The following is a 57,671-nucleotide window of genomic DNA, read 5'->3' as shown; positions in this document are numbered from 1 at the left end:
TGCATTTGGGGAGAGTGGTAATTTGTACAACCTCTGGTTTGTAGCAGGATTTAAGCGGAAAAAGGTCGAATGGTAACGTATACGAGTAAAGAACGAATGAGGTGATGACTGTGCGCAAATCATGCAGATGCGGACATGTGATGGAATTGGAATTAAGAACGGTGGTTTATGCCAAGAAAGTGGAAATTCGGAATGTGCCTGTTTTCGCATGTACGGATTGTGTTTCCTACGAAGTACTTCAGCCGGTCAAGCCGGATTTGAAAGCATGCATTAGTAAGCTGGGTGAACAACCCGTGAAACAGGATGTATCTTTTGGCAAGCAGAATGAACTTGCAGATCTCCTTCATGAACAATTGCTGGCCTGGCCAGATGCAACAGATCGAGAGATGGAACATCATATGCAGCAAGCTGTGAGCGAACGCATTAATTTGCTGCTTGATATTATGGGATACGCTCAGAAGTCAGGCGACGAAGAGTGGATGGAAACAACGGAACGCAGACTGAGCCAATTATCCGGTTTTGTCTGGCAGGCACATTTTTCGAATGCTGTCTAATTTTGACGTGTAAAATGCTTGTTTTCATGAAAATTGGCTTTTTCGTGCGCTTTTTGTTAAGATATCGTAGAGTGAAAACGCTCAACATAGCGGTATTCCTGATAAAGGGGGATGTATATCAAATGGCTGACATGACTAAAATGACAAGTATTGAACAGCTAAACTCCGCAGTGGAGGCTACCGAAGACCAACCCTTGCTTCTGTTTAAGCATAGTACACGCTGCCCGATCAGCTCTAATGCTTATCAGGAGATGAATGATTATTTGCAAAATAATCCTAATGAAAATGTAAAGTATGGCATCATTTATGTTGTGGAAGATCGTCCTGTGTCCAATGAAGCAGCGGACAAGCTGGGAGTTAAGCACGAATCTCCGCAAGCGATTCTAGTCAAAAAAGGAATTCCTGTATGGCATACTTCCCATTCGGATATTACTTCGTCTACACTCACGAATGTTTTAAGTGAGTCCTAAAGCCTATTTTAATTGATTAATGCAAAAATTTGTCGTAATATAAATCTTAATGAAAATGGTATGAAAATTTACTGGTAATGGAGAGAAGTACTGTGACGGTAACCATTTATGATGTGGCACGTGAAGCTGGTGTGTCCATGGCCACGGTATCACGGGTTGTTAATAATAACCCCAATGTCAAGCCACAAACGCGCAAAAAAGTATATGAAGCCATCGAGCGGTTGGGATATCGTCCGAATGCGGTAGCCAGAGGTTTGGCGAGCAAGAAGACGACAACGGTTGGGGTTGTTATTCCGGATATTTCAAACTCGACTTTTGCAGAGATTGCCCGCGGGATCGAGGATATTGCGAATATGTATCACTACAACATTATTTTGTGTAACGCGGACAAGAAAAAGGAAAAAGAGATTCGTGTCATTAATACCCTGTTGGAAAAACAGGTAGATGGCCTGCTTTTCATGGGTGGAACGGTGACGGATGAACATATCCAGGCGTTCCAGTCAGCAGCGGTACCGATCGTACTCTGCGCAACAAGTGATGAGAAGGGAACTTATCCTTCCGTTGACATCGATCATGAAGCAGCGGCATTCGATGCGGTGAATACCCTGATTCGTCATGGTCACAAGGAAATTGCTATGATCAGTGGTACACTGCAGGATCCTGCGAACGGTTATGCACGTTTCCAAGGTTACAAAAAAGCGCTTGAAGCCGCAGGAATGGAATACCAGGAGGATCTGGTACGGATCGGTAACTATCGCTACGAGTCCGGTGTGGAAGCGATGAAATATTTCCTCGGACTGAAGAAAAGACCATCTGCGATCTTCGCGGCAACGGACGAAATGGCCATTGGTGCCATTCACTCCATTCAGGATGAAGGCTTGAAGGTTCCTGACGATTTCTCCATCATTAGTGTGGATAACATTCGTATGGCTTCCATGGTCCGTCCGCAGCTGACAACGGTGGCACAGCCGATGTATGACCTTGGCGCAGTAGCCATGCGTTTGCTCACCAAGTTGATGAAGAAGGAAAATGTGGAGAACCCACGGGTTATTTTGCCGCATGAAACCATTCTTCGTCTGTCTGTAAGCCATGCAGGCTAATTAAAAGCAATAAGGAAAGGGAGAAGAGATTCTCTCTACATAGTGGATATACGGAAGCTCCGGAGACGGAGCTTTTGTGCTTCATGAATGGATAAACCGGGTGAGATGCATGGGTCCGGCAGTAAACTGGAGGTATCGAAGATGAGCGAAACGATTGGTATTATTGGAGCAATGGATGAAGAAGTGGAACTTTTGCTGGCCGGCATGAAGCAATTGGAGACGGTGAAGCAAACCGGCATCACTTATGTGGCAGGCGAATGGCTGGGTAAGCAAATTGTGGTCTGCAAATCGGGAGTCGGCAAAGTGAATGCAGCGGTAACAACGCAAATTTTGATCGATCGTTTTCAGGTTGATCGGATTATTTTCACTGGTGTCGCAGGTGCGGTGAATCCGGAACTGAATATCGGAGATATCGTGATCTCTTCCGTGTGTGTTCAGCATGACATGGACGTGACCCCGCTTGGATTCGAACGAGGAGTAATCCCGTATCAGGAAACCTCTGCATTCCCGGCAGAACCTGCACTGATTGCTCTGGCGGAAGAAGCATGTAAAGCGCAGGGAGCTAACTACCTGATTGGCAAGGTATTGTCCGGGGATCAGTTTATTGCAAATAAAGAGACCGTAGACATGCTGTATACCGAAATGGATGGGGCATGTGCCGAGATGGAAGGAGCAGCTGTGGCGCAGGTAAGTTTCATGAACCGTGTTCCTTTTGTTGTGCTGCGTGGCATGTCAGATAAAGCGGATGGTTCGGCTGATGTGAATTTTGCTGAATTCACCGTACAGTCTTCACAGCGTTCCCACCGAATTGTGGAACACATGCTTGAGAACATGTAATCTGTATCCCATTTCACTAGACTCAAGAACGAGAACGATACAAGCCAAATAAACAAACCGCCTATCGTGGGCAGATTCCAACTTGCAACATGGAACTGCCGTAGAGAAGCGGTTTTTTCAATGTATTTCAGCATTTTACATCATTCGAATTCATCGTTCCCGAATGATGCTCATGTATTAATACATAAAGCGATGACGAAACCGTACACGGTCGAATTGTTCTTCCGACGATAGAGGTACTTTACTTCCGATGCGCACCATTAGACAGTTTGCCGGATGGGAGCAGATTTCGGGATCATCCGTAGCGTACCAGGTCATGTCCACGGTCTGCATCAAGCGTTCCATCATTTTGCGGTAATCCCATACCGAGAGACCGCTGCCTTTCAAATCCCAATGCCAATAATATTCTGTGGTGAAAACGATATATTTCTCCATTTGACCATTCTCAAATGCAGTGAGCAGCATCTCGCGTCCGATACCAAGTGAACGGTATTCGTCCGCCACTTCAATAGCGCCGAGCTCAATGAGATCCATCATGTTACCTTCGGACCAACGCTCACATTCATCAGCGTAGTGGAAGGTGACATATCCAATTATAGTCTCATTTTCGCGCGCGATGATGATTCTTCCTTCAGGTAATGCTGCGATCTCTACCAGTGCCTCCTGCTGCTCAGAAGGGCGACGAAAGGCATCCAGATCGGGATGAATAGCAAGCTCGGTAAGTGCCTCGGGAGGCACGGGTCCCTCTACAGTAATTCGGTGGCCGGACTTGAAGATGGAACGCATATGATACTCCTTGATATGCTCCATGGTTCATGCTCCTCTCTCCCCCTACTTATAGCAAAAAACCAAAAAATTGAAAAGCCATAGACGATGATTGTGAAGATTTGCTATAATTGCTTAGACAAAAAACGTTCACAATTCAAGCAGGTTTAAGTTCATCGGTTTGGCCAGGCAGGTACATGGTGAGAATTTCTCTCTATTAATGTAAGCGCTAACTGGAAGTTCAGTCAACACCAAGGCAATGAGAAGCAACCCATAACGGGAATCGAAATGTCGAGTTGAAGGAGGCTGGCAAGCATGAGTCAAGCACATGGTGAGATGCTGCAAACGGTTGTGTCTGAATCTAACCTGGGCGATTACACAGAGGCCCGAAGCCGGTTTGATTGGGAATCGGTGGAGAGGCACTTTACGTGGCACGCCAGCGGAAAAGTCAACATGGCGCATGAAGCGATTGATCGTCATGTACTGGAGGGAAGAGGCGGAAGGACGGCACTGTTATACAGTGATGCTTCGCGCGAAGAAGCGTATACCTTCGCTGATCTGAGTGAGCAATCGAGCCGTTTCGGGAATGTCCTCCGCAAATATGGCATTGCCAAGGGAGACCGCGTATTTATTTTTATGCCAAGAAGTCCTGAGCTGTATTTTAGTCTGCTGGGCGTATTGAAAGCAGGGGCTATTGTAGGCCCCCTGTTTGAAGCTTTTATGGAGACGGCAGTGAAGGATCGACTGGAAGACAGCGGGGCTGTAGCACTCGTCACAACGCCGGAACTCCTCGGACGTATTAAACGTGCGGAACTGCCGGAACTGAAGCATATTTTTGTGGTGGGTGGAGGTCCGCAAACGGAAGAGGGACTCATTGATTTTGATGCAGAGATGTCTGCAGCCTCGGATGAAATGGAAGTGGAATGGCTGAATCGTGAGGATGGTCTGATCATTCACTATACATCAGGCTCTACTGGCAAACCCAAGGGTGTCTATCACGTCCAGAATGCAATGATTCAGCATTACTATACAGGCAAGGTTGTTCTTGATTTACGGGAGAATGACGTGTACTGGTGTACCGCTGACCCCGGGTGGGTAACAGGTACATCATACGGAATCTTCGCCCCGTGGCTGAATGGCGTGACCAATGTTATCCGTGGTGGACGATTCAGCCCGCAAGACTGGTACAGTACGATTGAAAAAAATAAAGTCAGCGTCTGGTATAGCGCACCGACCGCTTTTCGTATGCTGATGGGCGCAGGGGATGAGACCATTGCTCAGCATGATCTGAGCAGTCTTCGGCATGTCATGTCGGTTGGGGAACCGCTCAATCCGGAAGTGGTTCGTTGGGGCTGGAAAGCCTACGGTCAGCGCATCCATGACACTTGGTGGATGACTGAGACCGGGGCACAGCTGATTTGTAACTATCCGGAGATGCCCATTAAGCCAGGCTCGATGGGACGGCCGCTGCCGGGGATTGAAGCTGCGATTATTGATGACCGGGGGCAGGAGCTTCCTCCATACAGCATGGGTAACCTGGCTATACGAACGCCATGGCCATCGATGATGGCGAAGATCTGGAACAACCCGGCCAAATATGAAGAATACTTCAGGCTTTCGGGGTGGTATGTATCTGGAGACTCGGCTTATATGGATGAAGAAGGATATTTCTGGTTCCAGGGCCGGATTGATGATGTGATCAACTCTTCGGGTGAACGTATTGGTCCATTTGAAGTGGAGAGCAAGCTCGTAGAGCACCCTGCTGTAGCCGAGGCGGGAGTTATTGGCAAGCCGGATGTAACACGCGGAGAGATCATCAAAGCCTTTGTAGCACTGCGTGAAGGCTATGAAGCCACACCTGAGTTGAAGGAAGAGATCTATCGTTTTGTAAAAGAGGGCTTGTCAGCCCATGCTGCACCTCGTGAGATTGAGTTTAAGGATAAACTGCCCAAGACCCGTTCCGGCAAAATTATGCGGCGTGTGTTGAAAGCGTGGGAGCTGGATTTACCGACAGGGGATCTGTCCACAATTGAAGACTAACAGCCGAATATGTGCAGGCTGCATATGAAATAAAGAGCCTGATTCGCGTAAGATGCGGATCAGGCTTTTTTTGCTATGCGAAGAAAAACCCCGATCCTCTTTGGTGAGGATCGGGGTTTAACGGGGTAGTGCAAAGCCAATTCCTATGGTTGATATGGAACAGCAACGGAAGGCTCGGATTCTCCTACACTGTTGATGGCGGATACTTTGAACCATCCGGTCGTGGAGGCAGGAACACCGTAATCCATTGAAGTGCCAGAGGTCGTTCCGATCTTCGTGTATGGGGCAGAGCCTGTTTCACTGTAATACACGGCATAACTCTGCACACCTTCAGTTTCCGGATTGGAGGCCCATTGAATGCGCAGTCCTTGAGAGAGAGCTGCAACGCTTACCTGGCCTGGTGTACCAGGAACCGTCGTTGCGGCGCTGTCATCCTGGTTATCTTCCGGGTCAACCACGGTTCCGGGAACAGTGATTGGTTCCTTAGTCTCCTCATCCGGGAGTGGATCTGCCATTCCTCCACTGCTTACCGAAGCACTAGGAGCAGATTCTTTGCCAGCCACATCCACAGCAGTGACATAGAAGGAGAAGTTTCCGCCTTGGGCGTATGCTGTAAATGATCTGGATTCACCTGTCAGGACAACTTGCCCCTGATTCTGGAATCCGCCACCATTTACGGAGCGATACAAGCGATATCCAACGACATCATTTTCAGGTGTTGTGTTAAACGTAATTACAGCTTTGCCATTGGCAACGGATATCCTCACATTGCCTGGTGCATCTGGTGCCTTGCCATTGTCTGATCGTGGATCGATCTGTGTTGGCATGTCTGAATCTGCATCCTCTGGCAGGTAATAGGCAAGAGACTCGTGCCGGCTCATCCGTGAGAATGCGCTTTGCAATTCCTTGATGAGATCGGAGATCGGTTTCTTCCGTTTGATGACCGTCTTTTCTTTCAGCATGTCTGCAGGTGTTTCATCACGCGGGATGTAGTTTACACCATTGTAGGTAATGTATTTTGCTTTTGCGACACCATCATCACTATCTTTCGGAACAAATTTGCTGTTGAAAATATCTGTAACAAATTTGTCAGTCAGTGATGTTGGCAATTTGCCGCTATAAGCCGATACCGTGCGTGTCTCAATCCCGGACGGCTTCTTGAATGAATCTGTAACGAACAGTTCCTTATCTGTTGCAACGACTTCATTCAAAATTTGAGACCAGAGCTGCTGCGCACGTTTGCGCTGAGATTTCGTTTCCAACGTGTTTACAGGCTGTTTGTACCCGACCCACACACCAAGCGTGACATCAGGCGTATAGCCTTCAAACCAGACATCCGCATAGTTTTGCGTTGAACCGGTTTTTCCTACGATAGGTGCACTTTTGGTGTACTTATACGTTTCACGAACCTTATCAGCAGTACCTTCGGTGATTACGGTTCTTAACATATCCGTCATCAGGTACGCCGTTTGTTCGGAGAAAGCCTGAACAGGTTCTACTTCATGCTTATAAACGATATTTCCTTTGGAATCCACAATTTTACTAATCATATAAGAGTCATTATAAACCCCGTTGTTTGCAATAGCTCCGTAAGCGTTCGTAAGTTCTTCCACGGTTACGCCGTACTGGAGTCCCCCGAGAACACCGGTCTGTGCCTGGTAGTCCTGCTGCTGAATGGTTGTTATGCCAAGCTTCTTGGAAAATGCCCAGGCTTTTTCGATCCCGACTTCTTCATTAAAGAGTTTCAGCGCAGGAACGTTCAGAGAGTAGTTGAGTGCTCTGCGGGCGGTTACAAGTCCCTGGTAACGATTGTTCGCATTCTTCGGAATATGGAACCCGTTTGAGCCTCCATCCTTAAGAATGATCGGTGAATCATCAATAATGGACGCGGGTTGAACGAGTCCTTCTTCCAGAGCTGGCAGATATGCAGCAATAGGTTTCATGGTTGAACCAGGCTGACGGATCATTTGGGTCGCATAGTTCATCTGTTCATCCTGGAAATTGCGACCTTCGATCATGCCTAGAATGGCTCCGGTTTTGTGATCGATCATTATGGCTGCGGTCTGTTCTTTACCTTTTTTGGGATCATCCGCTGCGAAATTGCTGTCATCTTCGGCGATGGTACGCATCGTTTTGTACACACTCTTGTTAATCGTGGTGTATATACGGTATCCGCCTGTACGCAATTGCTGCTGGGCTTCTTCCAACAAAGCGCCGCTTTCCTTTTGAGTTGCTTCCTCACTGGAATCTGCGCCTTCAGAAGATCCTGAGTCGGCAGCAGCATCCGAATTCAGCTGTTTCATCAAAATTTGTGCAGCCTGGCGTTCGGTTTCCATCATAAGATATGGATAAGTATTGTAAGCCTTGACGGTTTTCGGTGCCAGTGAACTCTTGATGTCAAAAGCAAGTGCCTCGTCATACTCGGTTTGATTAATTTTGCCAAGTTCAAGCATACGACGTAATACCAGCTGCTGGCGATTAATTGCACGCTCAAAATTCTCCTCTACAAAGTCGCCTTTTCCGTTAAAGGCAGAATAAGAAGAGGGGAGCTGAGGCAATCCGGCGAGATAGGCAGCCTGTGCCGTGTTAATTTTCTCGAGATCGTTAATATTAAACAATCCTTTGGCAGCTGCCTTGATTCCATATACATTGTATCCGCTGGAACCATTACCAAATGGGACCTTGTTCAGATAGGCGGTCATGATCTCGTTTTTGGTCAGAAATCGCTCGAGCCGCAGAGACAGCAATATTTCCTTTACTTTGCGGTCTTCGGTACGATCCAGATTCAAGAACACGCGCCGTGCCAATTGTTGAGTCAGTGTGCTTCCGCCCGTTTGTACAGATTCTTTCAGCACTTTCTGTTTCACGGCCCGGAGCGTTCCGCTCATATCCACACCTTTATGTTCGTAAAAATGATTGTCTTCAATCGATATGACAGCATCAATAACTTTCTGCGGTATCTGGTCAAAAGTGACCGGACGCCTGTCTTCTTCCGTACGTAATTGACCGATCGGACTACCGTCGGCAAAGTAAGCAAAGCCTGTGATGGAGTTTTCGCTGACTTTTTGCTCAATCAGGGCCCTGGAGCGGACGGGCTCGTCTTTCACAATGGAACTGACGTATCCCATCAGAGCACCGCCAACAAATAGCGCCCCCATGAATCCGAGGACAACCATCCATTTGACGACACTGCCCAGTCTGCGGGCGAAGCTGCGCTTGCGGGCAGGCTGTTCATCGGGCTTTTTCTTATTAACATCAACCATTCAGTGTCTTCCTCCTTTTAACAGCACTTATTATAGCATAAAAAGGCGGGTTTGCATGCCTGAGAAATACAAGCAATGGTCGAAAATTGCCATTATTTTATGGAATATGAAATTTTTCATGCTTACTAAATCCTGTATGTAGAAAGTGAGCACAAAAAAAGCTGCCGAGAAGATCTCGGACAGCTTTTTGGAGTGAAGCTTTTAATGAAGTTCCAACGATTAACGGTTGTAGAACTCGACGATTTGTTTTTCGTCGATGTCTTGGGACAACTCCGAACGCTCAGGCAGACGGATGTATTTACCTTCTACAGCAGTGTCGTTGAATTCCAGGTATGCTGGAAGATGCGAACGGTTTTCCAAAGCTTCCTTAACGGAAGAAAGACCGCGGCTTCTTTCACGCAAGCTGATTACATCGCCAGTGCTTACTTGGTAAGAAGCAATGTCGACTTTTTTGCCGTTTACAGTCACGTGACCGTGGGATACCAACTGACGTGCTCCTGCACGGGAGTTAGCAAAACCAAGACGGTAAACGAGGTTATCAAGGCGGCACTCAAGCAAGAACATGAAGTTTTCACCCGCGATACCTTGCATTTTTTGCGCTCTAGCAAACAGAGTGCGGAATTGTTTTTCGCCCAAACCGTACATGTGGCGAAGTTTTTGTTTTTCTTGCAACTGCATACCGTAGTTGCTCATTTTTCTCCGTTGGTTAGCTCCATGCTGACCTGGAGGGAAAGGACGTTTCAATTCTTTGCCTGTACCGCTCAGGGAAATGCCGAGACGACGGCTCAATTTAAATTTAGGACCAGTGTAACGTGCCATGTTTAAAGTAGCTCCTTTTTAGTTAAAGTTCATATAGGGCTCTGTTTGCGCTCCAATTTGTTGATGCGGGCAAGGGCTCGCATACGTCAATCAGGAAAGTTCAGCCGCTGTCCTGAAAGCAACAAAAAGAATGAGGGTGACACAACCGGTAATGCCCAAATTTAAAGACCCATTAGTAGTCTTCATCAACAATTTATATTACAGTTTAAGAGAGACAAAGTCAAGAGTAGGATAAATGCAAAAAAAACGTCTAAATTTGTCGATAGGTCATTAGGCCCAAAAAAATGGGACGATTTTCTGAAATATGGATGCAAAAAAGCTTTGAAGAGAGTAAAATAGAATGTATCTTAACTTTAAATGATCATGTACATTAAGGTTATCGTAAGGTTTTTGCAGGTTTGCGATAACGTATGCAGATTAATGCATCCCATAAATGGATGCAAAAACGGTGCAAAGGAGCGCCTGACATGTTAGAACATCTAGGAAGTTTACCGGCTAGCTTGAATTCGCCAAGTTCGGGCGATTCCGCATCTTCTGCAGCTCGGCACAAAGAGCATGCGTTCTGGATGCAACAAATGGATATTACACCTTTTGATTTCTCATATTTGGGAAACTTGCTGCAGCAAGCCTACACTGATTGGCAAGCCCAGCATGATTCGGACTTGGACAAGTCATCTAGAATATACAGCGTTTGGAATACGGAAGGCATTTGTATGGGGTTCGCAAATGAGTTCGAGAATGGGTCTATACCAAGGGAAACGGTGATGGCGTGTCTTGAAACTGGAAAGGCACAATCTGTGCGAGGTTCTGATCAACATGGCGAGTTTCATTTTATGGCCGAACCTTTGTTTTCCAGAATCAACAAGGATATGTTCGCCGTGTTTACAGCTTTAGTTTACGAGCCTAATCGATATGAAACGTCTGAAGTGATTGTTCGATCTGAGGCAGCACATTATCGTACTTGCTTTTACCGAAGATTTGAATACATATTTATGGCGGATCTGTTAAAAGCTCATGAGCAAACGGCGCGTGAAGAGCATCGGAGATCGATTCTGTTTCAGATCGTCCAGCGGATGCATGACAAAATGGATGTGGATGCCATATTGGACGAGGTTTTCGACAGCATTGATTATTTGTATCCGACCACCAGTATGAATCTGTACATGTCCCAGGATCGGAACAGTTCCAATCCAAGGATCAGACCTTTGCTGTTTCATGAGCAGGGGGAAGATATCTGTGTTCGTTCGTTTAAAGATGGCCAAACGATCATAATCCGATCAGATCAGGGAGAGAGTCGTATTGTCGAGGTTGGGCTTCCGCTGAAAGGGAAGCAGGGCATTTATGGTGTATTTCACATTGAGATGAATGAAGAGCTCATGGAAGATCCCGACTTGCAGCTGATTACAATGATGGCTGATACAGCAGGAACCGCTTTTGAGAATGCCAAACTGCACGAGCAATCGAACATGTTGATTCAGGAACTTCGTCTAATCAATGATCTGACACAACGTTTGAATAAAAGTCTGCAGCTGAAAGAGATTTATCAAATCTCCGAGTTGGAGTTAAAGGACATATTTCAGGCTGAATCCTGTTGTATTCTTCAATTGAATGACAGTACGAATCGTTTCGAGGTAATGTCATCAAATGTTGGAGAGATGCGTCATAAGTCTTTTCCACTGGACTATGGTATCACTGGCATGCTGTATCAGACTGAAGAACCTCTCATTCTTTCTAATTATGCGCAGTGTACGAAAGTGTCTTCCGTATTTATGGAGGTTACGAGCTCCATGTCACTAATGGCCTCGCCAATTCGGGTGAATGGTCAAATGAAGGGTACCATTTTGCTTGGGCACCCCAAAGAACATTTTTTCTCATACGATAATTATCGCCTGTTGCAGATGCTTTCCATCCACGTAGGGTTGGCCCTCTCCAATGCGACGCTGCATGCCGAGGTTCGACGCTTGGCCAATTTGGATATGTTGACAGGGCTCTACGTTAGGCATTATCTGGATAGTGTTATACACGAACGACAGACACATGAATTTTGCGGTTCATTAATTGTAGTTGATATCGATCAGTTCAAGCAGGTGAACGATACATTCGGTCATCAAACCGGCGATCAGGTGCTGAAGCAGGTAAGCGATATTGTTACAACTTCTGTTCGTTCCGAGGACGTCTGTGCCAGGTGGGGTGGCGAGGAACTGGCCATTTACATGCCGCAGCTGGGTATCCGCCAGGCAGTGGAATATGCAGAGGTTATTCGCAGACGAGTGGCGGAAGAGACCAGACCGCCCGTGACCGTCTCCAGTGGCATTGCCGAGTGGAATTGGATGGATGACAAGGTTAGTGTAGAGTCATTGTTTTACCGGGCAGATATGGCCCTCTACGAAGCCAAGCACGGTGGACGCAACCGAATTGTGCTGGAAGAACAGGAAGTTACACGCTAAGAGAGAACTATTCCATATTGGAGTCGTTCTCTCTTTTTTTTGCAGCAAAGTTTGGTTCCAGGGAAGTATAAGGGCATACAGGAGGGGCAGGCTATGGAGAACGTTGGACGGAAGGAAGGTATTGCACATGATTACACGGCAGGGTATGCGCACATTATTGTTGCTTCTAGGTGTGGTTATCATTTCCGCACCAGGCTGCGGGCTAATACAGCGTGAGCGAAGTGCTGAAGAAGTATTCTCAATGGCCTTATCGGGGATTGCTGGCAAAGAAAAGCTGGACTTTGTAGGGGAAGCCGGTTTGAGACGTGAGAGCAGCGGCCTATTTGAGAATCAGTTCAAATTCGAAGGGAAGCTGGAAAACCATGACCAGCTGACTTTACAGACAAGACTTCCAGGAGCGGTGACCACAGCGGGCACAGGTTCAGCAGGTGGCATGAGTGCTGCTTCAGCAAACCTTAATGGACGACCAAGCGGGTTCAGCGCTTCTTTTCAACGAAAACATGGACAATGGATGGCATTGACTGCAGAACATGAACCTCTCCGGGGATCCCTGTCCCGCTATAATCCGATTGCACAACTGGAAAATATCGACCGGATGAACAAAACGATAAAATCCGAATACGGTTCCGGTCGAAGAACACGGATTCTTCGGATTGAGCTTGCTCCTGATGATGCAAAGGCCTGGGCAACAACCCAATTAAAAGACGAGATGAACTCAATTAAGGCAGAATATATGCACAAGGCTAGTACATTTAAAGGAACAAGTCAGGCAAAGCTTGAGAAGGATTTGAGCAAAGTATGGCAGCAAGGTGAAACCAGCATGGAACAAATGATGAAACAGGCGAAGGTGCAAACCGTGTATCATCTTACCGTGGATCGCAAAACCAGTTTGCCACTGCGGCTCTCCTCGGAAAGTCAGGTGACCTATAGGGATTCAAGCAACAAAAGCAATAAGGAAGCTCTGGTGATGGATGTTAATTTTAAAACATATGATTAAGAGGTTGGGGTCTGCCTGCTGACGGGATTGCTGTGGCGTGCTACAATAGTATCGTAATTTACCGTTGTTCAATTATAGAATGACAGATGACAGGAGGATTTACGAGATGAAGGACCCACGAATTCAGAAGCTTGCAGCCAATCTGGTTGGCTACTCTGTAGATGTACAGCCTGGCGAGAACGTGCTGGTTGAGATGATTGGATCGGAGCGTGATCTGATCAATGCCATTATTGAAGAAGTAGGAAAAAAAGGCGGCAATGTCTTTGTACAGCTGACGGATAAGACGGTACAGCGTGTGATGCTGAAAAATGCTACAGAAGAGATGATGAAAACCTGGGCAGAGATTGACCTGAACCGAATGAAACAAATGGATTGTTACATTGGTATTCGTGCAGGCGAGAATGTAAACGACCTGTCCGACGTGCCGGAAGAAAAAATGAAAATGTACAATTCACTGTATTCCCATCCGGTACATAGCGAGCAGCGGGTTAAACATACGAAATGGGTTGTACTTCGTTACCCGAATGCCAGTATGGCGCAGCTGGCGAATACCAGTACGGAAGCATTCGAAGATTTCTATTTCGATGTGTGCAACCTGGATTATGCCAAAATGGACAAAGCACAGGATTCCCTGGCAGCCCTGATGAACCGTACGGACAAAGTTCGTATTACAGGACCAGGCACGGATTTGAGTTTCTCCATTAAAGATATCGGTGCAGTGAAGTGTTCTGGTCAAAAAAATATCCCTGATGGTGAGGTTTACAGTGCACCTGTGCGTGACTCAGTAAACGGAACAATCAGTTATAATGCAGCTACCCTTTATAACGGGGTTACGTTTGAAAATATCAAATTCACCTTCAAGGATGGCAAAATTGTTGAAGCGACAAGCAACGATACGGAGCGCTTGAACGAAATTCTGAATTCCGATGACGGTGCACGTCATATTGGTGAATTTGCGATTGGGTTCAATCCGCATATTCTTCATCCGATGAAAGATATCCTGTTTGATGAGAAAATTGCAGGCAGTCTGCACTTTACTCCAGGGCAAGCATATGAAGAAACGGATAATGGAAATCGCTCGTCCATTCACTGGGATCTCGTGCTGATTCAGCGCCCGGACTACGGCGGTGGCGAGATTTATTTCGACGATGTGCTGATTCGCAAAGACGGCATCTTTGTGATTCCGGAACTGGAATGCCTCAATCCGGACCAATTGAAGTAATAGCGGGATTTTGCTGTTGCTAGGAAAGCGGATTCACGGTATCATGTAGTGGTAATTAATAGATGATACCAAATGTGAAAAGACGGAGGGATTCCTATGTCGAGTAATAACGCGGCTGTAGTGGAAATTGCTCAAACAGCAGGCAAGTTTACTTCTTCAATCGTGCTTCATTCGGAGAACAAGTATATTGACGTCAAAAGTATTCTCGGGTTGTTTACCACGCTGATCAGCACACACAGCTATGAACTGCACGTTCATGGACCAGATGCTGACGAAGCCAAAACAGCCATGTCCGAAGTATTTGCCAAACACGGACTGAACGTGAGCATCGCGTCCGAGTAATCGTTTCAGGGAGCATCTCCGCCTGTCTTGGCGGGGGTGCTTTTTTGCGTATGAAGATGTACAGGTTCTGTTAGCCCTTGCAAAGGACTTGAAATACACACTGACAGAGCCTCCACTTTGCGTGGTTATTTTGGTCAGGTTCTTGTATTAGCTCCTGATTTCGTCTAATATTAGAGGTAGAACGTCTTTACGCGATTTTTGGGACATAGGGGGGAAAAATGCATGACTTCATCTGATCTGCAGGACCAGCTGAACATGAAAGCGATCAGTCTTCTTCAAGAAGATGCAGATAAAATACAGAAGCTTATTGAAGTACAGATGGAGAATCTGGCTACCCGCTACTGCCCTCTCTATGAGGAAGTATTGGATACACAGATGTATGGGTTCTCCAAGGAAGTCGATTTTGCTGTTCGTGCAGGGCTTCTTCCGGAAGGTGCAGGTAAGCAGCTGGTAAGTGCGCTTGAGCGGAATCTGGCAATTCTATATGAAGCTTTGAACAAAAAGAATGAGCAATAGCCTGCTATAGCGCGGGTCAGAATAGAAGGCATGCAGGAGTTTTGCATGCTTTTTTTGTGTGTTTGAACGCGGGAAGGGATTGAGCCTTAAAGTTTAAGATGAAAAAAACAGTCCGGAATGAAATTCCGGGCTGCTTTTGGTTGATGAATTTTTTGTTTGGTTCTGCAAGGTTCCAGCGTTACACCAAGAAGAAGGAAACCCCCAAAATAATGTACACCACCAGCAGGAGCAATCCCTCATACCAGTTCGTTGAACCATCCTGGGTAATCGATTTGGCGATAAACACGGATACCCCAATGGCGACCAGCTCAATGGTTGTAAAGACGATATCCATGGTTCTGCCTGTAAAATAACTTACAAAAATCAGCACGGGTGCAACAAAGAGTGCGATTTGCAAGCTGCTGCCGACTGCAATCTCCACCGCAGCGCCGATTTTGTTTTTCATCGCAAGCATGATGGCTGCACTGTGTTCAGCGGCATTACCGATGATGGCAACCAAAAATGCACCGACGAACAGTTCGCTCAGACCAAACTCTTCGGTAAACACCTCAAGCGTACCCACGAGCCATTCACTGACAAAGGCCACCATGACCGTTGCCACGACCAGATATAGAATCGATTTTTTCTTGGACCATGCCGGTGCATGTTCGTGCGGCAGCTCTTCATCTTCATCCACAGTGACATCTGCGAGATAATTCTTATGGGTGACCATGGAGAACAGCAGCCAAGCGATGTAGGCAAGGATCAGCAAGCCTGCGACAATCAGGCTAAGCGTGTCGGTATCCTTTTGTGTAATGGAATGGGTATTGAGAAAGACAGCCGGGATAAACAGGGCAATAATCGCCACAATCATCAGAGAGCCGTTTAAACCTGCAAGCGATACGTTGTAATTTTGAATTTTGAACTTGAGACCTCCGGCAAAGATGCTCAGTCCGAGCACCAGCAGCAGGTTCCCGATAATGGAGCCAGTCAAGCTGGCTTTCACCATGTCGAACAATCCTTCTTTTACGAGGAAAATGGCAATGATCAGTTCAGCTGCGTTACCGAACGTTGCATTCAGAAATCCGCCAAGCCGTTGTCCGGCATAGTGCGCAACATTTTCGGTGGCTTTTCCTAAAAAACCGGCCACGAAAATAACCGAAATGGCTGAAATCACAAACTGCAGGATCGGATTCCAATGCAGATAGTGGGCGATGGCGCTGAGAGCAAAGGTGACAATCAGCAAAATGGATGAAATCCGGTTTCTCACAACAAACACCTCGGTTTAATAATTATTTTGTTTTGATGACCATAATAAATCTTTATGAGATTATTTTCATATTTCAATATAACCAAATGGTGGTAGGTTGTAAACGCATGTTTTTGAGTTTAATTTGCTTTTTGGGGTGGAAAGGATTTAAAATACGAGTAACGAAGTGAAGGAGGATGTGGCATGGCAGAACAACTTCAACTAGAAGGCGGGAACATCCGGATTGCCGATGACGTGGTGGCGAAAATTGCCGGAATGGCTGCGATGGAGACACCCGGAATTGCCGCAATGTCTGGAGGATTGTCAGAGGGCTGGGCCAAACGTCTCAGCGGTAAAAACGTACAGAAAGGCGTAGGCGTTGAGGTCGGCCAGCTGGAAGCAGCCATTGATCTGCGCATCATCGTCCTGTACGAGACACCGATTCATGAAGTATCCCGCATGCTTCAACAGAATGTGAGAGAAGCGGTAGAGACCATGACCGGATTACGCGTTGTCGAAGTGAACGTGAAGGTAGAAGGCGTATCCTTCAAAGGCGACGACCTGTAGGCTTATAACCTCCAATTGAACTGGAGAGCCAGATGACCAGATAATGGTCGCTGACTCCAGTGAACCAAAAAAGACTTCACATCCTAGGGATGCGAAGTCTTTTTTTTATTATTCTCGAAATAAATGTTAACGAATGCGGCGAATGGATTCCCGTGAACGTACAGCCGGAGATGTGCGTGTTTGCGTTTGTACCGTTACGGATTTCGTTCGCTCTTCCTTGATGACATCCTGATTGTTGGTACGCGAGATACTGAGCAGAATGCCCATGGCGACCATCATCACAAAGAGTGAGGTTCCTCCATAACTGATAAACGGAAGGGTGACCCCCGTTACCGGAATCGTCTGGGTCACACCTCCGATGTTAATGAACGCCTGAATGGCGATCAGGCCCATAATTCCGATACCGACCAGCGTTCCGAACGGATCAGGACAGCGCAGGGAGACGATAATGCCCCGCCAGATAAAGTACAAGTAAACCAAAAGGAACAATGTACTTCCAAGGAATCCGAGCTCTTCCCCAATCACGGAGAAAATAAAGTCATTATATGCATTCGGCAGATAATGAAGCTTCATCGTACCTTGTCCAATCCCGGAACCGGTCATGCCGCCATCACCGATGGCCACAAGAGAGCGGAAAAGGTTAAGACTTCCTCCGCTAGGGTCCGATAACGGATTGAGGAATGCCTGGATCCGTCCAATCTTGTAGTTCTGCTCAGCACTGGCTGTTGTCGTATCGGTAACACTGTCTGAAGGAGACACAGAGGAGAAAAGGGCATTCGCCCCAAGTGCAAGCGCCCCTCCTAACACGACAAGCATGATCGAACCCATAATATGCTTCATGCTGGCCCCGCCTGCATAGATGACGAGACCACAGGTGGAAACCAGAATGAAGCAGGTACCGAAGTCGGGCTGCAGCATGATTAGTCCTGCAATGACACCGACGATCACGAGGACCGGAATATAACCTGTCTTGAGATCCCTGAATCGTTCCCCTTTTTTGGTGATCAGTGCAGAGAGATACAGAATAATGGCAATTTTGGCAAACTCCGCAGGCTGAACACTGAAGCCAAAGATGTGAATCCAGCTTCGTGCACCATTTAACACCTTGCCTGTAACCAAAACAAGCAGGAGCATTACGGTAGTGAACAGGAAAAAGGGTGCATAAAGCTTCTTGTATTTGTTAAAACGAATGTTCATGGCAAAAAACATACCAACTAAACCGATAACCGCCCACATCAGTTGTTTTTTCGTGAAGTATAGGGCATCATTGTTAAAACTTTTGCTTGCAATTGCAATGCTGGAACTGGAGCTAAACACCATCACCAGTCCAAAGCCCACCAACAATAAAGTGAGGATTAGCAGTTGAAAATCCGGCGTGCCTCTCTTCGTTTTCGTTTGGGCCGTTTGTTGTTTCATGGTTTGGCCCAGCCTAAGCTTCCAGCAGTTCTTTGAGCTGCTGCAATTTTTGGGCTGCCAGCTTCACGACTGGCTGCGGAACAGAAGAGTCATAATCCAGACCGTGCGGGAAGGTTGCTTTTCCGAGATAAACAGCCTCGACAGAGAGCACCGTATCCGGTTTTTCAAGTTTGCCATCCACTACACGGGTATTGATACGTACAAAGTATTCCGATTTTGTGTTGTCATCTTCGATTTTGTAGTCATATGTAGCACGGTAATACTCCCATTGCCACCGGACAAATCCGACTTTCTCGGCGCTCTCATCCAGGTATGCCAAGTCGCTTTTCAAGCCATCCAAGCCTGTATTCTCAAAAATCATAAGCGTCTGATCCTCCTCATAAGCTTCCGAGTATAATTCTCGTGCATTTCTCTAGTTCATGATAGTATGTTTCCCCTTCCCGTGCAAGCTTTCGAAAGGCGTTTCGTATCGGTTTTCTTCCAATTCTGCTACAATATACAGCAATAGGTTTGATGAGGATGGTTCGGACTTGATGAAAGTTCCGTTCAAGATCGAAAGGATGGGGAGAAAATGACAAATAATATATGGTGGGACGATCTGCAAATCCATATGGTGGAATGGCGGCGTCATCTTCATCGCAATCCCGAGGTTTCCTTTCATGAGGAGAAGACATCCTCTTTTGTGGCGGATATGCTGGAGAGCTTCGGAGCTGAAGTGAAACGTCATGTAGGCGGTCATGGTGTGATTGGTACGATTCGGGGGGACAAGCCTGGTCCGGTCGTCATGCTTCGGGCTGATATGGATGCACTGCCGATTCAGGATGAGAAGGACGTTGAATATGCTTCGCAAAAGGCAGGAGCAATGCATGCGTGTGGTCATGATGGGCATGTGTCCATTTTACTCGGAACGGCATTGTATTTCAGCAAGCACAAGGCTGATATCCAAGGCGAGATCCGCTTCTTGTTTCAGCCTGCGGAAGAGCTGCTTCCAGGCGGGGCTGTAAAAGTCATTTCGGATGGTGCGCTTGATGGTGTCGATGTGATCTATGGCATCCATCTGTGGACGCCTCTTCCGGTGGGAGTGGCAGCCAGCAAGGAAGGACCGCTCATGGCGGCTGCGGACGACTTTTACATTGAGATCAAAGGAAAAGGCGGTCACGGAGGCATGCCGCAGTCGACCATAGACAGTCTGGTCGCAGGTTCTGCACTTGTCATGCAGCTGCAGACGGTCGTCAGTCGTTCCGTGGATCCGCTGCGTCCTGCAGTATTGACCATCGGCACAATGCAGGCGGGATCTGCCCAGAATGTTATTGCAGAGTCCTGCAAAATGAGTGGAACTGTCCGAACATTTGATGAAGAAACAAGAGCAGAAATGAAGGAACGTGTACACACCATCGTTTCCCAGACGGGTGGAGCGTATGGAGCACAGACAGATGTGAATTACATCATGGGTTATCCGCCTGTCGTGAACGATGAGCGAGAAACGGCCCGGTTCTTCCGGAGTGCGGTCCAGGTGTTTGGGGAGGAACAAGTGCAGACATCGCCTATGTTGATGCCAGCAGAAGATTTCGCTTACTATTTACAGAAGGTTCCAGGCTGCTTCATGTTTGTCGGTGCGGGCAATCCGGACAAAGGCGCCATTTATCCGCATCATCACCCCAAATTTGATTTTGATGAAGATGCCATGCAGCATGCTGTAAAGCTCTTTATTGCCATGGCTACCGATTATATGGCGGATTAACAGAATGTTTTGGGTATAGTTGGGCATCCTACTCTTAGAAGTAGGGTGCTCTTTTTTGTATGACCAGGATGGGAGTGTCGGCTGCGAAGGTTCATTTCTGGGTTTGCCGGAACTGGACTTTTTGTTATGCATGCTTATCCGTAGAGAGCACAACGTAATTCCATCAGACAGGAGGAGCAGGGATGGAGACGACAGATGCATGTATTGTTCAGCGGGATTTTACGATACTGCTGGAAGTGGGTCATCCCGGATTCGAGCAGGCCCGCGCACGACTAGGAACATTCGCCGAACTTGTGAAGACCCCTGAGGGCTTCCATACCTACCGCATGACATCATTATCTCTTTGGAATGCTGCTGCACTTGGATGGAGTGCTGATCAAGTCATTAGCAGTCTGGAGTCCGTTTCTCGCTGGAACGTACCAGCGGCCCTCATACAGGATATTCGAAGGATTATGGGTCAATACGGGAAGTTGAAGCTCAATTGGGAAAAGGACCATCAGCGTCTGCGCCTGGTCGGAGACAGTGAACAACTGCTTGACGAGTTGACTGGGCTAAAGACCATTGCAGCTTTTCGTATGGAACGTGTGGCTCCGGACGAGCTTGTGGTTCGCGGAGAACAGCGAGGATTACTTAAGCAAGAATTGACGCGTTTGGGCTACCCTGTACTGGATTATGCCGGATACCGCCCCGGAACACGTCTTTCTTTTGGCTGGAAAAGTGAAGCGAATGACCTTCATGAAACCGATTCGGATCAGGAAGCTTTTGGGCTGCGTTCATATCAGAGAGAAGCCGTTGACGCTTTTGAGGGAAGTGAAGGCATGGGTGGCAGCGGTCTGCTCGTATTGCCTTGTGGAGCTGGAAAAACCGTCATTGGCATGGCTGTTCTGGAAAGGCTTCAATGCGAATGCCTCATATTGACCTCCAACACAACCTCGGTTCGGCAGTGGATCCAAGAGTTACAGGATAAGACGACGCTTACCTGTGATCAAATCGGTGAATACTCCGGTCAAAAAAAACAGGTGCGGCCTGTCACCGTGGCAACCTATCAGATCCTTACCCACAGAAAATCCAAAGATTCCGATTTTACTCACATTAAATTGCTGAGTGAGCGGGAATGGGGGCTCATCATTTATGACGAGGTGCATTTGCTGCCAGCACCCGTATTTCGGGCTACGGCAGATATTCAAGCTACGCGAAGACTGGGATTAACCGCAACCCTGGTAAGGGAAGATGGGTGTGAGCAGGATGTATTCTCCCTCATCGGTCCTAAACTGTATGATATGCCATGGAAAGACCTAGAGCGGCAAGGCTGGATTGCCAATGTGCAGTGCCAGGAAATCCGCATTCCTTTTTCGACGGATCTGAAAACAAGTTACCTGGAGGCTGAAGCAAAACATCAGTTTCGTCTTGCGGCTGAAAATCCGGCAAAGCTGCAAGTGATAAGGCGATTGCTGCGTCAACACCATGATCTGCCTGCACTTGTGATAGGTCAATATCTGGATCAGCTCGAAACCATTGCCCGGGAAATTGACGCGCCACTGATTTCTGGCATGATGTCCCAACATGAACGGGTGAAGTGGTTTGAATCCTTTCGCCGGGGCGAGATCAAAACAATTGTGGTTTCCAAGGTGGCGAACTTTGCCGTGGACCTTCCGGATGCAGCTGTAGCGCTTGAAATATCGGGAAGTTATGGCTCAAGGCAGGAAGAGGCACAGCGACTGGGCAGGATTTTGAGGCCTAAGCCGGGAGATAATAAAGCCTATTTTTATACGCTCGTATCGGAAGATAGCAGGGAACAGGAGTTTGCATTGCGTCGCCAGATGTTTTTGGTGGAGCAAGGTTATGAATACTCCGTTATCCATGAACATATGTAACTGCCACCAGGCGTAAGTGTGGTATAGAAAGGCAGGGCAAAGCCAATGCGAGTATACGAAGCATCGGAACCAAAAGAGCTAACGGAACTTTTACCTTCAGAGCAAGTAGTACTGGGTGCTCTTTTTCACAAACATGCAGGTCAACCCTTTTCCACAATGATGACAACGTCCGAGTCAGCGGCAGAAGGACTGAGCGGGGTGGAAGCCAGGTCAGCGTTTATTCGTCTAAGGCAGAAGGGGTGGATTAGGGCTGTACGCAAGACATGGGGGGAGAGCTTATACTACATCCCGGTTCACCTCATCCCCGCATTAACGGCAGCATACGCACAAAGGATCAGGGATAACGGTTTGCCGGAGCGGGATATGGGGCGGGATGGACTTGAACTTAAGATGACCCAGAGTAATCCAATTCAAGTGATCCAAGAAGCCAAACCGGATATCGCTGTTGAAATCATTCATATTCTGGCCTGGATCGCCAGAGAAAATCTCACATTAACCAGTAAAGGTACAGTCCACAAAAGAATGCTGCAGCGCTTAAGTGCCATGACTCATTGGTGTGCCGAAGATTTTGTCGGGTTAAACTTGCAGTACGAACATCCGGATGTGTATCCTGCCCATGTTGCCATCCTTTTGGATATGCTGCTCAGCCTGGGGCTTCTCCATAAGGATCAAGAAAAAATACAGGTAGATGCTGCCTCTCTGGGTTACTGGTTAAAGCAGTCTTGGCCCTTCATGCATCGCGAAATATTCAAGGTGTGTATGGGTCGATATGGTATATCGAGCCCAGAGGTACAACATTTTCGCTACCGTTTGATATTGTTAGGTGCAAGCCAGTATACGTGGTTCGATATTGCAGATGTGATTCTGCAGCGTAACAAGAACGGGGAAACCGGGGATGCTGGACAGTCAGAATATGTCCGGAGCTGGCTCAATGCTCTAGCTGGATGGGGATACGGCGAGATTGGTGAAGATGCTTCTGGCAACTTGTTTTATCGCTGGCTGGTTGATCCTGAAGCGTTGTTACACTCGGAGGTACAGCAAGCCATGGATACTGGCAAGGAAGTCTTCTTTGTGCAGCCTGACTTCGAAATTATGGTCCCACCAGAGGTGATTCCACAAGTTCGCTGGAAACTGGAGTACTGCGCCGAATTGATCAGCCTCGACCGGATGAGTATTTATCGTGTGACCAAAGAACAAATCATGAATGCGTCACGAAACGGGTTTACGTGTGACAAAGTGATGGAATTCCTTGACTGTTATGCTGCCATGAGAGTCCCAGAGCATGTACGTATGGCGATCCAACAATGGGGAAGTGAATGGGATCGCTTGAAGACGCAGAGTGATAAAAATGCAGCGAATAATCAGATTATAAAGTCGATTGACTCCTTTTTGAACGACAAGGATGATCACGTGATTGAACCTGGTGATTCACAAGCAAGCTTTTATGTACAGGGTAGGGAGGGACTATTCCATCTTGGGCCGGATTCGTTTATATATGAGCAAGAGCAGTTCATAGTGGAGCCATCGGATCTTTTACCAGAGTACGGGTCAATTCCGGACATGTGGCATAACGATTGGCGGCGGTATCACATGTCCACAACTCGTCAGATTACGGCAAAAGCGATAGAATGGCAGACCAAGCTGAGTCTGAAAAAAGATCAGTCCGTGGTATACATTATTCCGGAACAAATCCAGGGTCATGACGATTGGACGCTGACAGGCTGGGTTGTCCCTGGGACAGACGAGAGAGCAATAGAGCGGTGTACCATCTCGCCTATGGACTGGGACAAGATACGACTGATCGTACCAGAGCAGATATGACGCATGAAGCTCATGTTCCCCTATTTTCTAATTGCAGGAAAAACTCTTCTTAACTATCGGGGGATATGCTATGATAAAGTAGTCTACCTTACGTAGAACTTTATATATAGATAGGATGAATTTCATGAGCGTAGCGGAATTGAACACGGTCGATATGGCCCAAGTGTTGACGGGCGCATATGAACTGGGCGACATGATTAACCAATCTGCCGAAGTATCGGATTATTTATATTGGAAGCAGCAAGTTGAAACCAATCCGGAGATCCAAGCTGGAATACGCAAGCTGAATGCCAAAAAGGAACTGTTTGAAGAAACACAGCGTTTTGGGCACTTCCACCCGGATTATCATGCTGCAAAAGACCAGGTAAGAGCTCTGGAACAGGAATTGGAACAAATTGAGGCAGTAGCCCGTTTCAAGCAGGCGGAGAGAGCGCTGGATGAGATGCTGCATCAGATGTCGGAGACCATTGCTTACGCAGTGTCTACCACCATTAAGGTTCCAAGCAATGACCCGAATCCAAAAGGTGGCGGCTGTGGCAGCGGCGGCAAATGCAGCTGCGGTTAACCGAATTCCAATAAATTAAATTCCATATAGACCGGACCTTCTCCTCGGAAGTGTCCGGTCTCCATTATAAGAGAGGCGGGGAAGATGATGTTTGCGGAAAGGACAGGATTTATTATTTGGGTTAGTGATTTAAAAGCGGCCCGCAACCTCGAAAAGTATGGTACCGTTCATTACATTTCCCGCCGAATGCATTATGTCGTCATGTACGTTAATGCAGAGCGGGCTGAAGATACGATGAAAAATGTGAAGCGGCTTTCCTATGTGCGCAAGATTGAACGTTCCTATCGGAACGAGATCAAAACAGAGTATGCCAGCAAAACGATGGACAAAACAAGTTTTTACGGGATATAACCAATACGTTCACCAATAACAATGATTGTTGGGCTGACATAAGTGTGGAAATACAAAAACATATTTGCAATAGAAGTCGCCCCATTGGCGGCTTTTTTTTGTTGGTAGGAATAAGGCTCGATCTCATCTAAGCAATACGTGCTGTACATACCGAATAGGGGGATGTTCCATTACTTTAAAAAAGTCAAACTCCTCACTTAACCAATCGAATATTTGTTAGGAGTATGTCATTTAAATTAACACATTAAAGTCATGTTCGCTCAAGAAAAAGTAAAAATGATGTAAAATAGATCGTATGTATGCCAATTTTTCAATTGGTAATTTTCCACTTTTACAAATGGAATCGCTTTCTTTTAGGTGAAAATTACACATTTTACGATTGTAAAAATGGAGTTAAAATCTTATATAACCCTGGTACATCAATGTTTATGCGCTTTGACAAAATGACATATTTACGAAAAAATGCGTGATCCTCTATTGTTAAGCTAATGCTGCGCCAACAAAACTAACATGTAAAATGAATCTTTCAATCTTTTCCTGCGGCGCACGACCCAAACATGAGAAACGACAGAAGGAGGCGATCCTGTGTGCAGGAAGTAAAAACGGTCAATCAGCAACAGACTTTATACCAGCCGAAAATCAGCAGGAAGCGATGGCAAAAAATCTGGAGGAACTGGGAGCTGTATTTGTTTATCGCACCCGCATTTCTGTATTTTCTCATCTTTCACTACGGACCCATGTACGGTATCCAGATTGCGTTCAAAAATTACAATCCGGTACGGGGAGTATTCGGGAGTTCCTGGGTAGGTTTCGATCACTTTGTTCGATTCTTTGAATCCTATTATTTCTGGGATTTGATGTGGAACACACTAAGCATCAGTTTGTATGAGCTCGCTGTCGGGTTTCCAATTCCGATTATTCTAGCGCTAGCGTTCAATGAATTGAAACACAAGCGATTCAAAAAGCTGGTCCAGACGGTTACTTATGCGCCTCATTTTATCTCTGTTGTCGTGATGGTTGGTATGGTGATTGCCTTTTTGTCTCCATCCACCGGAATTTTGATCCGTTTTGTGGAATGGATGGGTATCGATGCGCCTGCATTTCTGACAAGCCCGGCATGGTTCAAGACGGTATATGTGCTTTCCGGCGTGTGGCAGAGTGCGGGCTGGGGTACAATCATCTACCTTGCTGCGTTGTCGGCAGTAGATCCTGGCCTACATGAAGCAGCGATTATAGATGGGGCAAACAGACTGCAACGAATTCGGCACATCAACATTCCCGTGCTGGTACCAACAATGACGATTCTGCTCATTTTGAACATGGGAAGTCTGCTTGGAGTTGGGTTTGAGAAAATCCTGCTCATGCAGAACCCGCTGAATATGGAATCGTCAGATGTCATTTCCACTTTTGTATATCGTTCGGGTCTTGAAAATGCACAATACAGCTTCTCTACTGCTGTGGGCCTGTTTAACTCTGTGATTAATGCGTTCCTGCTCGTTACGGTCAATCAGATTGTCCGCAAGACGAGTGAGAACAGTCTTTGGTAAAGGAGGGGGAACCATGTTAACCGGTATACAAGAAACGAGACAAGACAAAATTTTTCTGACCCTGAACTATATCTACGTTACGATTGCGTTTCTCCTTGTAGCCTATCCGCTGGTCTATATGATCAGTGCTTCAATCAGCAATCCGAAAGAAGTTGCTTCGGGTGCGATGTGGCTCTTTCCCAAGGATATCACGTTTGAAGGGTATCAAAGAGTACTTCAGGATCAACGGATCTGGTCAGGTTATGCAAACACCATTTTGTATACGGTTGTGGGTACTGTTGTAAACCTGATATTCACCATTCCGGCGGCGTATGCGCTCAGCAGAAGAGACTTGGTTGGCAGAGGGTTCTTTATGGGGGTCTTTATGTTCACGATGTTCTTCGGCGGAGGGTTGGTACCGAGTTATCTGCTGATTAAGGAGCTCGGCATGATTAACAGCATGTGGGCACTGATTTTGCCTTCCGCAGCTTCGGTATGGAACATCATCGTCTCCCGTACCTTCTTCCAGGGAACGATCCCGAGTGAGCTTCAGGAAGCCGCACAGATTGATGGTTGTTCTAATTTCAAGCTGTTTTTCAAAATCGTACTTCCGCTGTCCATGCCGATCATAGCCGTTATGGCGCTCTTCTACGGTGTAGGGCACTGGAACAGTTATTTCTCAGCGATGATTTATTTGAATGATTCGGCAAAATATCCGCTTCAGCTCGTATTAAGACAGATCCTCGTGCTGCAGGAAATGTCGGCCCAGGGCTCCGGCATGATGGACAGTTCAGCTGCCTCAGCACTGAATAACAAAGCCGAAGTAGCGGCACTCGTTCGCTATGCAGTCATCATTGTATCCACACTGCCGGTTATTATCGTATATCCGTTTTTGCAGCGTTATTTTGTTCAGGGTGTCATGATTGGTTCCGTCAAGGGCTGATCTATACCATATATATCATCCGAAAAGGGAGTTGTTGTCATGAAGAGAGCTCACAAGAAGTCAACGGTTCTTCTAAGTTTGATCCTTGCTGCAAGCATGCTTGCGGCATGCGGAACCTCTCCTGATGGCGGTTCAACCGCTGAACCGGGGACACCGGAAGAGACAGGGGTAAAACAAGAGGGTTTTCCTATTGTGGAGGAACCGATCACATTGACCATGATGTCTCAGGATGTAGGCGTTGCGGATTGGAATACGATGCCGGTCATTCAGGAAGCGGAAAAGCTTACGAACATCAAGTTTGAATTCCAGCTCACTCCGATTGACAGCTTTGCAACCAAGAAAAACCTTGTCTTTGCAAGTGGTGATTTGCCTGATGTACTGTACGGAGCCGACCTTACACCTGCAGAGCAGGTGACCTACGGTACCCAAGGTTCGCTTGTTCCGCTTGAGCCGTACATTGATGGGGGATATGCTCCAAACATTAAAAAGTTGTTTGATGAAAATCCGGACATTCGAAAATCGTTCACAACTCCCGAAGGACATATTTACGCCCTTCCTTTCATTGACAGTGCTGCAGTCTGGTATCGCAGCCCGATGTGGTATAACGGCAGTATGCTGGAAGCGCTTGGCGTGAAGGAACTGCCGAAGACGACAGAGGAATTGTATGCATTACTGAAGCGGGTAAAGACTGAAGATCCGAATGGCAACGGCCAAGCTGATGAAATTCCGCTGACTTCCGTGAAGCTGGACGATCTGAGAATGTACTTTCTAGGCTTCTGGGGGATCTATGACCCTGTTGTATACGTGGATAAACAAGACAAGGTGTTCTACAGTCCGATGCAGGAAGGTTACAAAGGTTATCTGGAATTCATGAATCGATTGTGGAAAGAGGATCTGCTGGATCACGAGACTTTCTCCCAGACGCCTGAGCAGAAAAAAGCCAAGGGAGAAAACAATCAAATTGCTCTCTTTAATGACTATTTCTCCTACTTTACGCTGGGCGGCGACCCGGACGCGGCAATGAAGAATCCGCTGATGACACCGGTGGCGAGTGATATTGCAGGAACTCCTGTTTATGGAATGCATCCGGGCCTCTCCGCGAATGGGACATTTGCCATCACAAGTGTGAATGAGCATCCGGAAGCAACCATGCGCTGGATCGACTATTTGTACTCCGTTGAGGGACAAACGCTCTTTAATCAAGGTCCTGAAGGCACGCTGTGGAAGTATACCAACAAAGACACGCATGAAAAAGAATGGTTGCCTGTTCCGGGAGGCGGCGACCGTGAAGAGTACAGAGGCACCATTACTCCAAACTTTGGCATGTTGACTCCAGGTCATAATTCGCCGGAACTCACGAAGGGCCTTACGACTGAATTTGACGAGTGGATTGCAAAGGAAAATCAGGAAAAGCTCATACCGATTGGTAAAGCACCGTTCCCGAATGCTTATTTGACCACCGAACAGCAGGATGAAGCTTCAGCACTGTTGTCTGACCTGAATACGTATGTCAAGCAGATGGAAGCGAAGTTTGTAACCGGGGAAGAGCCATTGTCCAATTGGGATGGCTATGTCGAACAAATGAAGAAGATGGGAGGAGACCGGATTCAGGAAATCTATCAGGAAGTTTACGATACCTGGAATGCTGCGGGTCAATAATCGTCAGCGAATTCCATTAACCGACCTTTGGAAATGAAAAAAAAGAAAGCCAACATCGACCGCAATCCTTAACGATCGCATGTTGGCTTTCCTATTCATTAGCTGGCAGAGTCAGCCCCTGCATCACTGGTTGTGGTGCGATGAAGCTTGCGGTATTGTCCCGGGGTAAGCCCAGTTTCTTTCTTGAATTTGCGGATAAAATTTGGTGTATCCAGATACCCGACTTCCTGAATGAGATCTTTCAAGGGGGTATCCGTTGTTTTCAGCTGATGAAACACTCTGTCGAGTCGTTTTTGCCAAATGTATTGGATGAAATTAATGCCAGTCTTTTCCTTGAAGGAACGGCTGACATGTGAAGGAGACACTTCGAATTCATAGGCAAGCGTATCCAGGCTTAGATTGTGATCCGTAAAATGGGTGTCGATATAGTCTACAATTCGGTCTATTAATGTTTGTTCTTCCTGCTGTGTATCCTGGTTCACCTCGGCGCATAGCTGGGAGGCAAGCGAGAGCAGGACCGATTCAAGCTCGTCCAGCGAGCTGCTAAATACCATGTTGGGAGCAATCTGTTGGAGCATATGATGCTCTCCGAGCTCCGAAGCTGTCTTTAATATCGTGTTCAGCAGATCAAAGCTGATACAGCGTACAAGCAGTGCTGGCAGCATGGAAGACTGCAGACTACTCACGGAAGAGCGAATCATCTGGGAGGCGACATCGGAATTACCCTGCTTCAGACTCTGGGCCAGCTTTAGCTGCATGTGGTTCGGAATCCAGAAGGAATGGCTTGGTGTCTTGGACATTTCTTCAAATAGCGCAGAGGTCCCGAATTCCCCTGGCACGAGCAGATCAAAGGCAGAGCAGGCCTCGATGTACGATTGATTCAACTCGTGAAGCTGCCGATAACCGCTTCCGGCAGCGATCATCGGTGCGATGGACAATGTGTCCAGCAGCATGCCGCGAACGTGCTCCATGATTTGTTTGATGGAGGATATCTCCTCCAGTCCTTCTATGGCATCAAAACTCATGATCACACCGAATCGATCCAGCTGTGGCAGTTCAACACCATAACCTGTTGCTTGCAGGTCCGGCAGCTCGATATGGGCAAGACAACTCGCAATACGGCGGCGCAGCTCCATATCGGAGTGCTTGGACCCATTCCAGCCGATGACCATGACAAACAGAGTGTCCTTGTCCAGCTTCAGATCGAACAGCTGCATCAGTTCAGGGGACAACGGATCTGAATTTCCGAAATTGATCAGTGTGGACAAGTACTGATTGCGGGCAAACGGTTCCTGTAAATCGATGCGGGAGCTGTAATTTTGCAAAGCGGAACGAATCCGTTCCAGTTCATTGGCATATCCAGGCTCTCCGGCATTCTTCTTTTCCGGAAAGCGGGAGGAGGCGAATTCGACCAGGGTAGAGATCGGCTGATACTGCATTCTGGCCAGAACGAGAGCTACGGCGACTCCGACTAGCACTACGATGCCTAGGATCAGCATCATGAAACTGCGGACATCCAGTACACTGCTGAAGAATTGGGAGCTTGGCATCACAGTCATATAGGTCCAGCCGTTGGATTCGGATTGGACAGATACGATGGAATGATCTTTGCCGTCCAGCCTCCGTTCCTGGATGCCTGGTGTGATGGTATTGAATAAGGCAGCGGATGCATTTGTGCTAAGTGTATCCCCCTGATAGTTGGCGGCAAGAATCTGTCCTTCAACATCAAGAACAAAGGTCAAGCCTTGATAGTTTCCCAGAATGGAATCAATCAGATCTGTAATCTGTGACTCCTTGATAAAAACCATGACAGTGGCATGCGGATTCAGACTGTTTGGAGTTATTGGAATAAGATAGGCGAGCTTGCGGTCCCGCACTCCCCCGGTTTTGGTCACCACATCGGCCGGTCTTACGGTAGGATGCTTGGTTTCGTTTAGATCGTTATACAAGGACTGCTTGTCCCAGCTCTCGAAGCTGAGATTGTCGGCAAACACCTCAAAGTCGGTCAGGCCTTTGCTGGAGTATATGCGTTTGTCATCATGGAAATAAAGATAGATTTCATCAATCATGGAGCTGGTCGCCTTGTACTGATCCAGTGCACGAATGGCTTCAGGGCTGGTCTGCGTATTGGTGACCCGATAGGAAGAGAGCCGGTTGTCGTAAGAAATCCGGGAAGCGATCTCGCTGAGCTCTTTCATGCGACTGTCAATGGTTACTTTGGTTTGAGATAGCTGGGCCAGACGTGAGCTTTCAATTTCAGTGCGGAGGGTTTTGACGGCATTTTCATAGATGAACACGGTCATGAACGCGAGAGGAATTAGCAGAATGAACAGGTAGGACCAAATGTACTTCAGGAACAGCTTGGATTTGAAATAGTCCATTCGCACGTAAAATGCTGCCTCCTTCCATTGGAGAATCGCCATTTCTTATAAATGATAGCAATAAAAAAATGGTTTGCACATAGCTTTTTTGAAAGGGTTACGCACGGGTTTCAATATCGTAGAGGAAAAGGTGTGGATGATCATGCAAAAATGGTTCGAGGATGCGAAGCTGGGGATTTTTATTCACTATGGAATTTATGCAGTTGACGGGGTAGCGGAATCGTGGTCATTCTACAATGGACGCATGACTTATGACGATTACATGAAACAGATGGAAGGATTTACTGCCTCCAAATTTGATGCGTCTGCGTGGGCTGACCTGATAGAGAAATCGGGTGCCAAGTACGCTGTGCTGACAACCAAGCATCATGACGGGGTAGCTCTGTGGGACACACAGTACAGTGATTTGAACACCGTAAAGAAGACAGCGGCTGCACGTGATATCGTCAAAGAATATGCGGATGCGGTCTCGGCAAGGGGACTTCGGCTCGGACTCTACTACTCGCTGATCGACTGGTCTCACCCGGATTACCCAAGTGTATATGAAGGTGGCAAGGTTCCGGATGATCCTGGTTCTGCCAATCCGTTTTCTTCTCCCGTGGACGGGATTCAGGATGAAGCAAAATGGCAGAAGTTCCTTGAGTTTAACAACCATCAACTGAAAGAACTGCTTACCGGGTTCGGTAAGGTAGATCTGCTGTGGTTTGACGGGGATTGGGAACGAAGCGAGGAGCAGTGGAACCTGCCTGAATTCAAACAGTATTTGAAATCGCTGCAGCCGGACCTCATCATCAATTCACGCCTGCAGGGGCATGGGGATTACAAGACACCGGAACAGGGGCTTCCGATTACGCGACCGGACGGGCCATGGGAATTTTGCACAACGATCAACTCCTCTTGGGGGTACGTTCCAACAGATCAACATTATAAATCACTGCATCAGATCATACGCATGTTTTGTGACTGCATCTCCATGGGCGGCAACATGCTGCTTGATATCGGGCCAAAGGAGGACGGTACGATTGATGAGAGACAGGAAGCGATCCTGCTTGGACTCGGCGACTGGATCAGAGCGCATGAAGAAGCGGTCTATGGGTCAAGGGAAGGGATCATGAGCCGGTATTACGGAGACGGAAGTACTCTTTCGGCAGATGAAAAGACGCTCTATCTTTTTGTACATGGGGATCCGAAGGAAACCATCTGTGTGAAGGGACTTTGCAATAAAATCAAAAAAGTATCCGTACTGCATTCTGGCAAAGAACTGACGTATGACATTCATGGCGGAGTGCCATGGTTCCAAATCCCCGGAACAACTTGGATTCATCTGACCGGTGAAGATACACATGAACTGACCACTGTAGTGAAGCTGGAGTTTGATGACAAGGTTAACATGTACGGTGGATCAGGAGCGGTCGTTACTCATAACTAAATGGAGGGATCGTAATGATGCTAAGTGGCGTACCCATTCCTCATATGGATGCCTATCAGCCCAAACACTATATTTGCCGCCGCGCAGAAGGTGAGCTGGTGCTTGATGGAAGGCTGGACAAACCTTTCTGGAATCAGGCGGAATGGACGGACACGTTTGTCGATATTGAAGGAGACCTTCGTCCTGCTCCCGCGAAGGATACACGGGTTAAGATGCTGTGGGATGATGAACATTTTTATTTCGGGGCCGAGCTTTGGGAAGACCAGATCTGGGCGACGTTAACCGAACGCGATTCCGTCATTTTTTACGACAACGATTTTGAAATCTTCATTGATCCTGACGGGGACAGCCACGGTTATTATGAATTTGAAATCAATGCGCTTGGTACGGTCTGGGATCTGCTCTTGGTCAAGCCTTACAGGGACGGAGGTCCGCCGCTGGACAGCTGGGATCTGAAAGGGCTGAAGACAGCCGTATATATTGATGGTGAGCTGAATCGCCCGGAAGTGAATAACCGGAAATGGTCTGTTGAGGTTGCTATTCCATGGACCAGCCTGAAAGAGTGTGCGAAGGAACACCGGGCACCGCTGCCAGGTGAATTCTGGAGAGTCAATTTCTCACGGGTGGAGTGGCAGGTAGAAGTGGTGGAGGGTACTTACCGCAAAGTGATTAATCCCGGTACTGGAAAGCCGTATCCCGAGGACAACTGGGTCTGGTCACCGATGGGACTCATTAATATGCATTATCCCGAACTGTGGGGGTATGTTGTGTTCGTAAATGAAGACGGTCCGGACGATTTTGTAATGCCGCAGGACGAACGCATTAAATGGGAGCTGAGAAAGCTGTATTACCTGCAGCGTAATTACAGGGCGCTGAATGGGACGTTTACGCAAGATCTGTCACTGCTCGACTGGATTCCGGATGTGGAAGTACATCCTGAGGTTTATGCTGCGGACCACCTGTTTCAAATTTCAGCTGCAACTGCGGACGGGGCCGGAAGATGGGTCATTCGCGAGGACGGAAACCTGTGGAAGGAGAGGGATATGGTATGAGTGTGCAAACGTCGGTATTTTCACTTACTCCTGAAGAGATGAATCGTATTGAAGACAAGCTTCGCATCAAAAAGGAGTTTGTCGGAGCCCGGGCTGACGAAATTTTTTCCGTGTTTCGGGAGCCGCTGTCTGAGGAAGAAGAGTGGGCACTCAAGTTTGTGTATGCTTACAGTCCGCTTCAGGATCTGGCAGATGTTCCGGGTGCGCTTTTTCTGAGTCATGTGAGATCAACACTGCAGATACGGCGTGAGGTTCCGTGGGGCCAGCGGGTACCGGATGAATTGTTCCTGCATTTTGTCCTGCCATGCCGGGTGAATACGGAAAATATAGAGGATTGCCGAGGGATCTTCTACGAAGAACTGGGACAGCGCATCATGCCGCTCACGATGGCAGAAGCGATACTGGAGGCTAACTACTGGTGTCACGAAAAGGCAGTCTATACCGGTAGTGACCTTAGAACCGTTTCCCCGCTGACGATGATACGGAGTGCAAAGGGCCGCTGCGGAGAAGAATCAACGCTCGCGGTAACCGCACTGCGCAGCATTGGAATTCCTGCCCGTCAGGTATATACCCCTCGCTGGGCCCACTGTGATGACAATCATGCCTGGGTGGAAGCGTGGGCTGACGGAATCTGGTATTATATCGGGGCATGTGAACCGGAAGCGAGGCTAAACCAGGGATGGTTTACGCCGCCTGCACGTCGCTCGATGCTGATGAATACGAGAGTGCTTGGCAACTATCATGGTCCGGAAGATGTTACGCTTGCGACAGAATGGTACACCGAGCTGAATCTCCTGGAGAACTATGCCCCGACAAGAGAGGTGACTGTTTCGGTCAAGGATCAAACCGGAGCGGCAGTGAAGGGAGCTGCCGTGCGATTCGAGCTGTACAACATGGCTGAATTTTATCCGATTGCAGAACTCGTGACAGAAGAAGACGGACAAGTGGTCTTCAAAACGGGATTCGGAGATCTGCTTATCCGTGCGGTATTTCAAGGGCAGTGGCAGGAGCGCAAGGTGACGATTGCTGAAACGGATCGGTTGGAACTTGTGCTGGACCTGCAAAGACAGCCCAAGCAAGAGAGTGGAATCGTCGATTACGATATGGTTCCTCCGTCCGTGACGGAGGGCGAGAACCTGCCGGAACTTACAGAAGAAGCAGAGTCGCTGCATCAGCAGCGGTTGAAAGAGGGAGCGGATATTCGCACAGCGTTTGAAGCTGCATTTATAACAAAGAGGGAGAGCATGAATCTATCCCGGCAGCTGGGTCTTCCAGAGGCAAGAGTATGGGACGTTATGCAAAAAGCGCGCGGAAATGGACAGGAAATTGCCGAATTTCTCAAAGAAAGCACCCCGGAGCACGGGGAGTGGCCGCTGCTCCTGCTGGAATCGCTGAACAGTAAGGATTTGATTGATACGTTCCGCCCGGTGCTGCATGATCACTTGAATTATTCGCTTCCTCTCCGCGGCATGCTGCCGGACACCTTGTTTATTCCCTACGTACTATGTCCACGTGTTTCATTCGAAATGCTTGGCGAATACAAAGAGCGGTTTCAGACAGCCTTTACTCAAGAAGAGAAAGATGAAATGGTGAAAAATCCTTCACTTCTTGCTGCAAGACTCAAGGAGAAATACGTTCATTCGGAGGATCTGCCCAATCTGAAAGGCAAGGGTACAGCAGCAGGGACCTATCGGTTAATGGCTGGAGATGAAGAGTCTCTGGCAATCCTGTTTGTTTCGATTTGTCGCAGTCTCGGCATTCCTTCCCGTCTGCATCCAAGTGAACGCAAGCCGCAGTACTGGCATGGAGGCAGCTGGATCTTTGCAGATCTTGGCGGCAAGGAAGAGGTGAAGGAGCGGACAGGGACTATTCGTCTTGAGCAGAAAGAGGCAGAACGGAACACGCCGGTGGCTTCCTATTACCAGAATATTTCCATTGCCCGCCTTGTTCAGGGGAAATACGTGACTCTGCACTTTCCGTATGGAGAGACGAAGCTGTTTGCCGAGCCTCTGGCAGCAGAGGAAGGATTTTATCGCATGACAACAGGGATTCGTCTGAAAGATGGCACGGTGAGATCACGATTTACTTATTTTGAGTTAAAAGAAGGGGAGGAAGTCCGAGTTACCGTAACCTTCCGCAGCACAGAAGAAGAGATTCCTGTCCTTGGAACAGTGGATCAGAATATGGAACTGCAATGGCAGGATGGAAGCGCAGCTGCACTTGACCACAGTCTGAGTGGAACGGCTTCAAGCGTATTGCTGTCCTGGATTGAACCAGAGCGAGAACCGACCATGCATTTGCTGAAAGAACTTGCTGATCTTAGGGAGGAACTGGCGGAGCGGGATGTGCCGATAATATTAATTACAGGCTCTTTGGGTACAAGCAAAAAATTGAAAAGCGAACAGCAGGAGATGCTGCCGCCACAAATCAGACTGGGAGAGGCAAATGCTGGTTCATTGCCTGAACTGCTCCGAAGCTCTGGAGCGACAGAGTCAGGGTATCCTCACCTTGTTGTGCTGGATAGGTCCTATCGGATTCGTTATGTCTCATCCGGTTACCGGATTGGTGCTGTGAAGGAAGCCCTTCAGGTTAGCTCACAGCTGAACGGACAGCACAGTAAAGAAGCTGATTATGGAGGAGACGGCAAATGAGCAAAAGATGGATTATCGGATATGTCGGCCATCGTGATCTAAACGAAGTAGCAGAGACTGATTTGAGTCGGATGACGCATATCAATATTGCTTTTGGCCACATTCAGGACGGTGTCATTCAGACCAGTCATCTGCAGAATATGGAACGGATTTCGACGATGAAGAAGGCCTTCCCGGATTTGAAAATAATACTGTCTGTCGGGGGCTGGAGTGCAGGCGGTTTCTCGGAAGCGGCAGCGACTGAGGAAGGCAGGCAAAGGCTGGCGACGTCTGCAGTCCTGGCAGTGACAACCTATGGACTGGACGGCATTGATTTGGATTGGGAATACCCGTGTTATGGGGAAGCTGGTATTGCTGCTTCCGCGGAGGATAAACCTAACTTCACGCTGCTGCTAAAGGCGATGAGGGCAGCTTTGACGAAACTGGGTGAGCAAGATGGAAGGTATTACATGCTGACCATTGCGGCCGGTGCTGACCAGTATTACATTGATGGCACGGAAATGGATCAGGTTCAGCAATACCTTGACTATGTGCAGCTGATGACCTATGACATGCGTGGGGGATTTCAAGTCCTGACAGGACACCATACCAATCTCTATACTGCGACAGGTGATCTGTATCGGATCAGCACGGATGCCTCGGTACAAATGTTCCTTAATGCCGGAGTACCACGAGACAAACTTGTCATCGGTGCCGCATTCTATTCACGGATGTGGAAGGGTGTACCTGACCGGAACAACGGGTTGCATCAGATGGCTGAGACGACCGGAGGCTACGGCCCGGAATATACGGAGTTAAGTAAAAAGTATATTGGCCTTAACGGATACATTAGATATTGGGATGATGAGGCGAAGGCACCTTATTTGTTTGACGGGAGCACGTTCATCTCTTACGATGATCCGGAATCGATCAGAGCAAAATGCGAGTATATCATTGAGCATGACCTTGCCGGGGTGATGTTCTGGGAATATAAATGTGACGCGTCCCATCAGCTCCTGAAAACGATGGGAGACGAGCTCGGTGCCGGGCAGCATGCACTATAGACCATGATAGGCCCGGCGAGCAAAAATCATAGCATTCTCCAGAGGAGTATTGACGCTGACAAAAGAGGTGCAGAACCGAAAAAGGAAGTTCACCAATGGAATCCGGCTTTTCGCGGGTTCCTTTTCTTTCGAAAAAGGATTAAGATAGAAAGAGAGGGCAGCAGATTATCCCTGATTTTCGGCCGCACTTTGGATGAATGAGGCACAAAACGGATTTTGTGAAAAAATCTGCACTTATGCCTTGAGCTTGCGGGACTTATGTTGTAATATATTTGGTAATAAATAGATAGAAAGTCCTATCTGGTGGAGAGTGATTCCCATGCGTGATAAGGTGATGCAACGTTGGAGCACCTATGAGCCGTTTTTCGTAGCTCTTGGAGACAAAAAAGTGGCCGACATCGTCATTACCCATCATGCCAAAATGCGGTACGCAGACCGTATTGAGCCCACACGTAATGATGATGACCATATTGCGGCTTGGTTATGGGAGTGTCTGAAGCAGGACCGTATTACGCCATACTACCGTAATGAGCAGGACGTCTACCTCATCGACGAAGATGTGGTAGTGGTTGCGGAGTTTTCCGAGCTTGAAGGGGAATATGATATCGCCGGCAATCCTCTTCACAAGATGATTGTAGTTACCTTTTTGGGGCGAATGTCAGAGACGATTGAGCTTCGTGATCTGAAATCATATTATTCCTGGCTGAGACATTCGAGACGAATGACTCTGGTTAAGAACAGTCGTAAGCACAAGTAGTGATTTACAGGAGCATTCACATTTTGCAATGATATATTTAAGCTACATCGCATGCAGACAAGCTGCATGCTTTTTTTGTTGGAATTCAGAAAATCGGCTACAATGAGGGAAGCGGACAGAAGAGGGGCGAAGATATGAATTTTCATCAATTGCATATTTTTTACACTGTGGCAGAAAAGGGGAGTTTCTCAGCAGCTGCGCAAGCCTTACATATGACACAACCTGCGGTGACGATGCAGATTCAATCGCTGGAAGACTATTTCGGCACAAAGCTACTGCACCGTTCAACCAAAAAAATAGAATTATCCGAAGCCGGACGAACATTACTTCCACATGCCAAGCGAAGCGTGGAGCTGGTCAGGCAGACCGATGAAGCAATGTCGGCATTTACGCAAATGCTTCAGGGAAGGTTACAGCTTGGGGCCAGTTTGACCATTGGCGAATATGTATTGCCACGGATGCTCGGTCCATTTGCACGTCAGTATCCGGATATCTCCATCGTAATGAAAGTCATGAACACTACACAAATTATGGACGATATTTTGAAACACCAGTTGAACTTTGGTCTGATCGAGGCACCGATCCATCATCCCGACATGATTGTGGAACCTGTGATGCAGGATGAACTGAAGCTGGTTGTTCCGGCAGGCCATGCACTTGCTGATCGCGGAGAAGTGGAGCTGGAAGAGGTTATGACTTATCCGTTTGTATTGCGGGAAAAGGGATCTGGTACAAGACAGGTCATGGAGGATCAGCTGCAAAAGAAAAACATCGATCCTCAGGACATGAACGTAGTGATGGAACTAGGAAGTACAGGGGCGGTGAAATCGGCAGTGGAAGCCGGTGTGGGTATTACCATGTTATCTCCTTCATCTGTTCAACATGAACTTGCCCTTGGTCTGGTCCATATTGTCGATATCCGGGGACTTACGTTCAAGCGACAATTCTATGCGATTCATCTGAAGTCTTCCTTGCTTCCTCTATCGGCAGTAGCCTTTCTAAACTACTTGAGACAGCAGGAGCACGCGGGGGTGGAGGGAGCCATAGAGAAAGGAAACAAATAATCGCTATCCGATAACACATATACAAGGGAGATGTTGTTAATGGATCAACTTAACGGACGCTGTGACCTTCATACTCACAGTCAGGCTTCAGACGGCATGCAGTCACCTGCTGAGAACGTGAAGCTGGCAAAACAAAAAGGACTGTCAGCACTAGCAATCACGGATCATGATACGGTAGCAGGTGTGGCAGAAGCCCGGCAGACCGGTCTGGAACAGGGCATCGATGTTGTTGCTGGCGTAGAGATCAGTACTCGTGCAGGAGGCAAAGACATTCATGTGCTGGGGTATTATGTGAATATAGAGGATCAACTCTTTTTGGAACGGCTGCATGGTCTCCGCGAAGCGCGTGAGGAACGGAATCATCGCATCATTGCCAAACTGCAGGAGCTCGGTCTTGCCATCAGCTGGGAAGAAGTCATTGAGGGGCTGGGGCGTCCATTGGAGCCGGACGAGAGCATTGGCAGACCGCACATGGCTGATGTTTTGGTCAGCAAAGGATATGCTGTCGATATGCGGGATGCATTCGATCGTTATCTGGCCGAAGGCAAACCGGGTTTTGTATCGGTTCCGCGTGTAGCACCTGAAGATGCCTGCCAGTGGATCAGAGAGGCGGGAGGAGCTGCGGTTATTGCCCATCCGGGTCTCTACGGGAACGATGAACTGGTTCGTCAAATTATCGAGAAATCCCAGCCGGATGGGATCGAAGTATTTCATTCGGATCATGGCCCGGAAGAGGAACGCAGATATGCCGAATTGGCACGTGAATTTGAATTGATTGTGACAGGCGGCTCAGATTATCACGGTGTAAGACAGGGAGTTGTTTTTCACGGGGATCTGGGGAGCAAGACGGTTGCGGTTGACGTGCTGGATCAGCTTCGTGCGGCGGCAAAACGTTAATATTGCTGCCAAGTAATATAAGGGTAAAAATACAAAGCCCCGGAACACGAGATACTCTGTTCTGGGGCTTTGTTTTTTACAATGGGTATGAAGCCCTGCTTTATCCGTTTTTAATGGTGGATGGCAAGCTTTTGACCAGCTCTTCATTAGGCGTCACAAACAGTGTCTTTTGATGATCATAGATGACAAAGCCTGGTTTGGCACCGCTTGGTTTGCGCACGTGACGAATAAAGGTATAGTCCACGGGAACACTGCTCGATTCCTTGGCCTGACTGAAGTAGGCTGCGAGCTGTGCTGCTTCCTCCAACGTAGCCTCGCCAAAGTCCGTACTGCGAATGACAACGTGTGAGCCTGGAATGTCTTTGGTGTGCAGCCAGGTATCGTTGGCACTGGCCAGACGGTTAGTGACATACTCATTTTGCAAGTTGTTTTTCCCCACCAGAATATCAATGCCTTCTGTAGAAGTAAACTGATGTACCGTTGGACGATCATTTTTCTTTTTCTTCTTGCCTTTTTTGTTCCGGTCGCGAAGGTATCCCTGCTGCACAAGCTCTTCACGGATCTCCTCAATATCGTTCATGGAGGCGATGGACAGCTGCTGCAGAAGGTTGTCCAGATAGACGATCTCCTCCTTGGTTTTGCCCAATTGTTCATGAATGACAGCCAGACTGTTCTTATATTTGTTGTACCGCTTGAAGTAACGTTGAGCATTGTCTGATGGTGTAAGCAGGGGATCGAGTGTAATGGTAATGGTTGCCTGATCTTCATCATAGAAGTTTACAAGCTCCACACTTTTATCCCCTTTACTGATCTGATGGAGAGAAGCAAATAACAGTTCGCCCCATAATCTGTATTTTTCCGCATCGTCGGCTTCCAGCAGATCCTTGTTCAGATTGTCGAGTTTTTTGACGTTTTTGCTTCGTTCATTTTGCAGAAACCGCAGCAGGTCGCTTACCTTCTGCTTCACCGTATCCCGTTCGGCTTTATCTCCGTAATAATCTTCCATGCACTTGCTCATCGTGTCATAGGTTTTTTCCGCCTCTTGAATGCCCTGAAGACGAACAGCAGAGAAAATCATTTTTCCTTTGGCATTCAGCCCGGTTACAGGCGTGTAGCTGTTTTCTTTTACAGGTCCCATCACAGATTCAAATGCATTCCACAATGCACTCGCCTCTGGCTGGGCGTCCCCATGATTAGTAGCAGATGCCCGAGCAGTAATCTCTCCTGCAATCAGTGGGCTTAGTCCACTAAATGAATTGACAAGCCAGCGGGAAGCTTCATCTTCCGTTTCGTTATAACCCTTGGCAAAATCAGCTTGGTTCACCTCAAGCGGGTTGGTTTTGTGCTGTTCCGGTGGGGCTGTGTAGGAAAAACCAGGCATGATGACCCGATAGCTGCTGATTGAAGGGGTTACATGATGTATGCCGTCCAGAATCGTTCCGGTGACTGGGTCCAGCAGAACGATATTACTGTGACGACCCATCAGCTCAATGATGATTCGTTTTACGGACACGTCACCGAGCTCGTCGCGTTGGCGAACGTCAATGTGAATGATCCGCTCCATGCCGATCTGACGGATCTCTTCTATGATGGCTCCCTCACAATGCTTGCGCAGGAGCATACAGAACATCGGTGCTTCTGTAGGGTTTAAAAATGTTTTCTCCGTAAAGTGCACACGGGGATACGTCGGACTGGCCGATATGAGCAATTTGCTGTTTCCGCGCTGTGCACGGAGGGTCAAAACGACATCATGACCATTAGGCTGATGAATTTTGCTGATGCGGCCGCCTTTGCAGCCCTGCAGTTCATGTACGATCGCTCGTGTAACAATGCCGTCCAATGCCATATTTTTCAACTTCCTCTCTATCTATAACTGAAACGCACAACTGGAATATGTAAAAAATAGAACCGGTTGCAGTTCGTTGTCACTTGTCTCTTGCATACAGCAATTTGCATCCTTCGATTCCGCTCGCTCCCGAGTACAGTATATAAACGAACAAAACCATTTCGAATTATATATTGGAGTTTGGAGGTCACTGTTTGGATTTATGCAAAATGCTCAATAAGTTAACTCGGCTTCCGCTGCGTTATGACCGCAGACCTTTATTTTAGCCTATTCTGTCCATCAGGGAAAGGATTCACCATCCGGGTGCTAATCGGGGTCCTGTCCGAATACATATAGAGCAGGTAGTTTGTCCGGCGTAACATGCAGCTGCCGTTAGCAAGCCGGTGCAGATGTATGAACGTCTTTTACAGGAAATATAGACTGGGAGGGGAACCTTGAAGCATGGAACAGACCAAGTGGCATCAACTAAGCGTAGAGGAGCTTCACAGCACGCTTGACGTCAATCTTGAGGAAGGGCTGACGGATGAGGCTGTCGCACAGAAAAGGAAAGCAGCGGGTTCAAATGAGCTGAGTGAAGGGAAACGCATATCTCCCATTACACTGCTGCTAAATCAATTCAAGGATTTTATGGTACTTGTCTTGATGGGGGCAACACTGGTATCCGGATTGCTTGGAGAATATTTGGATGCCGTAACCATTGTGGCGATCATCGTACTTAATGCAATTCTGGGCTTTGTGCAGGAATTCCGGGCTGAGCGTTCCCTGCGCGCATTGAAGCAGCTGTCTGCTCCACTTGCCAAAGTGCTTCGGGCCGGTCAGGAAGTGCAGCTTGCTGCCAAACAGCTGGTCCCTGGCGATATCATCCTTGTCGAGAGTGGAGACCGCATTCCGGCGGATGTACGTTGGCTGGAGACGAACAGTCTGGATGTGGAGGAATCCGCACTCACCGGGGAATCAGTCCCTGTAAGCAAGCATTGCAATATCATTAAGGATGATGCCGTGCCGCTTGGAGACCAGAAAAATATTGGCTTTATGGGTACCATGGTCACCCGCGGGACAGCCAGAGGTGTTGTCATTCGGACGGGCATGGACACCGAGATGGGCAAAATTGCCGATCTGATCCAAAATACCGAGGAACAGGAAACACCGTTACAGCATCGCTTGGAGCAGCTTGGCAAAATACTCATTTTTGTCGCGCTGGGGCTTACCGTGATGGTGGTTGTGGCTGGTATTTTGCATGGACAACCGGCTGTGGGGATGTTCCTTGCTGGCGTGAGTCTGGCAGTAGCTGCCATACCGGAAGGTTTACCGGCCATCGTGACGATTGCACTCGCGCTGGGTGTACAGCGGATGATCAAGCGCAAAGCCATTGTACGCAAGCTGCCTTCTGTCGAGACACTTGGTTGTGCTTCAGTTATATGTTCGGACAAGACAGGCACGTTAACCCAGAACAAGATGACGGTCACTGATGTATGGCTGGAAGGGCGCAGTATCAAGGTTACCGGGGACGGGTACGCTCCGGAAGGACAGATGCTGGAGGACGGCCGCACGGTGGAGCTGAAGAGTGACCAGACGCTGCGAAGACTGCTTCAGATCAGTGCACTATGTAATAACGCCAGTATTGTGGAGAGCTTTTCGGAGGAACGGAGTAAGAAGAAGGGGAAAGATGGCAAGAAGGAAATCGTCAAAGAAGACGGCGTGGTATGGGAATTGAAAGGTGATCCAACCGAAGGAGCACTCGTCACCCTCGCTTCCAAAATGGGCCTTACCCCTGCCGGACTCAAAGAGTTATATGCACGTCAACAGGAATTCCCGTTTGATTCGGATCGCAAACGGATGTCTGTCCTCATCCAGCATCAGGGAGGCCGCATGATCTATACGAAAGGCGCCCCCGATGTGTTGATCGGACAGTGCAGCTATATTCTGTGGGAAGGCAAAGTTGTGCCTTTCACCGGAACATTGAGACAGAAAGTGATGGCTGCAAACGAGAAGATGGCCGGGGCAGCCCTGCGGGTTCTTGGAATGGCATATCGTGAGGTGCGTCCTGATGAAAAGGTGGACGACGAACATACAGCCGAGAACCAGCTTGTATTCGTAGGGCTCGCGGGCATGATTGATCCACCGCGTCGTGAAGTCAGAGATGCGATTGCTACCTGCCGCAGAGCAGGCATTCGGACCGTTATGATTACGGGTGATCACGGAACCACGGCTGAGGCCATTGCCCAGCAGCTGGGTATTCTTCCGCGAGGTGGAGGCTCGTTAAGCGGACAGCAACTGGCAGGACTGACGGACGACGAGCTGGATAAACAGGTAGAGGGCATCTATGTCTTCTCCCGTGTGTCACCTGAGCACAAACTCCGGATTGTAAAATCACTGCAGCGCAAAGGCCATGTTGTAGCGATGACAGGAGACGGTGTCAACGACGCACCAGCGATCAAAGCGGCTGATATCGGCATCGCGATGGGCATCACGGGCACGGATGTGACGAAAGAGGCATCCGCGTTAATTCTCAGTGATGATAATTTCTCTACTATTGTAGCTGCCATTGAAGAAGGACGTAATATTTACGAGAATATTCGCAAGTTTATCCGATATTTGCTTGCTTCGAACGTGGGCGAGATATTAACGATGTTCTTTGCCATGATGATGGGGTTACCGCTGCCGCTCGTGCCGATTCAGATTCTGTGGGTGAATCTCGTGACAGATGGCTTGCCTGCCATGGCGCTCGGTGTGGATCAGCCGGAAAAAGATCTGATGGAGCACAAACCAAGAGGTGCCAAGGAAAATATTTTTGCCCGGAGACTGGGGTGGAAAATTATCAGCCGAGGTGTGTTAATTGGCTTGTGTACACTGGGTGCGTTCTGGCTTACGCTTCAAGCAGCTCCGGATCAACCGGGTCAGCTTATCAAGGCACAGTCCGTGGCTTTTGCAACACTCGTTCTGGCTCAGCTTATTCATGTGTTTGACTGCCGCAGCTCTCGCTCCATCTTCCACCGAAATCCGCTTCAGAACAAATATCTGGTTCTCGCGGTCATTTCATCGGTGGTACTGATGCTGGTCGTTATGTATGTGGAACCGCTGCAGCCGATCTTCAAAACGGTACCGCTTGGCTTCCGTGAATGGGCAATTTCCATTGTCGCCGCAGGGATCCCAACGTTCTTGATGGGAGCAGGCAGTGTCTGGGGAGGCCGTCGTAACCGCCGCCGGATGGGTCCTGGAAGCTTCGTACCGAAAAGTACAAAGTTTTCAGCATAAAATCAATAGCTTTTCCTTATTGTTTTCGATATGCTATCCTCAAAATGATTCGAGGCGAGAGCCTTCGGAATTTTGCAGGATAGCTTTTTTCTGTAAAAGGGCAAGTATAACGCTTTGGCAGCAAGACTGCCAAAAGGAGTGGGCAAGGATATGGAATTTACAAAGATGCACGGACTTGGCAACGATTTTATTGTTGTATTTGGAGAAAAACAGCTTCCGGCTGATGCAGCAGAGCTGGCTGTGAAATGGTGCAACCGTTTCTTCGGCATCGGCGCGGATGGACTCGTTTATATACTGCCTTCCGAAAAGGCGGATTTTCAGATGCGCATTATGAACTCCGACGGCTCGGAAGCCGAGCAATGCGGTAATGCCATTCGCTGTGTAGCCAAGTATGTCTATGATCATGGTCATGTGACATCGGAGCAAATTACGATTGAAACGATTGGTGCGGGTGTACAGCCGGTAACCCTCAATGTTCTTGACGGGAAGGTGGCAACCGTTCGAGTGGATATGGGCGAGCCTATTTTGGACGGGCTTCAGGTCCCGACAACCGTGGATGCCAATCCTGTCGTTGATCATTCCATTGAAGCGAATGGACAGGAGTTCAAATTCACAGCGGTTTCGATGGGTAACCCTCACGCCGTCATTTACGTGGATGATGCGGTGAATTTCGATCTTGCGACTTGGGGGCCGCTGCTGGAAGTTCATCCGATGTTTCCGAAAAAGATCAACGTTGAGTTTGCTACTGTCCGCGATCGCGGATTCGTGGATATGCGCGTATGGGAACGCGGGGCTGGGCCAACACTGGCCTGTGGCACCGGTGCATGCGCAACACTCGTATCCTCTGTTCTGAACGGACACACGGATCGTACAGCAGTGATTAGCCTCAAAGGCGGAGATCTGCACATTGAATGGAACGAAGCTGACAATCATGTCTATATGACCGGACCAGCCGAGGTTGTTTTCAAGGGATACACTTCATAAGATGACAGTTTAAGCCAAGAGGCCTTCGGGCCTCTTTTTTTGACTGAATTTCATGGGAATCCTGTGTTTTTCTACGTTATTGATCGGTTTTTGTGTTACATTAGTATGAAATGATCACAGCTAGGCAGGGGGAAAAGGGATGAAGGCGGATTTGCGGAGTGTCTTGCAGGAACGAGTTCTCATTGGGGATGGGGCGATGGGAACATATCTGTACCAAATGGGTTTCCCGGTAGGAATTTCATATGAAGAATTAAACCTCGTTTCACCTGAAGTGGTGGCAGACGTACATCGTCGTTACTTGGAGGCAGGTACTGAAATATTTGAGACTAATACGTATTCTGCCAACTTTGATAAATTGTCCAAGTTCGGACTGGAGTCGAAGGTAGCCGACGTCAACCGTGCAGGCGTACGCATTGCCAAGGATGTTGCCGGTGCGAACGGTTACGTTCTGGGTGCTGTGGGCTCCATTCGCGGAGGCAAGCGGACCAACGTATCAACAAGTGAACTTAAGCGCTTCTATGAACAACAGATTTTTGCCCTGCTTGATGAAGGGGTAGATGGCATTTTGCTTGAAACCTTCTATGACATCGAGGAGATGGATATCGCCCTGCTGCAGGCTCGCAAGCTGAGTGATCTGCCGGTGATTGGACAGTTCGCAGTTGAGGATATAGGACATACACTGGACGGATATACGATGCCTGAAGCTTTCCGGATCATGCGTGAGCAAGGTGCGGACGTAATAGGTTTTAACTGCCGTTCGGGTCCAAACGGAATTATGCGCGCCATGGAAACCGTATCCGGACGAATCGGAGTTCCAATGTCTGTTTACCCTAATGCGGGTGCGGCAGACTATGTTGATGGCCAGTTCCGCTACGGTGCTACACCGGAGTATTTCGGTCAGACCGCAGTGCAATTTGCTGATCTGGGTGCCCGTATTATCGGTGGGTGCTGCGGTACAACGCCTGATCATATTGCAGCTATTGCGCAGGCTCTTACTGAATACGCACCAGCGCCAATTGCCCAGCCTGACCCTGCAGAAGCGAAACCGCGTATCGTCCTGCATGAAAATGTGGATGAACGTTCCGGCCGCGGCGGCCAGCCGACCATCGTGGACCTGGTAAAGCAGCGCCACACGGTTATCGTTGAACTTGACCCGCCTCGTGACCTTGATATCGCCAAATTTATGAAGGGGGCCGAAACGCTGAAAGCAGCTGGTGCGGATGCATTGACGCTGGCTGACAATTCTTTGGCGGTTACCCGCATGAGTAATATGGCTCTTGGTCATCTCGTTCAGGATCGTACAGGCTTGCGTCCGCTTGTACATATTGCCTGCCGCGACCGGAATCTGATTGGGACCCAGTCACACATGATGGGTTTTGACGCTTTGGGCATCAACCATGTGCTTGCCGTTACAGGTGATCCGGCACGTTTTGGTGATCTGCCCGGATCCAGTTCCGTATACGATCTGACTTCTTTTGAAATTATACGTATGATCAAGCAATTGAACGATGGTGTGGCTTTCTCCGGAAAACCGCTCAAGCAGAAGGCCGGTTTTGTGATCGGCGCTGCATTTAACCCGAATGTGAAGTATCTGGACAAGGCAGTACAGCGCCTAGAGAAAAAGATTGCCTCCGGAGCCGATTACATTATGACGCAGCCTGTCTATGATCCGCAGTTAATCGTGGCGATGCATGAAGCGACCAAACATCTGGAAGTTCCCATTTTTGTTGGCGTAATGCCACTGGCAAGTGGACGGAATGCAGAGTATTTGCATAACGAGGTTCCAGGAATTCAGCTGTCGGATGAAGTGCGTTCCCGCATGGCGGGTCTCGAAGGGGAAGAAGGCCGCGCCATGGGAGTGAAGATTGCCAAAGAGCTGCTGGATGTGGCAACCGCCCACTTTAAGGGAATCTATTTAATGACTCCATTTATGTTCTATGACATGACAGCCGAACTGACCCAATATGTATGGGAGAAGTCCGAGCACCAATGTCCTACTTGTTTCAACCCTAATAATCAATTACAATAGTGTAACGGATGTGATGCCGATGTCATTCAGTATGACCGGATACGGTCAATCCGCCTTTCAATTTGGGGGCTATAAGGTACAATTGGAGATCAAATCAGTCAACCATCGTTACTGTGAAGTCATGATGCGCATGCCCAAGGAGTGGACATGTTATGAAGACGGATTGAGGAAAATGGTACAGAGCCGGCTGAAGCGCGGGCGGATTGATGTTTATGTAATGAAAGAAAAAGATGAAGACCAGGCTCTTCCCGCCGTGCTCAATGAGCAGGCAGTCAGGGCCTATCTGCAGGCGGCAGAGCAGCTGGAATCCCGCTTTGGGATGCAGGGCAAACCTAGCATTATGGATATGCTTGCGCTGCCGGATGTCATGGTTCATTCCGATGGGATGAATTTCATTCCTGAGGAAGATAAGGACGAATGGGAGCGTGTGTTGCAACAGAGCTTGGAAGAAGCCCTGTCCAGTTTGGAGCAAATGCGCGCCCGCGAGGGTCTTCATCTGGCCAGTGATCTGGAACGGCGGCTGAGTCGTCTGGAGTCACTGCATGCCGAGATGCTTGCTCTTGCACCTACGGTGGTAACGGATTACCGCAACAAGTTAAGACAAAGGCTTACGGAAATGCAGGAGGAAGGCTCTTTCCCTTTTGACGAGCATAAATTGGGTATGGAAATTGCCGTATTTGCCGATCGTTCTAACATAGAGGAGGAGCTTACGCGTCTACTCAGCCACTTCGGACAGAGCAGGGAGCTGCTGAAGAGTGAAGAGCCGGTAGGCCGCAAGTTGGACTTTCTTATTCAAGAGATGAATCGGGAAGTCAATACGATTGGATCAAAAGCCAACCATTTGGCTCTGGTGAACCGTGTTGTCGAGATGAAGGCGGAGCTGGAGAAAATTCGCGAGCAGGCGGCGAATATCGAATGAACGGCCATATTTCGGCAAAAGAGTCGCATGTATAGGGGGAAGAACCTGATTATGGCAATCAAACTCATCAACATTGGATTCGGTAACATCGTGTCGGCGAACCGGATAATTTCCATCGTAAGTCCGGAATCGGCGCCGATCAAGAGAATTATACAAGAGGCAAGAGATCGTCATATGCTGATTGACGCAACATATGGAAGACGTACTCGCGCCGTAATTATTACGGATAGCGACCATGTCATTCTGTCGGCGGTTCAGCCTGAGACGGTCGCCCATCGTCTTTCTTCGAAAGATGATGACAACGACGAATAAAAATGGAGTGTAATATGTCTAAGGGATTACTGATAGTGTTGTCCGGCCCATCTGGGGTCGGGAAGGGTACAGTATGCAGCGCTTTGCGCAAACGTGTGCCGGAGTTGATTTATTCTGTGTCTGCAACGACTCGTCAGCCTCGTCTGGGTGAGGAGCATGGTGTGAATTATTTCTTCAGAAGTCATGAAGAGTTCCTGAACATGATTGCTGAGGATCAGTTGCTTGAACACGCGGAATATGTAGGTAACTATTACGGAACACCACGTGATTTTGTGGAGAAAACCATTAATGAGGGCCGCGACATCATTCTTGAGATTGAAGTTCAAGGCGCGTTAAAAGTGAAAGAGAAGTTCCCGGAAGGGATCTTTGTATTTCTGCTGCCTCCTTCATTGGACGAGCTTAAAGATCGCATTCAGGGACGTGGTACGGAAAGTCAGGCGACCATTGATCACCGGATGTCCGTAGCAGTGGATGAGATTAGCCTGCTGGAGCAGTACGATTACGCTGTCGTTAATGACGAAATTGATTTGGCGTGCAAACGAATAGAAAGCATTATTATCGCCGAACATTGTAAGATCAATAAATAATTCTTCTTGGCCGTCTCGGAATGCAATAATTCAGACAACTGCTGTCATATAACTATAGATGGTCAGATCATGCCGGTTCGCATAAACAGGCTGAACAAGTTGCATTCTGTCAGGCGGCAAGTGGAATTATACTAAAGCAAAGAGGTGTTTTGTAAATATGCTGTATCCTTCTATTGATGAAATGATGAACAAAGTTGACAGCAAGTATTCGCTTGTTGTTGCCGCTTCCCGCCGGGCCAGACAGCTTCGTGAAGGTGAGAAAACGGATTTGAGAAATGCCCGATCCCATAAACAGGTTGGCGTTGCACTCGAAGAAATTTATGGTGATCTGCTCGTTGTCATCAAAGGACAGGACGAAGAGGAAGAAGAGTAAGCCGCTAGCGGCGCTCTTCAACTGCATACGGTGCAAGCCGGATTTATTTGACAACCGCGAGGTTGTTATTTTTTTCTCTATTCATCGTTTTAACGTCGTATATATCGGGGGAAATAACCATGTTGAACGGTAAAAAAATCGTACTTGGTGTGACAGGCGGCATAGCCGCATACAAGGCGGCTACATTATGCAGCAGACTGGTGCAAAAAGGGGCAGACGTTCATGTCATTATGACGGACTCTGCCAAACAGTTTATTACCGAATTAACGCTGCAAACGTTGACCCGAAATGTAGTTTATAGCGATACATTTGATGAGCGAGAGCCATCGGTTGTATCGCATATTCATTTGGCCGATATGGCGGATCTGGTCCTTGTTGCCCCGGCGACAGCCAATGTCATTGCCAAAATGGCACACGGTATGGCCGATGATATGCTCTCTACAACTCTGCTGGCAACCACTGCACCGGTCATGATTGCACCCGCCATGAATGTTCATATGTATGATCACCCGGCGGTACAGCACAATATGCGTTTGCTCGTCGATCGAGGAACACTGATGATTGAACCGAGCGAAGGACAGCTGGCGTGCGGTTATGTGGGCAAGGGGCGGCTGGAGGAGCCGGAGACGATTGTTGAGGTAGTTGAGCAGTTCTTTGAAAGCAAGGAAGCAGCCAAACAGGGCTTGAATCAACCTGTCTCATTGTTAAAGGGCAAGAAAGTGGTTGTGACGGCCGGGGGTACCATTGAGCGCATTGATCCTGTCAGATATATTACCAATGACTCCTCGGGCAAAATGGGATTTGCCATTGCAGCAGCAGCGCGTGATTTGGGAGCAGAGGTCACGCTGGTTATGGGCAGTACGCAGGTTCAGCCGCCAGCGAATGTAGACGTGATTCGGGTACAGTCCGCACAGGATATGTATGAAGCGGTATCGCGTCACTGGGGTCATGCGGATATCGTGGTCAAGGCTGCGGCGGTTGCTGACTACCGGCCCAAAGAAGTGTTTGAGGAGAAAATGAAGAAGAAAGGCGATACGTTATCGCTGGAACTTGTTAAAAATATAGATATTCTTGAAACGCTGGGCAAGCAAAAGAGTCATCAATTTTTGATTGGTTTTGCCGCAGAGACCCATTCGGTAGAAATGTACGCAAGGGAGAAGCTTGAACGGAAAAACTGTGATCTGATCGTAGCCAATGACGTTGCCCGTCCGGGTATAGGATTTGGAGCAGATACCAACGCGGTTCATATTTACGACCGTAAAGGATTGGTAGAAGAGCTTCAGGTGATGTCTAAGGAAGACATAGCTCACCGGTTGCTTGTGATTGCGGCGGAGCGCATTGCCGGGAGGAATTAAAGATGGAGATCGCCAAAGTTATTGTCGATGTTCCGGTGAAGCAGACGGACCGGCCTTTTGATTATCTGGTGCCGGATTCGATGCGTGAATGGATCGAGATTGGCAGTCGGGTGGGCGTGCCTTTTGGACACCGTACCGTGCAGGGGTTTGTAATTGATCTTGTACCGCGCACGGGTACGGAGTCCTTTAAGTTGAAACCGATTCAGGAGCTGCTGGACATCGTACCGCCCTTGTCTGAAGATCTGGTGCAGCTCGCGGAATGGATGAGTGAACGTTATGCCAGCAACCGCATTTTGTCACTACAGGTTATGGTACCGACTGCACTGAAGGGTAAAGCGGAGCGATATATTTCAATTGGAGATGCAGTGGATGGACAGCATGCTGGAGCACAGTCGGATGAAGAAGTCCTTTTTGTGTGGGGGGAGGAGTCCACATCCGAGAAAGTACAGCAGGACATTATACGTTTTGTAAAAAGTCGGGGGCAGGTTCCCCTGCAACAATTGAGCCGGAAATATCCCAATCATGCAGCATTGATCAAAAAGCTTCTACTTAGCGGTGTATTGCTGGAAAGCCAGGCAATCAAGGACAAGCTGAACAAAAAGACGATGAAAGCTGTTGATCTGGCGATAGATGCAGCTGCTGCACAAGAAGCCCTTGCATCCTTTCCGGCGAAGGCACAGCGGCAGAAAGAAGTTCTCGCTTTTTTGCTGGAAATGAAAGAGCTGCTGCCGATGCCGATGAAGGAATTGCTGGCTACACTTCAAGTGTCTGCCGCTACAGTCAAAGGACTGGAAGAGAAAGGATTGCTTGTAACGGAGGACGTGGAGGTCTTTCGCGATCCTTACCAGGGCAGAACGTTTCGTGCGACCGAACCACTCGCTCTTACAGCCGAGCAGCAGAATGTGTATGACAAAATTAATGGGCGATTACAGGAGAGGCGCCATGGCGTCTTTTTGTTACATGGTGTAACAGGAAGCGGTAAGACGGAGGTATATCTGCAGACGATTCAGCAGTGTATTGAGCAGGACCGGCAGGCGATCGTTCTTGTACCGGAGATTGCACTTACACCACAAATGGTGGAGCGGTTTAAAGGGCGCTTCGGAGACCAGGTTGCCGTCATGCACAGCCGTCTGTCGGGTGGAGAGCGTTATGATGAATGGCGCAAAATCCGGGAAGGCCAAGTGAAGGTAGCCATTGGAGCGCGTTCCGCTGTCTTTGCTCCTTTTGATCGCCTTGGTCTGATCATTATGGATGAAGAGCATGAGACCTCCTACAAACAGGAAGAAACGCCGAAATATCATGCCCGCGACGTGGCTGTAAAAAGAGCGCAGCAACACCAGGCAGTCGTGGTTCTAGGTTCAGCGACACCATCGCTGGAAAGTTATTATGCGGCACGTTCGCAGAGTAATGATGATTTTGCTCCGCTTCTGCTGGAGATGCCTACCCGGGCGCTCGGCAATAACTTGCCGGATGTACGGATTATTGATATGCGCGAAGAGTTGAAGGATGGCAACCGTTCGATGTTCAGCCGGGCTCTGCACAAAGGACTGGAGGAACGTTTGGAGCGTGGAGAACAGACGGTTTTGCTGTTGAACCGCCGGGGCTATTCTACTTTTGTGATGTGCCGCAGCTGTGGTTATGTAGCCGGCTGTCCCGAGTGTGATATTTCACTCACGTATCACCAGCGTTCCAACAATCTCCGGTGCCACTATTGTGGATATGCGGAGGCAGCGCCTGAAGTATGTCCGGAATGCGGCAGTGAACATATCCGCTATTTTGGTACAGGTACGCAGCGAGTGGAGGAAGAACTGGCGAAGTTGTTTCCGGGGATTCGTGTGATTCGCATGGACGTGGACACAACGACGGAGAAAGGCTCGCATGAGAAACTGCTGAAACAGTTTCGGGAGAAAAAGGCGGATGTGCTGCTGGGTACCCAGATGGTTGCCAAAGGACTGGACTTTCCGGATGTAACCCTTGTGGGTGTGATCACGGCAGACTCGGCGCTGAACTTGCCCGATTTTCGGGCTGCCGAGAAGACGTTTCAGCTGCTGACTCAGGTGGCAGGTCGGGCGGGACGGCATCAATTACCTGGCGAGGTATTTGTTCAATCCTATACGCCGGAGCACTATTCCATCGGGCATGCGAGCCAGCATGATTATGTTTCTTTTGTACGTGAGGAATTGCTTCATCGCCGCAATCTGCAATACCCGCCGTATTGTCGCCTGATTCTGGTGACCTTTTCGCATGAGCAGCTTCCTGTACTGATCCGGCTAGCTGAAAATTACACGCGTTTGTTAAAAGAACGTGCAAATGCAGCCGGCTGGTTGGGAAGTCTGGACCGTTTCAGTAATGATGCCTTTGACGTGCTTGGTCCTGTAGCCTCACCCATCCCGCGCATCAAGAATAGATACCGATTCCAATGTATGATAAAATGGCGGGGGGATGTAGACGCCATCGGAATCGCTCTGGAGACGGCCCGGCGCATGGATGATGATGTTCAGGCGCAAAAACTGCTCATTAGTCTGGATGTAGACCCGCAAATGTTAATGTAAGCATGTTGCATCATTTTCCAAGGAACACTTCGCACCATACTAAGTGGTGAAAATGAATAACGCAAAATGTGGATGTGAACAAGCGGTATAAACATAGATTAAAAACAAAGCAACAAAAAAACAAAAGAATGATACCCGATATGAGATTTGGGTTAGGAAGGTGCTTACAACATGTCGATTCGTATTATCGTTAAAGAACCGGATGAGGTGCTTCACAAAAGAGCCAAGGAAGTTACAAAAGTAACACCCAATGTACAAAAACTGCTGGATGATATGGCAGATACGATGTATGACGCTGAAGGTGTAGGTCTTGCCGCACCACAAGTAGGCATTTTAAAACGCTTGATTGTTATTGATGCCGGGGATGAACAAGGTTTGATCAAAATGATTAATCCTGAAATCATCGCGAGTGAAGGTGAGCAGTTCGGACCGGAAGGCTGTCTGAGCATTCCTGGGATTAACGGCGACGTTCGTCGTTTCGAAACAGTTACCGTTAAAGGCCTGGATCGTGAAGGCAATGAACTGATTATTACGGGCAGCGGTCTGTTGTCCCGTGCATTCCAGCATGAAATTGATCATCTGGATGGCGTACTCTTTACGGATATCGCTGAGAAGGTGTACGAAATTGCAGCGGATCAGACTGGACCGCGACGTAATTAAGGAGTGATGGATTTGAATATTGTTTTTATGGGAACCCCGGAATTCGCTGTTCCTTCCCTGGATATGCTTATTGCTGAGGGATATAACGTGGTGGGTGTTGTGACCCAACCCGATAAACCGCAGGGCCGCAAAAAAGTGCTTACGCCAACGCCTGTGAAGGCCGCGGCTGAGCGCCACGGATTGCCTGTATTTCAACCGGTAAAGCTGCGTGATCCGGAGTCAGTGGCTAAACTAGCTGAATGGAAGCCGGACCTGATTGTCACGGCTGCATTTGGACAGATTCTGCCGAAGGCTGTGCTGGATATGCCTGTTCGGGGATGTGTGAATGTGCACGGTTCCCTTTTGCCAAAATATCGCGGAGGTGCTCCAATTCAGCGCTCCATCATCAATGGGGAGCCGGTAACAGGCGTTACACTGATGTTCATGGCAGAAGGTTTGGATACCGGAGACATGATCTCACGTGTGGAAGTGCCGATCACTGATGAGGATACTTCTGGCACCATGTTTGTGAAGCTCAGCGATGCAGGCTCCAAACTGCTGCAGGCAGAAATGCCCCGCCTAATTGCGGGGGAGACTACGGCTGTCCCTCAGGACGAAGCCGAGGCTTCGTATGCCCGCAATTTGACCAGAGAAGACGAGAAAATGGACTGGACTCGTTCATCCCGTGAACTCTTTAATCAGATCCGTGGTCTTGTTCCGTTTTCCGGTGCATTTACGATGTGGGACGAGCAGGTGTTCAAAGTATGGGCTGCTGCCAACCCCAATCAGTCAGGTGCTTCAGAAGCTGCAACCAATGGACAGGCTGAGCCGGGCACGGTGCTGCAGCTGGGGGCAAGGGGCATTGAAGTGCGAACGGGTGACGGTTCACTCTGGCTGACGGAAGTTCAGCCTGCAGGCAAGAAAGCGATGAAAGCTGCTGACTTCGCTCGCGGTGGCACGCTGAAGCCGGGCACGGTGTTACGATGAGCGGGAATACATCTGGACGATCAGCAAATAGCCCAAATAAAGGTAACGGCAACCCGAATCGTCGTCCTTATGCAGGGAAGTCGACTGGTTCCAAAAACACGGGATCCCAATCCTCTGGAGGAGCTGCGCGTACCGAAAGACCTAAGACTTCTCCACGCGCGCTCGCAGTGAAGGTACTTAGTGCAGTGGAGCAGGAGGGGGCCTACAGCAACCTGGAACTCAACCGGCGTCTGAAAGAAGCTGAGCTTAGTCCGGCAGATGCCGGGCTGGCTACCGAGTTGGTGTACGGAACAATCGCACGGCTGAACACACTTGATTATTTTCTGGAACGTTTTGTGGCCAAAGGGATAGCCAAACTCCAGCCATGGGTACGCAGTTTGCTGCGGATCAGCGTCTACCAGATGATGTATCTGGATCGTATTCCGGAACATGCTGTTGTAAGCGAAGCCGTCAATCTGGCGAAAAAACTGGGACACCAGGGAATCTCGGGCATGGTGAATGGCGTTCTGCGCAACATGATCCGCAGTCGGGATGAACTTCGAATACCGGATGACCTGCCAGCTGCTGAGCGTATTGCACTGGAGCATTCCCACCCGCAGTGGATGGTCCAACGCTGGATCAGCCAATATGGTGAAGAGACAGCAGAAGCAATCTGCAAGGCAAATAATGAACCGCCGGCAGTGAGTGTGCGGGTAAATTCAACGATGACCACGCGTGACAAACTCATGCGCGAAATGGAGAGCACGGGTGCAGTAGTAGAGCCTTCGCGGATAAGTCCCGACGGTATTCTTGTTCGCAGTGGTGGGAATATGGCACTAACGTCATGGTACCGGGATGGACTGTTCTCTGTGCAGGACGAAAGTTCCATGCTTGTGGCCGAAGCGGTCGCACCTGAAGAGGGTCAAACCGTGCTGGATTGCTGCGCAGCTCCGGGTGGGAAAACGGCTCATATGGCCGAGAAAATGCAGGACCGTGGTCAAATCATTGCCAATGACGTGCATGCACACAAGCGTCAGCTTATCATGGATCAGGCAAATCGATTGGGACTGGGCTGTATCGATGCGGTTACAGGAGATGCACTGGATCTGGATGAACGTTATCCTCATGCTTCGTTTGACCGTATTCTTTTGGATGCACCTTGCTCCGGTCTGGGTGTCATACGCCGTAAGCCGGATGTCAAATGGACCAAATCCCCTGAAGATATTGAAGATATCTCAGGGCTGCAGCGTCAGTTGCTGGATCGGGTTGCACCGTTATTGAAGCCAGGCGGCGTCCTGGTGTACAGTACCTGTACCATTGAGCCGGCTGAGAACGAACTCATGGTAGCTGACTTTTTGAAGCGTCATCCCGAATACCAAGCGTTGGATTCTGCTTGGGCTGGAACAGAGATGGAAAAGTGGAAGTCAGTGAATGGGGGTGTGCAGATCTTGCCACAGTATGCACACAGTGACGGCTTTTACATTGCAAGGTTGACACGTGCAGCCGATGAATAAATC

Annotated in this window: 46 protein-coding genes; 38 read left to right on the top strand and 8 right to left on the bottom strand. The window is 48.4% G+C overall.

Going from position 1 to position 57,671, the window contains the following annotated elements; translation table 11 throughout:
• The first annotated feature begins 110 nt into the window (after positions 1-110).
• The 4 genes from HP552_RS12110 to HP552_RS12095 all read left to right on the top strand — a co-directional run bounded on the left by HP552_RS12110 (position 111) and on the right by HP552_RS12095 (position 2,961).
• Positions 111-554: a hypothetical protein gene (locus HP552_RS12110; protein WP_175395713.1), complete on the top strand. Its 444-nt coding sequence runs from the start codon at positions 111-113 to the stop codon at positions 552-554.
• A 122-nt stretch (positions 555-676) separates the two neighbouring features.
• On the top strand, positions 677-1,024 hold the full coding sequence (gene ytxJ / locus HP552_RS12105) for a bacillithiol system redox-active protein YtxJ (RefSeq protein WP_175395712.1): 348 nt from the start codon (positions 677-679) through the stop codon (positions 1,022-1,024).
• 92 nt (positions 1,025-1,116) lie between these two features.
• Positions 1,117-2,124: a catabolite control protein A gene (gene ccpA / locus HP552_RS12100; RefSeq protein ID WP_095290204.1), complete on the top strand. Its 1,008-nt coding sequence runs from the start codon at positions 1,117-1,119 to the stop codon at positions 2,122-2,124.
• Positions 2,125-2,265: 141 nt separating this feature from the next.
• Entirely contained in the window at positions 2,266-2,961 is a 696-nt protein-coding gene (locus HP552_RS12095; protein WP_175395711.1) for a 5'-methylthioadenosine/adenosylhomocysteine nucleosidase, read from the top strand.
• Positions 2,962-3,138: 177 nt separating this feature from the next.
• Here HP552_RS12095 and HP552_RS12090 read toward each other — a convergent pair whose 3' ends face one another.
• Complete coding sequence (locus HP552_RS12090) at positions 3,139-3,771, bottom strand: GNAT family N-acetyltransferase (RefSeq protein ID WP_175395710.1); 633 nt, start codon at positions 3,769-3,771, stop codon at positions 3,139-3,141.
• A 270-nt stretch (positions 3,772-4,041) separates the two neighbouring features.
• On the opposite strand from HP552_RS12090, the gene acsA reads away from it, so the two are divergent.
• On the top strand, positions 4,042-5,766 hold the full coding sequence (acsA, locus tag HP552_RS12085) for an acetate--CoA ligase (RefSeq protein ID WP_175395709.1): 1,725 nt from the start codon (positions 4,042-4,044) through the stop codon (positions 5,764-5,766).
• Positions 5,767-5,909: 143 nt separating this feature from the next.
• Here acsA and HP552_RS12080 read toward each other — a convergent pair whose 3' ends face one another.
• Positions 5,910-9,029, bottom strand: a complete 3,120-nt coding sequence (locus HP552_RS12080) for a penicillin-binding protein 1A (RefSeq protein WP_175395708.1) — start codon at positions 9,027-9,029, stop codon at positions 5,910-5,912.
• Between the two features lie 219 nt (positions 9,030-9,248).
• The gene (gene rpsD / locus HP552_RS12075) at positions 9,249-9,848 is read right to left on the bottom strand and encodes a 30S ribosomal protein S4 (RefSeq protein WP_175395707.1); all 600 of its coding nucleotides are present in this window, start codon (positions 9,846-9,848) and stop codon (positions 9,249-9,251) included.
• Between the two features lie 467 nt (positions 9,849-10,315).
• Between rpsD and HP552_RS12070 the strand changes: the two genes are divergently transcribed.
• The 5 genes from HP552_RS12070 to HP552_RS12050 all read left to right on the top strand — a co-directional run bounded on the left by HP552_RS12070 (position 10,316) and on the right by HP552_RS12050 (position 15,372).
• Positions 10,316-12,295 (top strand): sensor domain-containing diguanylate cyclase, encoded by a 1,980-nt coding sequence (locus HP552_RS12070; protein ID WP_175395706.1) that lies wholly within the window; start codon positions 10,316-10,318, stop codon positions 12,293-12,295.
• A gap of 127 nt (positions 12,296-12,422) precedes the next feature.
• On the top strand, positions 12,423-13,292 hold the full coding sequence (locus tag HP552_RS12065; protein ID WP_175395705.1) for a hypothetical protein: 870 nt from the start codon (positions 12,423-12,425) through the stop codon (positions 13,290-13,292).
• Between the two features lie 106 nt (positions 13,293-13,398).
• The gene (locus HP552_RS12060) at positions 13,399-14,514 is read left to right on the top strand and encodes an aminopeptidase (RefSeq protein ID WP_175395704.1); all 1,116 of its coding nucleotides are present in this window, start codon (positions 13,399-13,401) and stop codon (positions 14,512-14,514) included.
• Positions 14,515-14,610: 96 nt separating this feature from the next.
• Positions 14,611-14,856: an HPr family phosphocarrier protein gene (locus tag HP552_RS12055; RefSeq protein ID WP_175395703.1), complete on the top strand. Its 246-nt coding sequence runs from the start codon at positions 14,611-14,613 to the stop codon at positions 14,854-14,856.
• Positions 14,857-15,078: 222 nt separating this feature from the next.
• Positions 15,079-15,372 (top strand): Fpa/YlaN family protein, encoded by a 294-nt coding sequence (locus tag HP552_RS12050; RefSeq protein WP_095290224.1) that lies wholly within the window; start codon positions 15,079-15,081, stop codon positions 15,370-15,372.
• 178 nt (positions 15,373-15,550) lie between these two features.
• Here the strand turns inward: HP552_RS12050 and cax are convergent, their stop codons facing one another.
• A complete protein-coding gene (cax, locus tag HP552_RS12045; protein ID WP_175395702.1) occupies positions 15,551-16,621 on the bottom strand; it encodes a calcium/proton exchanger in 1,071 nt (356 codons plus the stop codon).
• 183 nt (positions 16,622-16,804) lie between these two features.
• Here cax and HP552_RS12040 point away from each other — a divergent pair, with 183 nt between their 5' ends.
• Entirely contained in the window at positions 16,805-17,167 is a 363-nt protein-coding gene (locus tag HP552_RS12040; protein ID WP_095290227.1) for an Asp23/Gls24 family envelope stress response protein, read from the top strand.
• A gap of 126 nt (positions 17,168-17,293) precedes the next feature.
• Here HP552_RS12040 and ftsW read toward each other — a convergent pair whose 3' ends face one another.
• Together ftsW and HP552_RS12030 are read right to left on the bottom strand one after the other, a co-directional pair.
• Positions 17,294-18,583: a putative lipid II flippase FtsW gene (gene ftsW / locus HP552_RS12035; protein WP_175395701.1), complete on the bottom strand. Its 1,290-nt coding sequence runs from the start codon at positions 18,581-18,583 to the stop codon at positions 17,294-17,296.
• Between the two features lie 13 nt (positions 18,584-18,596).
• The gene (locus HP552_RS12030) at positions 18,597-18,944 is read right to left on the bottom strand and encodes a YugN family protein (RefSeq protein WP_175395700.1); all 348 of its coding nucleotides are present in this window, start codon (positions 18,942-18,944) and stop codon (positions 18,597-18,599) included.
• A gap of 210 nt (positions 18,945-19,154) precedes the next feature.
• On the opposite strand from HP552_RS12030, the gene HP552_RS12025 reads away from it, so the two are divergent.
• The 8 genes from HP552_RS12025 to HP552_RS11990 all read left to right on the top strand — a co-directional run bounded on the left by HP552_RS12025 (position 19,155) and on the right by HP552_RS11990 (position 29,063).
• Positions 19,155-20,324 carry a M20 family metallopeptidase gene (locus HP552_RS12025; protein ID WP_175395699.1) on the top strand — a complete coding sequence of 390 codons (1,170 nt, stop codon included), beginning with the start codon at positions 19,155-19,157 and terminating at the stop codon, positions 20,322-20,324.
• Positions 20,325-20,506: 182 nt separating this feature from the next.
• Positions 20,507-22,198 carry a DNA repair helicase XPB gene (locus HP552_RS12020; RefSeq protein WP_175395698.1) on the top strand — a complete coding sequence of 564 codons (1,692 nt, stop codon included), beginning with the start codon at positions 20,507-20,509 and terminating at the stop codon, positions 22,196-22,198.
• Between the two features lie 45 nt (positions 22,199-22,243).
• Entirely contained in the window at positions 22,244-24,019 is a 1,776-nt protein-coding gene (locus HP552_RS12015) for a helicase-associated domain-containing protein (protein ID WP_175395697.1), read from the top strand.
• A 124-nt stretch (positions 24,020-24,143) separates the two neighbouring features.
• Positions 24,144-24,584: a YlbF/YmcA family competence regulator gene (locus HP552_RS12010; RefSeq protein ID WP_175395696.1), complete on the top strand. Its 441-nt coding sequence runs from the start codon at positions 24,144-24,146 to the stop codon at positions 24,582-24,584.
• Positions 24,585-24,671: 87 nt separating this feature from the next.
• Positions 24,672-24,935 (top strand): YlbG family protein, encoded by a 264-nt coding sequence (locus HP552_RS12005; RefSeq protein WP_095290540.1) that lies wholly within the window; start codon positions 24,672-24,674, stop codon positions 24,933-24,935.
• Positions 24,936-25,492: 557 nt separating this feature from the next.
• Positions 25,493-26,482, top strand: coding sequence for an ABC transporter permease (locus tag HP552_RS12000; RefSeq protein ID WP_175395695.1), 990 nt, complete (start codon positions 25,493-25,495; stop codon positions 26,480-26,482).
• 13 nt (positions 26,483-26,495) lie between these two features.
• On the top strand, positions 26,496-27,404 hold the full coding sequence (locus HP552_RS11995; RefSeq protein ID WP_175395694.1) for a carbohydrate ABC transporter permease: 909 nt from the start codon (positions 26,496-26,498) through the stop codon (positions 27,402-27,404).
• A gap of 39 nt (positions 27,405-27,443) precedes the next feature.
• Positions 27,444-29,063, top strand: coding sequence for an extracellular solute-binding protein (locus HP552_RS11990; protein WP_175395693.1), 1,620 nt, complete (start codon positions 27,444-27,446; stop codon positions 29,061-29,063).
• A gap of 98 nt (positions 29,064-29,161) precedes the next feature.
• Here HP552_RS11990 and HP552_RS11985 read toward each other — a convergent pair whose 3' ends face one another.
• Entirely contained in the window at positions 29,162-31,444 is a 2,283-nt protein-coding gene (locus HP552_RS11985) for a helix-turn-helix domain-containing protein (protein WP_246310857.1), read from the bottom strand.
• Positions 31,445-31,586: 142 nt separating this feature from the next.
• Between HP552_RS11985 and HP552_RS11980 the strand changes: the two genes are divergently transcribed.
• The 7 genes from HP552_RS11980 (at position 31,587) to HP552_RS11950 (ending at position 40,337) form a co-directional block, all read left to right on the top strand.
• Positions 31,587-32,873 carry an alpha-L-fucosidase gene (locus HP552_RS11980; RefSeq protein WP_175395691.1) on the top strand — a complete coding sequence of 429 codons (1,287 nt, stop codon included), beginning with the start codon at positions 31,587-31,589 and terminating at the stop codon, positions 32,871-32,873.
• Positions 32,874-32,887: 14 nt separating this feature from the next.
• Positions 32,888-33,925, top strand: coding sequence for a carbohydrate-binding family 9-like protein (locus HP552_RS11975; RefSeq protein WP_175395690.1), 1,038 nt, complete (start codon positions 32,888-32,890; stop codon positions 33,923-33,925).
• Complete coding sequence (locus HP552_RS11970; protein ID WP_175395689.1) at positions 33,922-36,576, top strand: transglutaminase domain-containing protein; 2,655 nt, start codon at positions 33,922-33,924, stop codon at positions 36,574-36,576. The genes HP552_RS11975 and HP552_RS11970 overlap by 4 nt, the downstream gene beginning before the upstream one ends.
• Positions 36,573-37,619, top strand: coding sequence for a glycoside hydrolase family 18 protein (locus HP552_RS11965; protein WP_175395688.1), 1,047 nt, complete (start codon positions 36,573-36,575; stop codon positions 37,617-37,619). Before HP552_RS11970 ends, HP552_RS11965 begins: the two co-directional genes overlap by 4 nt.
• A 319-nt stretch (positions 37,620-37,938) precedes the next feature.
• Positions 37,939-38,376, top strand: a complete 438-nt coding sequence (locus HP552_RS11960; RefSeq protein ID WP_175395687.1) for a hypothetical protein — start codon at positions 37,939-37,941, stop codon at positions 38,374-38,376.
• Positions 38,377-38,510: 134 nt separating this feature from the next.
• Complete coding sequence (locus HP552_RS11955; RefSeq protein ID WP_175395686.1) at positions 38,511-39,440, top strand: selenium metabolism-associated LysR family transcriptional regulator; 930 nt, start codon at positions 38,511-38,513, stop codon at positions 39,438-39,440.
• A 39-nt stretch (positions 39,441-39,479) separates the two neighbouring features.
• Positions 39,480-40,337 carry a PHP domain-containing protein gene (locus tag HP552_RS11950; RefSeq protein WP_175395685.1) on the top strand — a complete coding sequence of 286 codons (858 nt, stop codon included), beginning with the start codon at positions 39,480-39,482 and terminating at the stop codon, positions 40,335-40,337.
• Between the two features lie 100 nt (positions 40,338-40,437).
• On the opposite strand, the gene HP552_RS11945 is transcribed toward HP552_RS11950, so the two are convergent.
• A complete protein-coding gene (locus HP552_RS11945) occupies positions 40,438-42,183 on the bottom strand; it encodes an Rqc2 family fibronectin-binding protein (RefSeq protein ID WP_175395684.1) in 1,746 nt (581 codons plus the stop codon).
• Positions 42,184-42,624: 441 nt separating this feature from the next.
• On the opposite strand from HP552_RS11945, the gene HP552_RS11940 reads away from it, so the two are divergent.
• From HP552_RS11940 to rsmB, 12 genes are all read left to right on the top strand, one after another.
• Positions 42,625-45,438: a calcium-translocating P-type ATPase, SERCA-type gene (locus tag HP552_RS11940; protein WP_175395683.1), complete on the top strand. Its 2,814-nt coding sequence runs from the start codon at positions 42,625-42,627 to the stop codon at positions 45,436-45,438.
• 150 nt (positions 45,439-45,588) lie between these two features.
• Complete coding sequence (gene dapF, locus HP552_RS11935) at positions 45,589-46,422, top strand: diaminopimelate epimerase (protein ID WP_175395682.1); 834 nt, start codon at positions 45,589-45,591, stop codon at positions 46,420-46,422.
• A 139-nt stretch (positions 46,423-46,561) separates the two neighbouring features.
• Positions 46,562-48,451, top strand: a complete 1,890-nt coding sequence (locus HP552_RS11930; protein WP_175395681.1) for a bifunctional homocysteine S-methyltransferase/methylenetetrahydrofolate reductase — start codon at positions 46,562-46,564, stop codon at positions 48,449-48,451.
• Between the two features lie 19 nt (positions 48,452-48,470).
• Positions 48,471-49,370 (top strand): YicC/YloC family endoribonuclease, encoded by a 900-nt coding sequence (locus tag HP552_RS11925; protein ID WP_175395680.1) that lies wholly within the window; start codon positions 48,471-48,473, stop codon positions 49,368-49,370.
• Between the two features lie 51 nt (positions 49,371-49,421).
• On the top strand, positions 49,422-49,682 hold the full coding sequence (remA, locus tag HP552_RS11920) for an extracellular matrix/biofilm regulator RemA (protein ID WP_006209218.1): 261 nt from the start codon (positions 49,422-49,424) through the stop codon (positions 49,680-49,682).
• Between the two features lie 14 nt (positions 49,683-49,696).
• The gene (gene gmk / locus HP552_RS11915; RefSeq protein WP_090901057.1) at positions 49,697-50,269 is read left to right on the top strand and encodes a guanylate kinase; all 573 of its coding nucleotides are present in this window, start codon (positions 49,697-49,699) and stop codon (positions 50,267-50,269) included.
• A gap of 157 nt (positions 50,270-50,426) precedes the next feature.
• Positions 50,427-50,642 (top strand): DNA-directed RNA polymerase subunit omega, encoded by a 216-nt coding sequence (rpoZ, locus tag HP552_RS11910; RefSeq protein ID WP_024631120.1) that lies wholly within the window; start codon positions 50,427-50,429, stop codon positions 50,640-50,642.
• A 119-nt stretch (positions 50,643-50,761) separates the two neighbouring features.
• Positions 50,762-51,997 carry a bifunctional phosphopantothenoylcysteine decarboxylase/phosphopantothenate--cysteine ligase CoaBC gene (gene coaBC / locus HP552_RS11905; RefSeq protein ID WP_175395679.1) on the top strand — a complete coding sequence of 412 codons (1,236 nt, stop codon included), beginning with the start codon at positions 50,762-50,764 and terminating at the stop codon, positions 51,995-51,997.
• 2 nt (positions 51,998-51,999) lie between these two features.
• The gene (priA, locus tag HP552_RS11900; RefSeq protein ID WP_175395678.1) at positions 52,000-54,549 is read left to right on the top strand and encodes a primosomal protein N'; all 2,550 of its coding nucleotides are present in this window, start codon (positions 52,000-52,002) and stop codon (positions 54,547-54,549) included.
• A gap of 171 nt (positions 54,550-54,720) precedes the next feature.
• Complete coding sequence (def, locus tag HP552_RS11895) at positions 54,721-55,209, top strand: peptide deformylase (RefSeq protein WP_095290270.1); 489 nt, start codon at positions 54,721-54,723, stop codon at positions 55,207-55,209.
• A 6-nt stretch (positions 55,210-55,215) separates the two neighbouring features.
• The gene (gene fmt / locus HP552_RS11890; protein WP_175395677.1) at positions 55,216-56,175 is read left to right on the top strand and encodes a methionyl-tRNA formyltransferase; all 960 of its coding nucleotides are present in this window, start codon (positions 55,216-55,218) and stop codon (positions 56,173-56,175) included.
• Entirely contained in the window at positions 56,172-57,668 is a 1,497-nt protein-coding gene (rsmB, locus tag HP552_RS11885; RefSeq protein WP_175395676.1) for a 16S rRNA (cytosine(967)-C(5))-methyltransferase RsmB, read from the top strand. The genes fmt and rsmB overlap by 4 nt, the downstream gene beginning before the upstream one ends.
• The last annotated feature ends 3 nt before the right edge of the window (positions 57,669-57,671 follow it).

This window comes from Paenibacillus xylanilyticus (assembly GCF_013359935.1).
GTDB lineage: Bacteria > Bacillota > Bacilli > Paenibacillales > Paenibacillaceae > Paenibacillus > Paenibacillus xylanilyticus.
This window is presented reverse-complemented; position numbering and strand designations above follow the sequence as displayed.

Excerpts from the sequence above, each read along its gene's own strand:
- ytxJ (WP_175395712.1), top strand. The coding sequence starts at position 677 with ATGGCTGACATGACTAAAATGACAAGTATTGAACAGCTAAACTCCGCA.
- HP552_RS12095 (WP_175395711.1), top strand. The coding sequence starts at position 2,266 with ATGAGCGAAACGATTGGTATTATTGGAGCAATGGATGAAGAAGTGGAA.
- HP552_RS12090 (WP_175395710.1), bottom strand. The coding sequence starts at position 3,771 with ATGGAGCATATCAAGGAGTATCATATGCGTTCCATCTTCAAGTCCGGC.
- acsA (WP_175395709.1), top strand. The coding sequence starts at position 4,042 with ATGAGTCAAGCACATGGTGAGATGCTGCAAACGGTTGTGTCTGAATCT.
- HP552_RS12080 (WP_175395708.1), bottom strand. The coding sequence starts at position 9,029 with ATGGTTGATGTTAATAAGAAAAAGCCCGATGAACAGCCTGCCCGCAAG.
- rpsD (WP_175395707.1), bottom strand. The coding sequence starts at position 9,848 with ATGGCACGTTACACTGGTCCTAAATTTAAATTGAGCCGTCGTCTCGGC.
- HP552_RS12070 (WP_175395706.1), top strand. The coding sequence starts at position 10,316 with ATGTTAGAACATCTAGGAAGTTTACCGGCTAGCTTGAATTCGCCAAGT.
- HP552_RS12065 (WP_175395705.1), top strand. The coding sequence starts at position 12,423 with ATGATTACACGGCAGGGTATGCGCACATTATTGTTGCTTCTAGGTGTG.
- HP552_RS12060 (WP_175395704.1), top strand. The coding sequence starts at position 13,399 with ATGAAGGACCCACGAATTCAGAAGCTTGCAGCCAATCTGGTTGGCTAC.
- HP552_RS12055 (WP_175395703.1), top strand. The coding sequence starts at position 14,611 with ATGTCGAGTAATAACGCGGCTGTAGTGGAAATTGCTCAAACAGCAGGC.
- HP552_RS12050 (WP_095290224.1), top strand. The coding sequence starts at position 15,079 with ATGACTTCATCTGATCTGCAGGACCAGCTGAACATGAAAGCGATCAGT.
- HP552_RS12040 (WP_095290227.1), top strand. The coding sequence starts at position 16,805 with ATGGCAGAACAACTTCAACTAGAAGGCGGGAACATCCGGATTGCCGAT.
- ftsW (WP_175395701.1), bottom strand. The coding sequence starts at position 18,583 with ATGAAACAACAAACGGCCCAAACGAAAACGAAGAGAGGCACGCCGGAT.
- HP552_RS12030 (WP_175395700.1), bottom strand. The coding sequence starts at position 18,944 with ATGATTTTTGAGAATACAGGCTTGGATGGCTTGAAAAGCGACTTGGCA.
- HP552_RS12025 (WP_175395699.1), top strand. The coding sequence starts at position 19,155 with ATGACAAATAATATATGGTGGGACGATCTGCAAATCCATATGGTGGAA.
- HP552_RS12020 (WP_175395698.1), top strand. The coding sequence starts at position 20,507 with ATGGAGACGACAGATGCATGTATTGTTCAGCGGGATTTTACGATACTG.
- HP552_RS12015 (WP_175395697.1), top strand. The coding sequence starts at position 22,244 with ATGCGAGTATACGAAGCATCGGAACCAAAAGAGCTAACGGAACTTTTA.
- HP552_RS12010 (WP_175395696.1), top strand. The coding sequence starts at position 24,144 with ATGAGCGTAGCGGAATTGAACACGGTCGATATGGCCCAAGTGTTGACG.
- HP552_RS12005 (WP_095290540.1), top strand. The coding sequence starts at position 24,672 with ATGTTTGCGGAAAGGACAGGATTTATTATTTGGGTTAGTGATTTAAAA.
- HP552_RS12000 (WP_175395695.1), top strand. The coding sequence starts at position 25,493 with ATGAGAAACGACAGAAGGAGGCGATCCTGTGTGCAGGAAGTAAAAACG.
- HP552_RS11995 (WP_175395694.1), top strand. The coding sequence starts at position 26,496 with ATGTTAACCGGTATACAAGAAACGAGACAAGACAAAATTTTTCTGACC.
- HP552_RS11990 (WP_175395693.1), top strand. The coding sequence starts at position 27,444 with ATGAAGAGAGCTCACAAGAAGTCAACGGTTCTTCTAAGTTTGATCCTT.
- HP552_RS11985 (WP_246310857.1), bottom strand. The coding sequence starts at position 31,444 with ATGGACTATTTCAAATCCAAGCTGTTCCTGAAGTACATTTGGTCCTAC.
- HP552_RS11980 (WP_175395691.1), top strand. The coding sequence starts at position 31,587 with ATGCAAAAATGGTTCGAGGATGCGAAGCTGGGGATTTTTATTCACTAT.
- HP552_RS11975 (WP_175395690.1), top strand. The coding sequence starts at position 32,888 with ATGATGCTAAGTGGCGTACCCATTCCTCATATGGATGCCTATCAGCCC.
- HP552_RS11970 (WP_175395689.1), top strand. The coding sequence starts at position 33,922 with ATGAGTGTGCAAACGTCGGTATTTTCACTTACTCCTGAAGAGATGAAT.
- HP552_RS11965 (WP_175395688.1), top strand. The coding sequence starts at position 36,573 with ATGAGCAAAAGATGGATTATCGGATATGTCGGCCATCGTGATCTAAAC.
- HP552_RS11960 (WP_175395687.1), top strand. The coding sequence starts at position 37,939 with ATGCGTGATAAGGTGATGCAACGTTGGAGCACCTATGAGCCGTTTTTC.
- HP552_RS11955 (WP_175395686.1), top strand. The coding sequence starts at position 38,511 with ATGAATTTTCATCAATTGCATATTTTTTACACTGTGGCAGAAAAGGGG.
- HP552_RS11950 (WP_175395685.1), top strand. The coding sequence starts at position 39,480 with ATGGATCAACTTAACGGACGCTGTGACCTTCATACTCACAGTCAGGCT.
- HP552_RS11945 (WP_175395684.1), bottom strand. The coding sequence starts at position 42,183 with ATGGCATTGGACGGCATTGTTACACGAGCGATCGTACATGAACTGCAG.
- HP552_RS11940 (WP_175395683.1), top strand. The coding sequence starts at position 42,625 with ATGGAACAGACCAAGTGGCATCAACTAAGCGTAGAGGAGCTTCACAGC.
- dapF (WP_175395682.1), top strand. The coding sequence starts at position 45,589 with ATGGAATTTACAAAGATGCACGGACTTGGCAACGATTTTATTGTTGTA.
- HP552_RS11930 (WP_175395681.1), top strand. The coding sequence starts at position 46,562 with ATGAAGGCGGATTTGCGGAGTGTCTTGCAGGAACGAGTTCTCATTGGG.
- HP552_RS11925 (WP_175395680.1), top strand. The coding sequence starts at position 48,471 with ATGTCATTCAGTATGACCGGATACGGTCAATCCGCCTTTCAATTTGGG.
- remA (WP_006209218.1), top strand. The coding sequence starts at position 49,422 with ATGGCAATCAAACTCATCAACATTGGATTCGGTAACATCGTGTCGGCG.
- gmk (WP_090901057.1), top strand. The coding sequence starts at position 49,697 with ATGTCTAAGGGATTACTGATAGTGTTGTCCGGCCCATCTGGGGTCGGG.
- rpoZ (WP_024631120.1), top strand. The coding sequence starts at position 50,427 with ATGCTGTATCCTTCTATTGATGAAATGATGAACAAAGTTGACAGCAAG.
- coaBC (WP_175395679.1), top strand. The coding sequence starts at position 50,762 with ATGTTGAACGGTAAAAAAATCGTACTTGGTGTGACAGGCGGCATAGCC.
- priA (WP_175395678.1), top strand. The coding sequence starts at position 52,000 with ATGGAGATCGCCAAAGTTATTGTCGATGTTCCGGTGAAGCAGACGGAC.
- def (WP_095290270.1), top strand. The coding sequence starts at position 54,721 with ATGTCGATTCGTATTATCGTTAAAGAACCGGATGAGGTGCTTCACAAA.
- fmt (WP_175395677.1), top strand. The coding sequence starts at position 55,216 with ATGGATTTGAATATTGTTTTTATGGGAACCCCGGAATTCGCTGTTCCT.
- rsmB (WP_175395676.1), top strand. The coding sequence starts at position 56,172 with ATGAGCGGGAATACATCTGGACGATCAGCAAATAGCCCAAATAAAGGT.